Here is a 57,671-nt window from a genome sequence, read left to right on the forward strand (position 1 = left end):
AGAAGGCGTTTTTTGGCTTCGGGTGTATGGCTGAAGTGACCTCGAGAGGCAAGGAAGCGAAGCTAGACAAGTAGAAAAGCGGAGCCGACTGTTCTGCCTAGACAAGCACTCGGTTAGTCATCTCGGAAAAAGTGCACAAAAAACACCCATGTACACTTGATTCAAGTACATGAGTGTTTTTTGTTGAATATTACATTTTTTAATATATAAACTCAGATTGGTAATCAGCTTGGATTGTCCCCAACAATTATGCGCGTGAAACGTAAGTACCATCTGTAGTATTAATGACTAACTTATCCCCTTCGTTAACGAAGAATGGAACTTGAACAATTAGCCCAGTTTCAGTAGTTGCTGGCTTTGATCCTCCCGAAGCAGTATCTCCTTTAATACCAGGCTCTGTTTCTGTTACGACTAATTCTACAGAGTTCGGTAGTTCTACTCCTATTGTTTCACCTTGATACATCATGATAGCAACTGGCATGTTTTCTTTTAAGAATTTCAATTCATATTCGATTTGAGTCTCAGGTAACTCAATTTGTTCATAAGTATGATTATCCATAAATACATGTTGATCACCATTTGCATATAAATATTGCATTTTGCGATTATCGATTTGTGCTTTCCCTACTTTTTCACCTGCACGGAAAGTTTTTTCTTGAATAGCACCTGTACGAAGGTTACGAAGCTTAGATCTAACAAACGCTGCTCCTTTTCCTGGTTTTACGTGTTGGAAATCTATTACTCTCCAAATACCTCCGTCTACTTCTACCGTTAATCCTGTTCTAAAATCATTAACTGAAATCATCTCTGTTATATCCTCCCATTTTGTAAATATACTATGTTATGTGTATTTCAAACCATATTAAATGAAGGTTACAATATAATTAGCTCTTTTGTTGAATGAGAAAGTGATTCATTTCCACCCTCAGTAATAACTGTATCATCCTCTATTCGTACACCACCAAGACCAGCAACATATATACCTGGTTCTACTGTGACGACCATTCCAGTTACTAGAGCTGTATCAGATTTAAACGAAAGAGATGGACTTTCATGTACTTCCATACCTAATCCGTGACCTGTTGAATGTCCAAAATATTCACCATAACCTTTTTCCTGAATATAATCTCGTGTTAATGCATCAGCTTCTTTACCTGTCATACCAGGCTTGATCCCTTTCATCCCACGCATTTGTGCTTCTAAAACGATATGATAAATATTTTTAAGCTCTTCGCTTACCTCACCTACTGCTACTGTTCTTGTAATGTCCGAACAATACCCTTTGTAATAAGCTCCAAAATCTAACGTAACAAATTCCCCTTTTTCAATCACTTTATCGCTAGCAACACCATGTGGTAGTGCTGAACGATAACCAGAAGCCACAATAATATCAAATGAAGAGGAAACGGCTCCTTGCTTTCTCATGAAAAATTCTAGCTCATTTGACACATCCAACTCAGTAATTCCCGGTCTAATAAATTGCAAAATATGTTCATAAGCAGCATCAGCTATTTGCGTAGCTTCCTTTAATATCTTAATCTCAGACTCCGACTTTATCAACCGTAACTTTTCAATCGCACCTGAAACTGGAATTAACTCTGCACTACACTCCTTTTCATATGACTTATATGTAGAAAAGGTCATGTTATCTTGTTCGAAGCCTAATTTTTTAATTCCCATTAACTCTGCTTGTTTTGCAACCTCTTCCATAATGGGAGCAGTATGCTGAACAATATCAAAGCCTTGAATCTGTTTATTTGCCTGTTCAACATAGCGGAAATCAGTAATAAAAACCGCCTTATGTAAGCTAACTAGCGCTACACCTGCAGTTCCAGTAAAACCTGTAATATATCGACGGTTATAGCCATTTGTAATTAACAATCCATCAATGTCGTGTGAGGAAAATTGTTCGCGGAGTTTTGTTAATTTACTCATTATTTTCACTTCCCCTTATTTTTTCTATTAATGCTAATAAAGCAAGTTTATAACCATAGGTACCAAGGCCAACAATCTGTCCTATTGTAGCAGGAGCTGTTACTGACACATGACGAAATGGCTCACGGGCATGAACATTTGAAATATGAACCTCTATGACAGGTGTAGAGATACTCGAAATCGCTTCTAAAATTGCATAGCTATAATGAGTGAAAGCACCTGGATTAATGATCACCCCATCATAGTTATCAGCTGCAAGATGGATTTTATCTATGATTTCACCTTCATGATTTGATTGGAAGCAATGAAGTTCTACCTGCTGGTCCTTTGCAAATATATCTAATTTTTTTTCTAACGATTCTAATGTCTCAACTCCATATACTGTTGGTTCCCTTTTACCAAGCCGATTAAGGTTAGGTCCGTTAATCAGTAAGACTCGATTCATAGCTTTTTATCTCCTTGCACAAAAAATGTTCAATCATAGAACATTCTACCATAAACTGAAGCTTCTTTCAGTCGCTTTTTCCTTTACGCTGTTTTCCTTAAAGGCATTGTTAGTTAATTAAGAAATTAAGCTTATTTAATTTTAAAAATAGAATTACGAATGCTGTTTTCGATTGATTGTTTTTTTCGTTCGAAGAAACAAAAATGTTTACAAGCTAGGCATCTTTCCTTCTTTTGAAAGATGGAAGTCGTATATAGCTTCAACTTGCTGTTTTAATTTTATTTCAATAGGAATAAAATTATATGGAAAGAGATATTTTAACAACTATTCGTTCTCTGTTGAAGGTTGTTGCGGATGACTTTGATCATTAAGTTCATTCACCTCAAAAGAAATGGAGTATCCGATAAATACACCATATAATATGTAAACACAGATTGTAGTGATAACAGTGTTCCTTGAAAGTTCGTTCATGTCTTTTAACCCAGGAAATATTGGATTAAATAAATAAAAAACAAGTAACCATAAACCAACTCCATATAATATCCCGACCCAAAGATTGTCGTATTTCTTAAATAATCCATAATATAGCAATGCTGTTAAGATCGACAAAAGACCAATAACAATGATGCCAATCACATTTCCTAAAACTTGGTTTTTCCAATCTCCTATTGCCCAAGGTAATAACACAAGGTTAGGACTCAATTCAGTAAAATTTAGGATGTACGCCAAATACGATATTGAACTCCATAATAATCCACCACATAAACCTATTACTATAACCTTTGTAACTAGTGGTAGCGGGGTTTCCTTTTGATTTTGCTCTAATGCTTGTTGCTCTGATTCCATATTTAGTCACCTCTTATACTAGTATATCCCCTCATTTTCTTTCTATTTGTAAATTATAACTGTGGTACAAATAGGAAATTTTAGCAGAGATGTGTAAATATATATTGTAACGGGTATAATATATTTACACAGCTTGCTTTCGTAAGATTGTTATACTATTCAGATATGAAATAGGTATGTATGTAGCTACGAAATTCTTCTTAAATACATTAATAATTGTATAAAATCTCTCTAATTGCTCTACTATAATCAAAGATATCAACAAAGTTTACGAAAAGAGCGTTAACAATTAACACATCAACCTAGAGGTTTTTATTATTTTCTAGTAAAATATACATAGGATGAAGTTTCTCAATGAATTTTTTAGGTTGGTGAATTGAATGTCTCAAGAAAACAAACCGGTTTACGGTGGCCAAGCTGTTGTAGAAGGTGTCATGTTTGGTGGAAAACGTCACTATGTAACAGCTATACGAAGAAAAGATCAATCAATTGAATACTTTCGGCTACCTAGGAAATCAAAACAAGCTTTAACGACAATGAAAAAAATTCCTTTTCTTAGAGGAATTATTGCAATTCTTGAAGCAAGTGCAAATGGATCAAAACACCTTAATTTCTCAACTGAAAGATACGATGTCGATCCTAGTGAAGATGAAAAAATCGACCATTCACAATCTGAGTCAAAGTTAGCAATGATACTTGGTGTTGCCGCAGTAGGTATTCTATCATTTTTATTTGGTAAATTTATTTTTACTTTGATTCCAGTTTTTTTGGCTGAACTAACTCGTCCAATTTTTTCATCTGATTTATCACAAATTTTAATTGAAGGATTATTTAAATTATTATTGCTGTTAGCTTATATTTACTTTATTTCATTAACTCCTCTCATCAGGCGTGTATTTCAATATCACGGAGCAGAACATAAAGTAATTAATGCATTTGAAAGCGACTTACCATTAACAGTCCAAAATGTTCAAAATCAATCAAGACTACACTATCGTTGTGGCAGTAGCTTTATTATATTTACCGTGATAGTTGGCGTTTTTGTCTACATGCTTCCATTTGTTGCTACAGAACCGTTATGGCTTAGAGTTGTGAATAGACTCGCATTAATTCCAGTAGTATTAGGAATTTCGTTTGAAGTGTTGCAACTTACCAATAAATTACGAGATATCCCATTGCTTCGTTATTTAGGGTATCCTGGATTATGGCTGCAATTACTAACGACAAAAGAGCCAACTGATAGTCAAGTTGAAGTAGCCATTGCTTCATTTAATGAATTATTACGTTTAGAAAATGACCCTAATGCTATAAATAAAACTGAAGAAATTGTATAACATTTGTCAACTTGACCTATTTTGGTTAATACAATAGTTATATAGAATGTTTAGGGAGGTGGATTCGTTGCAACGTCGCTCGTCTTTACCAATAATCATAATAATTAGCTTAAGTGGCCTGGGATTGTTGTCCGTGCTTTTTAATAAACCTGAAACACTTATTTTAACTCTTATAACAGGACTGATTGTTTTTGGTATTTTTTATATGATTTTACAGTTACTATCTGGTAATAACAAAAGAAATACTGAACATTCTGCATACAAGAAAGCAGTAAAGCAATCAAAAAAGCGATATAATGAACGTAACCGTAACAACCAAGTAGCTAGACCAATGTCAAAATCTGTTCAATCAAACAAAGCTGCTAACCCTAACATTCAAAAGCGTAAAGATCATCCACATTTAACTGTTATAGAAGGAAAAAAAGGAAAAAAGAAGAACCGAGCATCATTTTAACAGCTTGGTTCTTCTTTTTATTAAATATTAGCTAAGCATTTGAGCTACCCTCTTTTCTATATACCACTACTAATAGCACCATTTTTTTAAAAAACTACTTGTTTGCTCATATCCAAGTTTCACTAATTCCTGCTTTTTTTCATCAGAAATTGAAAATTCAGTTGTAACTGTATGATTCATTGGAATAAAGATTATATTTCTTTCGTGCCTTCGCGAGATGTGCCGTTCATCATGTGCTACCTTCATTGTCTCAAATAATGCTGGAAATAACTCAATCGCATTATTTATTTTATTATTCTGTTGTTCACTCTCTTTCGCACTTAATTTAATACCTAGTACAGGTCGTTTTTTCAGTTTCTTTTCTTCATCAAACAAAAATATCGGAAAATTACTTAAAACCCCTCCATCAACAATCACAGGTTTTCCTTTTACTAATAATTTTACTGGTTCAAAAAAATATGGTAGGCTAGCACTCATTCTCACTGCTTTTGCAACAGAGAAACCATCTGGGTTCATTCCATATTTAGGAAGGTCATTTGGCAAGACAAGCATTTTTCCATTTGTTAAATCTGATGCAACAAAACGCAGCGAACCATTTGGTAAATCCCTAAAAGTACGAACACCTTTTTTCCTTAATTCTCTGCCAACCCACTTTTCTAACTCATCTCCTTTATACAAACCCATTCTCCAATAGAGTTGAATCCACTTGCCAATTGCAGCAGGCAAAATTGATTTACGAGCATCTAAAAATGTCTTTACATCTACTTCCTCCATAATTGAAAGTATTTCCTTACTGCTATATCCGGAAGCAATAAATGCAGCAATAATTGCTCCAGCGCTCGTTCCAGCAACTCTTGTGAAGTGTAAGCCTTTTTCTTCTATTGCTTGATAGGCGCCAATTAAAGAAAACCCTTTTATGCCACCACCCGAAAACACTCCATCAATATACATCTCTACTCCCCCTAAAAGAAATGCATCTTTTACATGTCTAATCAGAAGTAGAATCAATTAGAACAAAACAACACGGATACATCCTCTTAATAAGTAGAAAAATTGTTGATACCGCTTGTATCAAAAGTTGCTTGAAAAAGGGAAATTGTATGTAGAACACTCAAAAATAAGGATTAAAGCATTCCTGACAGTTTATGGGTTTAGTTTCGTATGTTTGAGAAAGTTTAAAGAGAAATTTAAAGACCTCTTCCCGATTAAATATCGAGAAAAGGCCTCTTTAACTTAATTCATTTTTTTGTTAAGTTGACATGGGGATGAAACGCATATTCTTACTCTTATTTTATGAAGGATTCTCATCTGTTTTCTGTTGAATACGCTTTAAGGATTCAACTCTATTTGCATCTTCTTCAAAATATTGTACAACGTCACCGATCCTGTCGATTGCATTCCAGCTTAAATGATGTTCAATGCCCTCGACATCATTGTAAATTTCACTTTCATTTACACCGATAATTCGTAAAAATTGTTCTAACAATTCATGGCGATCAACTAAGCGTTTACCGATTTTCTTTCCTTTTGTAGTCAACATTAATCCTCGATATTTTTCATATATGAGATATTCATCTTTGTCTAGTTTTTGTACCATTTTTGTAACTGAGGAGGGATGTACAGACAAAGCTTCGGCAATATCTGAAACTCTCGCGTAACCCTTATCTTTTATTAAAATATAGATCTGTTCTATATAATCTTCCATACTTGGTGTAGGCATGATATACCCTCCAATTACTCCATTTTTATAACAATAATCATTAAAAGTGTACAATATATGAAGAAGTGTTACAAGGGAATTTCACTTGTTTTTTTCATATGTTGTTTTCGCATTGATTGTTGTTTTGTGGATTAAGAAATAAACACCTAGTCAACCATTCTCTTCTGTACAACAATGATTAACATATAAAACCACTTTTTATGGTAATTCGAGAACAATAGAACAGCGTTTATGAAAAGAGCTTTGCTAAAAGAAAGAAAAAGGATGGAGTATGTAAACACCCATCCTTGCTAACTAGTTGAGTATAGTAGTGTTATCTCTTTATAATCCACATTTTAATTGTGCACCACAATTAGTACAAGTATTACAGCCCCCAAGGTCTTCGACTGTTCCTTTACGACAAACAGGACATGTATTACCAATTTCAGAGCCAATTGTTACATCAGTCGAGCGTAAATCATTAATTGTATCTACTAAGACTACGTGGCTTTTTACAGAATCACGTTCAGGAATTTCCGCATCTTTCTTATCAACAGTATTTTCTTCAGCTTTTAAAGTAAGTACTTGTGCATCTCTACTTCCGTCGACATAAACTGTCCCGCCTTTTGCGCCTCCTTTATATAAGCGTTCATATACCTTTTCAACCTGCTCAACAGTATATCCACGTGGTGCATTTACTGTTTTACTAATCGAGCTATCGATCCAGTGCTGAATAGTACATTGTACATCCGCATGTGCTTGAGGAGAAAGTTCCATCGCTGAAATAAACCAGTTTGGCAAATCATTTGCATCTACATGTGGATTTTCATCTAAATATTCTTGAACGATATCTGCTTTTACTTCAATGAACTTTCCTAATCTTCCACTTCTAAAGTAAGAGAATGAAAAATAAGGTTCAAGTCCTGTTGATACACCAACCATCGTCCCTGTACTTCCTGTTGGCGCTACAGTTAATAAGTGAGAGTTCCTAATACCATATTTTTTAATATTTTCTTTTATATCTTCAGGCATACGTTTCATATAACCAGTTTCTGTGAAGGCTGTTCGCAAACTAATCGTATCTTTTTCAGTTTCACCAACAAGAAATGGAAAGCTCCCTTTCTCCTTCGCTAGTTCCACTGAAGTGCGGTATGCGGTTGTTGCAATTACTTCAAATACCTGATCTATTAGCTTGTCACCAGCCTTTGACCCGTACTCTGTTTCACAATAAATAAGCAGGTCATGAAGTCCCATAACACCTAAACCGACACGACGTTCCCCTAATGCTTGTTTCTTATTTTCCTGCAAGAAATATGGTGTAGCATCAATAACATTGTCTTGCATTCTAACGCCTACTTCAACAGTTTGTTTCAGTTTTTCAAAATTCACAGTCTTCGTATTTTTATCGGCCATTTCTGCTAAGTTAACAGCTGCAAGGTTACAAACTGAATAAGGGGCAAGAGGTTGTTCTCCACAAGGGTTTGTTGCTACAACCTGTTGTCCATAAGCTTTTGCATTAGTCATGTCATTTGCATTATCTATGAAGAAAATACCTGGTTCGGCAGAGTAGGTAGCACAAATATTAATTAAATTCCAAAGTTCTTTTGCTTTAATTTTACGATACACACGAACTTTATACCCTAACTCTTCCCATCTCCTTACATCACCTATTTTATGCCAATTCTCATTATATTCTTGCATTTCTTTTTCATTATAACTTTCTACATCTGGGAACCTGAGATCATAATAACCGTCTGCTTCAACTGCTTCCATAAACTCTTTCGTTAAACAGACTGAAATGTTAGCTCCAGTTAAAAACTCTGAGTTATGCACACTGTAAGTCCCGTTTTCTTGTAATTTCTCTTCAGCGTCATGAATAATCTCTGTTGTAAACCCACCAAGACCAGGCATGTTTTTATAGTTAACAATCCCTTGGTACATTGCTTTGTCCTGCTCTGTCAAACGATTAAACTTAAGTTTATCTTGAGCACACTTTATAATTGTTTCATCACTTGTATTTTCTAATAGAAATCTCAAAATACGTGGATTTTGCATTTTCGAGATGATGAATTCAATAATATCTGGGTGCCAATCAGCTAACATAATCATCTGTGCTCCTCGACGTGATCCCCCTTGCTCAACAAGGTGAGTTAGCTTTGCAATATCATCTAACCAAGATACTGACCCTGATGATTTACCGTTTACGCCCTTTGCTAAAGTATTGCGGGGCCTTAATGTGGAACCGTTTGTACCAACACCACCACCACGACTCATAATCTCCATCACTTGCTTACGATGTTCAGATATACCTTCACGTGAATCTTGAACAAATGGCATAACGTAACAATTAAAGTATGTCACATCAGTGTTAGCACCTGCACCATACAACACTCTTCCTGCTGGGACAAAGTTCAGATTAACTAATTCATCATAATACTTTTCAAACCACTCTTTACGCTTTTCTTCAGTTGATTCAACGGATGCAAGTCCAGTTGCATTACGCTTTGCAATTTGCTCATAATAAATTTCCAACGGCTTTTCTATTACGTCTAGTGAGCGTTTTACAATGCCTGTTTCAATTTCTTCAGCACGTTCAAGTGCACCACGATATTCTTCCTCTATCCTTACTTGTGCAAATTTGTTCTTCCAATCAATCTCTTTAATAAAGCCAAGGCCACGGGCAGGAAATTTCGGGTCTTCCTTTATTGTTAACACAACAAAATCACCTGCTGATAAAGTAACTTTTTCAGTATCTTTAAACGAGTACCGATCAAGCATTACAAGCCTTGAAACCCCTTTGTGGGTTAACTTCATGTCTGGTGAAATTTGATGAACTTGGGGATAAAGTTGAATATCCTTATTTAATCTCTCTTCGTTCACTTTCATTTTCTCTTTTAGCACAACAGTCATTGCTACAACTCCCTTTATTAATATCACTATTTTGTATGTACATTCTCACGAAGTATTATTGTTCATATGTTATAAAAATGATGTCATTGATAATTTACCATATTTCAGTCAACCAATCAATATATAGTGTTACATTTAAATGATTTAATACTACATATTGATTTTAGGTCAAGTGTTCTATCATTTGTCAAACAAAAAAAAGAACACATTTCATAGAAAAATGAAGAAAACAGTCGCATATGTAGTTTAATATACGAATTTCTAACTAATTTAGAAGTTGCATTATTTTGTCCGTAGGAAGTATGTCCCAAATAGGCTGTTTTATCAATGATTTGTCAATTTATTATTGAGGAATCTATAAAAATAAAAGTAAAGTTCGTAGTTTTTTTAAAAAAAGATGGCTTGATTTATTAGATTTTAGGAATAAGAACAACAAAAAGCCAAAGAAAAGAGGATAACTCATAAACGAAAGACATATCTCACACCCTATATCTTGTATAATAGTAAGGTGTATACCTCCTTTATATACAGCATATAGGGTATGAGACAAGTCATCCTGAGTTACCCTCTTCAATTTAATAAACTCTTCTTGTAAACTTTTGTTGCTATTGTTACCAAATCATTACCCAAAAAATGGTTTTAAATGTTAATCTTCGTTGTACAGTAGAATGCCATTATCGTATTTAGCTCTAAAAACGAAAAGCAACATGCGAAAATAGCCATTTAAAGAGACTGTTTTCGAACTGCTTTTAGCACATATAGAACTAATGGTTATGTTATCTTTACACCTTTAACGAAAAGAGCCTTCAGTTATTTGCGAAAATTCCATTCATCATTCTCATATCGTTTTGTTGCTATATCGTTTACATACGCTAATTCATCTTGCGTTAATTCATACGGTTCTAAATCAATATTTAACCCTTTTGCAAACCCTGCTTTAAATGCAGATTTTGCCTCTTCAATTGTAACTTCCTCTTCCCTTAATTCATTGATTGCAACAGCTTTATTTTTAAATTGTCTTTGTAACCTTTCTTTAACACGTTCATTAGGATATTTAAAAAGACTAAAAAGCACATCTTCATCTAAATCAAGTAATATCGAACCATGTTGGAGGATGACTCCTTTTTGTCTCGTTTGTGCACTCCCAGCTACTTTTCTTCCTTCAACGACTAACTCATACCAAGAAGGTGCATCAAAACAAACCGAAGATCGTGGATTTTTCAAGCTGCTTCGCTCTTCCTCTGATTTTGGTATTGCAAAATATGCATCTAAGCCAAGCTTTTTAAAACCTTCTAATAACCCTTCAGATATGACTCTGTAAGCTTCTGTTACTGAATGAGGCATATTAGGATATTTCTCTGAAACAATTACACTATATGTTAATTCATTGTCATGAAGTACCCCTCTACCACCAGTAGGCCTTCTTACAAATCCTAACCCGTGTTTTTTTACAGCATTTAAGTCAATTTCTCTCTCTATTTTTTGGAAATAACCAATTGATAATGTTGGAGGAGACCAGCCATAAAAACGGATAGTAGGAGGAATCTTACCTTGGCTATGCCATTCTAATAATGCTTCATCTAATGCCATATTAAATGCTGGTGAACAATTTCCAGAATCGATAAACCGCCATTTTTCTTTCATATCTCTACCTCTTTTATTTAGCTTTCTTTTGCGTGTCTATAGTCTACCAAATGTAAGATATATTTGAAAAGCAATAAGGATTTCCTTTACTAATCAAAGCCTAGCCTTATATAATAATGTATGTCGATAGAAAGAGAAGAAAAGGGGTAGATTACTCGTGGAACTATTATTAATTATCGTTGGTGCTGTGCTCGTTTACTTTGTAATTATGACGGTATACCGCAGAAGAATATTAACTTCATTAACTGAGGAGCAATTTCGTGAGGGATATCGAAAAGCTCAATTAATAGATGTACGTGAGCAAAATGAATTTGAAGGTGGGCATATATTAGGTGCTAGAAATATTCCATTGTCACAATTGAAAATGCGAATTAATGAACTTAGACCTGATAAACCTGTATATTTATATTGCCAAAGCAGTATTAGAAGTGGTAGAGCTGCACAAACATTGAGAAGAAAAGGATTTAAAGACCTCTACCATTTAAAAGGCGGATTTAAGAAATGGTCTGGAAAAATTAAAGTAAAAAAATAACTAAAAGTATGACACACCTACAATTCTTCAATCATCCTGTTTTAAAACCTCTTATAATGTATTAGTTAAATAAGATAAGGCTGTTTTATCATTGATTTTTTTATTAAGTAGTTCATAACACCTTGTCTCTATGGAACAATAGCAACATTAATTTACAAAAAGTGCTTAAGAAAAAACAAAGGATTCTCCAAAAATTGGTGAATCCTTTGTTTTCGTTATTTTTTATATCTTAGTATCGGCTTACGGGCTGCAATTGTCTCATCTAATCGTTTTACGACTGTTGTATGTGGTGCTTCTTGAACAATTTCCGGATTCTCCTCTGCTTCTTTTGCTATTTGGATCATCGCTTCAATAAAAGCATCGAGTGTCTCCTTCGATTCCGTTTCTGTAGGCTCGATCATTATACATTCTTCTACATTTAATGGAAAATAAATTGTAGGTGGATGGTAGCCAAAATCCAACAACCGCTTAGCAATATCAAGTGTACGCACGCCTAATTTTTTTTGACGTTTTCCAGATAGTACAAACTCATGCTTACAATGCTTATCGAAAGGCAGATCAAAATGTGTTGCAAGACGTCGCATCATATAATTTGCATTTAACACAGCATATTCGGTAACTGCATTCAATCCGTCAGGACCCATAGATCTGATGTACGTATAAGCACGAACATTGATTCCGAAATTTCCGTAGAAAGGTTTAACTCTACCAATAGCTTGTGGGCGATCGTAATCGAATGTAAAGCCTGTTGCACCTTTTACTAATACTGGTTTTGGTAGAAAAGGAAGCAAGTCTTCTTTAACTCCAACTGGCCCTGAACCTGGTCCACCTCCACCATGTGGACCTGTAAATGTCTTATGAAGGTTTAAATGAACAACATCAAATCCCATATCACCAGGTCGTGCTTTACTTAACACCGCATTTAAATTAGCACCATCGTAATAAAGCTTCCCTCCAGCTCCATGGACAATCTCCGCCATTTCAATAATATTTTCTTCAAATAGTCCTAACGTATTTGGGTTTGTTAGCATTAACGCTGCAGTATCTTGTCCAACAACACGCTTTAAATCTTCAAGGTCAACTAACCCATTGTCATCAGATTTTACAGTTACAGTTTCCAAGCCTGCTACTGTTGCTGATGCAGGATTAGTACCGTGAGCTGAATCTGGTACGATGACCTTTGTTCGATTAAAATCATTGTTTGCTTCATGATAAGCACGGATCATCATTAACCCTGTCCATTCACCATGTGCACCAGCTGCGGGCTGTAACGTTACAACATCCATCCCAGTAATTTCTACTAAATGCTCTTGTAAATCATACATGAGCTCAAGTGCCCCTTGTACTGTACCCTCATCTTGTAAAGGATGGATGTTTGCAAATCCACTAAATCGCGCAACATTTTCATTAATTTTCGGATTATACTTCATAGTACAAGAACCTAGTGGATAAAACCCTGAATCAACTCCATGATTCCGATTTGATAAAGCTGTGTAATGGCGCATAATGTCTAATTCGGATACCTCTGGTAACTCTGGCTCATCTACCCTTATATAATCATTAGGTAAAACATCATTAACATTTATATTAGGGACATCTAAATCTGGTAAGCTGTAACCAATTCTCCCTTGCTTGGATAACTCAAAAATTAATGGTTGCTCTTGATTATTCATTGCCATCCCCCAATTCCTTCACAAAAGTATCAATCTCTGCCTTTGTACGTAGTTCGGTAACCGCTACTAACATATGATTCTCTAGCTCAGCAAAATCTTTACCTAAATCATATCCGCCGATAATCCCTTTATCCAAAAGCTTACGATTGATTTCTTTTACTGATTTTCGTAATTTAATAACAAATTCATTAAAGAAAGGACCTTCAAATGCTATTTCAAAACCATGCCCTATAAGTTGATTTTTTGCATATTGCGATTTTTGTATGTTTTGAGTTGCCATATGTTTAACACCTTTTTTCCCAAGGGCGGTCATTGCAACAGAGGCTGCTAACGCATTTAACGCTTGGTTTGAACAAATATTCGACGTTGCTTTATCTCTACGAATATGTTGCTCACGTGCTTGAAGTGTTAAAACAAAACCACGGCGTCCATCTTCATCCACTGTTTGACCAACAAGGCGTCCAGGAACTTTCCTCATAAGTTTCGAAGTGACCGCAAAATATCCACAATGCGGACCACCATATTGGGTAGGTATGCCAAATACTTGTGCATCACCAACAACAATATCTGCCCCGAAGGCACCTGGTGGTGTTAAAGCCCCTAATGATAATGGATTACTCGATACTACAAACATACTTTTTTCTGAATGTGCTATTTCTTCTATTTCTTTTAATGGCTCAATTTGTCCAAAGAAATTAGGGTATTGTACAATTACTGAAGCAACCGTATCATCCATTTCTTTTGCTAGTTCACGGACATCAGTTACACCGTTATTTGTTGGAATTTCAACAACTTCGATACGCTGTCCTTTAGCATAAGTTTTCAAAACTTCGATTGATTCAGGGTGCACCGTCTTTGAAACGAGTACTTTCTTCTTACGTGTATGTCCTGCACTTAACATAGCTGCTTCAGCAAGGGCTGTTCCGCCATCATACATTGAAGAATTGGCTACATCCATCCCTGTTAATTCACAAATCATTGTTTGGAATTCAAAGATGGCTTGCAGTTCTCCTTGAGAAATTTCTGGTTGGTATGGTGTATAAGCTGTGTAAAATTCTGATCGAGAAATAACATGGTCGACTATAATTGGCATATAATGGCTATAGACTCCTGCACCTAGAAAAGAAGCGTGCGTTTGTGTATTGGCATTTTTTTCAGCAAGCGTAGCCATCTCTCGTGTTAATTCAGGTTCTGAAGAGGCTTGTTTAATATTGTATTCCCCATTAAATCGAACACCTTCTGGAATATCATTAAAAAGTTCATCAATTGAGCTAACTCCAATAGCTTCAAGCATCTCTTTTTTATCATGTTCAGTCATTGGTAAATAGCGATGTTTCATAACTTTACCCCTCTCTTCTATAAAGTACTTATTTTTTTGGACGTTTATATAACGGCGTTGAAACTACTCTTGCTCTCAATTTACGTTTTCGAACTTGAACATCAACTTCTGTTCCTAGTTCAGTAAATTCAGTTTTTAGCAAGGCGAGACCAACATTTTTTTTAAGAGTTGGTGATTGAGTTCCAGTAGTTACCTCACCTATTCTTTCATCTCCTTTATACACATCATAACCATGTCTCGGAATGCCTTTATCAATCATTTCAATACCGACTAACTTGCGTACTGTACCTTCATTTTTTTGCTCAACTAACTGTTCCTTCCCGAAAAAATGATCAACATCTTTGTTCACTTTAACAGCAAAGCCTATGCCAGCTTCCAACGGTGAAATATCTTTTGAAAGTTCTTGACCATATAATGGTAGGTTAGCTTCAAAACGAAGTGTATCACGCGCTCCAAGTCCACATGGCTGAATCCCCTCAGGTTTACCTTCTTCAAGGATTTCTTTCCAAATATGGATAGAATCTTCAATTTCGCAATATATTTCAAACCCATCTTCCCCAGTATAACCTGTTCGAGACACAAGGGCTTTATATCCTTTCAAATCTACATTATCGAGAAATTTAAAAAACTTAATGTCTTGTAGATTCGTTGATGTTAGTTTTTGAAGAACATTCTCTGCTAATGGTCCCTGTATAGCAAGCTGTGCAACATTCGCTGAAATATTTTCTAGTACAACTTCCCCGAAAAGGTGTGATTGTAACCACTCATAATCTTTAGTTATATTCGCTGCATTTACAACGAGCAAAAAATTGTTATCAGACTTTTTATATATTAATAAATCGTCTACTGTTCCTCCATCTTCATAACACATTGCTGTGTATTGAGCACTTCCATTCTTTAACTTTGATACATCATTTGTCATCATTTTTTGCAAATATGCTAAACTATCTTCACCTTTAACAGTGATTTCCCCCATATGCGATACATCAAAAAGTCCCGCACGCGTTCGTACTGCTTCATGTTCCTCTAAAATACTAGAAAATTGTACTGGTAAATCCCAGCCACCAAAATCAATCGTTTTAGCACCCGATTGTTCGTATACTTCAAACAGAGGTGTACGCTTTAATTGAGACATATTATTTCCTCCCCTTTGTAATAATTAAATGCGTAAGCGTCTTGTTTACCCCCGACAAGCACTGGAAGCATATTACTTGAAGGTGGCATTTACCTTCAGGTGATATAGTGAAGTGACCTTGAGGGGATAGACGCTGAAGCTAGACAATAATTAAATGCGTAAGCGTCTTGTTTATCCTCAACAAGCACTGGAGGCATACTACTTGAAGGTGGCATTTACCTTCAGGTGATATGGTGAAGTGACCTCGAGTAGCTAAGCGCTTGGACATATAAACGTTACGAAATGCACATGCAAAAAAAAGACAGAGTAACTCCACAATATATTTGTGAAGTTCTCTGTCCTGGTACCTGAAAGTTTACCTTATTGATTCGATTTAGTTCGTTCAATAAAGCTTGCCCCTTTGGTAGTTCAGCATTTTCGCTATGTAATACTTCACTGCCGCAAAAAATGAAGAACATTCTCCAGAGTTGCGTCAAGTAGAAGTCTTTTTGCCTGAGAGATTCACAATTTAATGCTTGCTCCTTCGGCGCTACAAATACGTAGTCTCTCCCTCTACCATCATTCGCTTTTAATATTAATTTTAAAACTTGCACATACTACAATAAAATATACTATCATCCTACCATTAGTTGACCTTATTGAGCAATATAATATTTCTAACGTTATTGAACGGGAAAAGATTAAATGTTCGTGTTTTGCTAAAGTAAATCGCTTACAATACTGATTTTTAGTCAAATCGATATAAAACAATGATTTTCCCCGAAATAAGAAACTTTTTATAACAAGGGGGACATAGAATATGAAAGTTAATATTCAATTTGATGAAACATGGCAAGAAAACTTTTTAAAGCGTATTAACGATGATGGGCCGTGGGTAAACAACAACCTGTATAAGTTGGCAATTGAAGCAGCTGAACACTCTGTCATTCCAACATTCGATGGATTGCTAGCTCCTAAACATTTACCAAACCTCACCCCTCTACCTCATCAATTAGATGTTGCTAAACAGGTTGTGGAAAAAATGAACGGCAAGGCGATCTTAGCTGATGAAGTTGGTTTAGGAAAAACGATTGAAGCTGGTCTCATTTTAAAAGAGTACATGATCCGTGGATTGGTTAAGAAAGTATTAATTTTAGTACCTGCCTCCCTCGTTACTCAATGGTGTAAAGAATTAAATGAAAAATTTTTTATTCCAGCAATTCAACAAAAGAAAAGTTATGTTTGGGAGCAATGTGACGTTGTCGTTTCATCAATTGATACAGCAAAACGCAATCCACATAGAGAGATTATCTTCGAACAAAGCTATGATTTAATTATTATTGATGAGGCACATAAATTAAAAAACAATAAAACAAAAAACTATGAGTTTGTTCAGCATTTAAAGAAAAAGTTTTGTTTATTATTAACAGCTACACCTATACAAAATAAAATTGAAGAAATATTTAACCTCGTTTCGCTTCTAAAACCAGGACATTTAGGTAATCAAGATTATTTTGAACAAGCTTTTTCTGCAAAAAATCGCACAGTTGAAAATGATAAATATTTAAAAGAGCTTGTAAATAAAGTTATGCTCAGAAATCGTCGAGGCGATACTGGTATTGAATGGCCGAAAAGGCACGTTCAAACTGTGCCAATTGATTTCACAAAAGAAGAACAAGAACTATATAACTCTATAAATAATATACGAACGAATAGTCATCTATACATAAATAGTCAATTTTCAATCATCACTTTACAACGAGAAGCATGCAGTAGCCGCGAGGCAGTTTTTTATACATTAAAAAATATGCTTAATAAAAAAGATGAAGAAGGCAAGCCTATTCAGCCACCATTATTTATTGAAGAGTTACTGAAAAAGGTAGAAGGAGTTACTCAAAATTCAAAAGCTATAAAAGCTTTGGAATTAATCAAGTCGATAAATAATAAAGTAATTATTTTTACAGAATATCGTGCCACCCAACTTTATTTACAATGGTTTTTGCAGCAACACGGTATATCATCAGTTCCATTCAGAGGAGGTTTTAAAAGAGGTAAAAAAGATTGGATGCAACAATTATTCAAAAACCATGCCCAAGTATTAATTGCAACTGAAGCAGGTGGAGAAGGGATAAATTTACAATTTTGCAACCATATTATCAATTTTGATTTACCTTGGAATCCAATGCGCCTTGAACAGAGAATTGGACGAGTACATCGACTTGGTCAAGAAAACGATGTATTTATTTATAATTTTGCTATTAAACATACTGTAGAAGAACATATGCTAAAGCTATTATATGAAAAAATACATTTATTCGAAAGAGTGGTTGGAGAGCTAGATGAAATTCTGACAAGATTAGACATAAAAAATTTAGAGGCCCAGTTACAAGATATTTTATTCAACTCAAGGAGCGAAGGAGAAATGAAAATAAAAATGGATAACTTAACATCAGCCATACAATTTGCTGAACACATAAATAATGAAGTGAGGGAAAATCATGCATCAACAGGAAATTCATAATTTTTTATACCATTTTTTTTCATCGAACGATTGTCATGTTATTGAAAATGAACATGGCTATTTAACAGTACAATTATCAGTTGACCTAGATAAAGAATTAATGAATAGACCATTTTATTGGCATTATTTAGAGAAAACAGGAGGGATACCAAATCCAATGAAGCTTACACTCATTACGGATCAGAGTAAAGCTTCAACCACAAAAAAAGGTGAGGTTGTACATTTTGGTTCACCCCGGTTACATCAGATCTTTGCCTCATTACAAAAATTAGCTGGGTTCATTCGTCTATATGAAGATAACGTGACACCACCAAACCATTCAAGTATCCCTCTCTATCCTTGGATAGGTATCAATGTGCTAATATCGTACGAATGTGATCGAAAACGTGACTATATTCATTCTTTAGGTCTACATATGATTAATGGCATGATAGTAACAAATTTCCAAGAGCAATTAAATAAACTTCGGTTAACACCTAAAATACCTGATCTATGCTTTACTATGTCACCACTTATCATGCCACAGAGTGGGCTAGTACGTTTGAAGCAACATATAAATCACACGATTGAACAAGAAGATCACTCTTGGGCTGATAAAGCACACGAAAGATGGAATGAGGATCTATCACTATTAAATCACTTTTATGATGGAGTAGAAGAAAAGCCTGATTGTTACGAAACAGAAAAAAGAGCACTACAGGAACAATATCAACCTACAATAAATGTAAAAGTGATAAACGGAGGCTTATTTTACCTTAGACAAACGTCCAGCATTAAAAAAGATGCATAACGTCATGCATCAAAAACAAATGGCTATATGTGTTTGGAGTATACTTATAATAATGACTTTTTTGCATTGATTGTTGAATTTAGTACTAAGAAATACTTACGTATAAATCCAGCTTTCGTAGCAGCTTTTCAGATTTACAATGAAGTAAAGTTGCATAAATTTATTTGCTGCTATTATAAAAAAATCTCAGTAGCAACAAAGTTTATCCTACCTAGAACTACATAGTAACAATCTCACGTTAAAGGTTACTTATCAAAATATTCTTCAAGCGCTTGTTTTCTTGATTCTTTTTTTTGTTTCTTATTATCTTTATCTGTAATATATTTCTCCTTCTGAAGATCTTTTTTTTCCTCTTCCACACTCTGCTTTTTATCCTTATTGCAATACTTGCTTTCTCGTTTAAGTTTAGTGTTTTCTTCAGTTAAGTGTTTAATTTCCCTTTTTGCTTTTTCCAACTCATGTTTATAAAAACTTTTATCATCAAAAAAATCAGTAGCAGCATCAACAGAACAATCTAACTGCTCTTTTAGCCTTTCAAGTTCTTCTTGTTGTTCGCTTAATTTATTTAGCAGCTCTCGCTTTTCTGATTTAAGATATACCTTCTGTAGATACTCAATAGGGAAGCAGCCACTATAATTTTTTAGAAAAACAAGTCTTTCTCCATGTCGTTCATATTCATCAGTTCTACAAGTCCAAATTTTACCATTATGTTTAATTGCCTCTTCACAACTATGCATTACCACTTTGTCACCCTTTTGAATCAACCCATACGCCCTCCTTAAATAAAATACTGTCATATATAAGTAGTAAATGCAGGACGAATAAACAATGTAAGGGATAGATGACTAATTAGCTATACTTTTTTCATACAATTGACTATCAATTTTCAACTCTAAAAAGAACATCTTCACAAGTGAAGATGTTCTAAACCAAACATATTTAGTTTTTCACAATTATATGCGTATAAAACTTATGCTTTCTTTAAGGCTCTTTTAATAAACTTTGTTGCTATTATCGTCAAATTTATACAATAGAAGTGGCTGTATATATGTTAGTCAGCATGTTACAGAAAAAAGATGCTATGAACTCTAGTTATTTTTCCTAATAGGAAATACACCAATTTATGCAAAAACAGCCTTCTGTAACGAGGGGTTTACTTCGTCTTTATCTTCCTGTGTACAAACATTGAAAATGCTAGAGGCAAAACACCAAACCATCGATTTCCAAAAGAGGTACGTTCATTTTTTCGTTTTTGACGATATTTTTTTCTTTCTTCTTTCGGTTGGTCAATATAACTAACAATTTGTTGGGTAACATATTTCACATAATCATTCGTAGACAACAGCTACACCTCCTACTATCTACTACTTATTATCTCCTCCTATGCTTTTTTTAACCTCTAAATTAATTTCATCTACAATTTGCGCTATACTTTTGTTTGTTGTATCAATTGTCACACTACATTCTTTGTAATATGGAAGTCTTGTTGTCAATATGTGTTCAATCTGTTCCTTTTTGCTATTTTTTATTAAAGGTCTAGATGAATCCCCTTCTAGTCTAGAAATGATTTGCTCTAGATCACAATGTAAATAAATTACAAAACTATTATCATTCATCCAATTACGGTTTTCTTCTTGAATAACGATTCCACCACCGGTAGTAATCACAACATTTTCTATTGGTAATGTAGGTAGCAATTCTCTTTCATATTGACGAAATGTATCCTCTCCTTCTCCTTCAAAAATCTCACTAATTTTTTTCCCCACTTTTTTTTCAATGTAATCATCAGTATCAATTACAGGTAACTTCCACTCTTCTCCTAAACGTTTTCCTACAGTAGTTTTTCCAGCACCCATGAAGCCTGTTAAGATGACTGCTTTCATTTTCTCCCCCCATAGTAATAAAATATTTAAATTTAATGTAGTTAATGTAATGCTTCCCGCTTAAATTGGCGAATATATTTGAGTTTTTCTCGCACGAGTTCACTAACGGTTTTCTACCCATTTTATTATTCTACCCTCTTCTAATTCATAAATAAAGAAGGCATTGTAAAGACGTTTTTGTAATGTTTTGCATTCAATCGATATTTTAAGCAGCCCTTCCTCAATTTGTTCTGTTGAGTACATTGCTCGTCCATTTGGATATGTGTATATTTTATTTCGAATAGGGTGAGCATTGTCATGAACGTCCGTTAAAATATCTGCAGTAGCCATTTGCATAATGTTTTCTAGTATATAAAGTTGTTCTATTTCATGGTAAAAGTTTTTTTCTACTACATACATTTCTATTTGATGAAGTAGCACTAAAAAAAATAACAGGCTCATAACTAACGTAACTGGAAAAATAAAACCATGTTCATTATTCTTTTTCACGGTAAGGCACCTCCAAAGTTACCATTGAAGAAATTCGCTCTTCATATAATTCACCACTAAGATCGATAACTTGGATAATAATACCTTCTGTAACAGGACGAAAGATAACAGAAGAAATGTTTTGTATTAACACTTCATGCCCTGTCCCATCTACCCTACGCCTAAGTATAGTCTTGTATTGTTCATAGGAAATCGTTTTCTGATGACTAGTCGTTAAATATAATGTGTTGGAATTGACATTGATAGCAATTGCTTCTCTCAATTCTATACGCGCTTGTTGTAGAAATAATTCCCATTCTTGCTTATTGATTTGATCATTACTATCATCATTTGGAAAAACAATAGCTATCATGGTAGGTAAAAATGCAACAATTAATAAAAAAATAGATAGTGATAACAAAACCTCTATGAGCGTAAAACCTTTTGCAGTTCGAATTATTTGTTTGTATAACCACACCTTTTCTTTTCTTCCTTTCGAAAATCTATATACGATACACATACTTTAGTTAAGAATTCATCCGCGTCTTCCCAAGCAACTGTGAACTTATAATTGTTAACCTTCATTTGCTCATCCGCAAAATACGATTCTGAATGATAAATTTGAAGCTTATTCGACACAATGTGATTAGCTGTATTGATCAACTGAATATTTTTTCGTTCCTGAACAATATGAGTTAGCGGAGGTAATAATATGAGGAGCATAAGAAGCCATATACTTAAGGATATTAATAGTTCAATCATAGAAAAGCCATTACAATTCTTGAACATAAAACCTTCCCTTTCCTAGCAAAAAAACTACTTTATATTTCTTATCATGATGGTTTACAATTAATGTTCCTGCTTGACTTATTGCACCATTACTACGAAAAGATATACTTAACCCTAATGTTCCTTTTTCTATGTTAAAACCTTTGTCAAATGAGCGTTGCATAATAGGAGAGCTCATACCATTAGAAAGAACATAATATGTTGAATCCTGATTTGAGAAAAGAAGTGTTATGCTTTTTTGATTACTCAATGCATAAATTTGAGCGTAAAAAATATCATTTTCTAATTGGGCAAAAAAATGTGCCACCTTTCTTTTTTCAATAAGAGGGTTAATTTGTAGAACTGAAACAGAAGCCATTATAGAAACGATAGCTAAGACAATCATTACTTCAATTAATGTATAACCCCGTTCATTTTTATAATTGTCATTCTTCAGTCACATCACCTTCCTTCACGCTACCGTCGGTACCCACTTCTATAACATTTCCACCTGGGCACGTATTTGTCGTAATGTATCCTTCTTCTAAAAGTGCAGTTATTGTCGGAATCGTCTCATGTTCAATCTCATAAGCTTTCACCTGAGCTTGTACCATATTTATTAATGCATCACACCCTTTCTCGTTTATCACTTTACTATGTTTAGTAATATTAGGTATTGTTATAATTAACAGTACTGAAATTACCATAAGAACAATTAACATCTCGATTAACGTAAAACCATTTTCATCCATCATTTTCTCCTCTCTTTCACACATACTATAGAGCTTTAACTAACTGAAACATTGGAATCATGATTGCTAAATAAATGAACACAACGATCATACCTACACTTATAAAAAGAGCTGGTTGTAAAACATTTAAAAACGACATTACTTTTTCTTCGATTCTTAGTAATGTGTATTGACTATAATGATACAATTCATTTGCGAGGTTTCCATTGGATTGTCCGTGAGAAATAACTAGGGCTAATTCTTTCTCGAAATAAGGTCTGGATTCAATAATTGCCTCTAAGCATTCTCCTGAAGTTAGCTGCTGACGAATGCGAGCTGCTTCTAACTGATAAAATGCTAAATGATACTGCCGCTCAAAAATCAACAACGATTCATTAATGGATAGGCCACCACTAAGTAAAGTACTTAATTGAAAAGAAAAATATTGGGAGTTTATTTGAGCTACTGATGAATGAAGGAACGGTATCTTACAAATGATATTCATTTGTAAAATAGGAGATTGTTTCTTGAAGAAGGTAAAGTAAAACGCTAACGATAAGATAAGACAACACAAAACAGTTAAAAAGATATAAGGTGTAATCGCATACACATTTTGTAGAATTGTTGAGAAAGTAGTTTTCGTTAACTTCATTGATTGATTTAATTGGTCAAATTGATTCAATAATACTTGCTGCACAGCCACAAACAATAAAGACACTACAACGATTAAAAACACAGGGTAACGAACAACCTTAATAAACTTTTTATAATATACGTCTTTTTTGGCTATAATTGAACTGCCTTCTAGCAATGCTTTTGCTAATTCACCTTGTTGCTCAGAAAAGTATAAATAGCTCAGTAAGTCCCTATGAAAAGATAAATGTTCTAAAACTTCGTGAAGTAAGTAACCTTCTTTCATTTTTCCTATGCAATAATTTAGATCTTCTTGTTGTGATTTAGACAATTGTAAAGTGAGAAACTCAATACCTTGAGATAAAGTATACCCTTTTTCTAGCAACTCACCTAACCTACGACAAAATTGGGCTTGTTGTTTTAAATTCCATTTATTTTTCGATTTCATCTTTGTATACCCATTTATCGAATTCTTTAGTAGAAATAAATCCAAGAGCTATTGCTTTACTAATGATATCTTTCATTTTTTTATAACTATAGTCAACTGAATCACCCTTAGCTTCATCAATCATTTTTGTTAATACTTTACCGTATACAAACTCACTAATACTCGTTCTCCTATATGTGCGTAACGTTTTACAATATTTCGAGCACTCCCCAGCACAAAATGGACATTTAATGTTCACTAACCTTTGGGCGGTAATTGCAATTAGAGTTTGAGAGATGTCTTGTACTGGAACACCGAATTCTAACAGCCTATAAATAGCACCTTTCGCTTCTCTTGTATGCATGGTTGTTAACACTAGATGTCCGGTAAGTGATGCTCGAACAGCAATTTTGGCAGTTTCTGCATCTCGAATCTCTCCAACCATAATTACGTCAGGATCATGTCGTAGTATCGCCTTTAGCCCATTTGAGTATGTGATACCTGCCTTTTCATTTACCTGTACTTGAATAACTTTATCACTCCTTTTTTCAATTGGATCTTCAAGCGTAATAATGTTTCGATTTACCAGGTGTTGAGATGAATGAAGTAAAGAATATAATGTGGTAGTTTTACCTGAGCCAGTTGGACCTGTAAAAATGATTAACCCATGAGCATGTTTTAATAGAGAAATAAGTTTTTTTGTCGTATTAGGGAAAAGAGTTAAAAAGTTGAGTGGATAAAATGAATCTGAAGGTAATAATCGAATAACGAGGCTTTCATTATTAATCGTAGGTAAGGTTGATAGCCGAAGTTGAAGGTTTTTGCTATTAATAATCATTGATAATGCGCCATTTTGCGGCCTTCGCCTTTCACCAATGTCCATTCCGGCAAGAAATTTATAATGTGCAATTAATCGTTCACATGTTGATTTACTTATCATTTCCTTTGCAGTTAGTTCGTTGTCTAGCCGAAATTGAATAAGAGCATCTTTTTTTCGAGGCATAAAGTGAATATCAGATACGCCCAAGTGTTGGGCCTCAGTTAATAAGCGATCACCAATTCGTTCAATCGCTGGCAAATGTATCGACCTCCTTTTATATTGATTAATAAACACTCTTCTACGTAAATCTCCATTCTCCTTCTTTTTTTTCGTATTAATATATTTATTTAGAAGGGTATAAATTTAACTATGAGATGCTGCAGCTTAGCTTATGATTTAAGTTTCAACGAGCGAAGGGCTTTACTTAAGGAGTAGGACAACAAATGGCTATCTTTTTCTCTCCGCATTTAACGTAAATAAATAAAATTGATTTGTCAATAATAACAAAATAGTCAACAAATTGTGAACAATTTAGAACAACTAATGTTTACCACGTAAATAACATTTAAATGTAAATACGCCTGTATTATAATGGAATTAAGATTCCATTGTTAGGAGTGAATTGTATGGAACAAACTTTAAAAATTACAAATGTATTATCTGATCCTACTCGTTATTACATCTATCAATATATAACTAAAAGACATAGTGAGGTTACCGTTCAAGAAATTGCTGATGAGTTTAAAATTCATCCGAATGTCGCACGTCTCCACTTGTCTAAGTTAGAAGATGTTAACATGCTTGTTTCAGAGGCGAAGAAGACGGGAAAAGGTGGTAGACCAAGCCGTTTATATCGTTTATCTGACGATGTGGTACAACTGTTTTTCCCATTTCGCGATTATCAATTATTAGCAAAAGTAGCCATAAAATCAATGATGAAACTAGGTGAGGCTGGAAAAGAAGCATTATTTGATACAGGGAAAGCATTTGGTCAAGAAATAATTGATTCACAGCTTCACCCAAATGATACACAAACTACGGCACTGTCATTCGAACATAAGCTGAAAATACTAAAAGACTCTGCTACTATTTTAGGTTTTTACCCAGAATTTGAGCATAATGAAGATAAAACGATCATCTTTTTCCAAATCTTTAATTGTCCATTTAAAGAACTAGCTGATAAACATACTGACGCTATTTGTGGCATGCATTATGCTTTTTTACATGGAATGTTCGAAGTATTATTCAATAATGTAAAATTAATCGAAAAAGATAATATTATTCGCGGTTGTGACTCTTGTTCATATCAAGTCAAAGTCACAAACTAGTAACAAACTTATGTTTACAATCGCCTAAATTGTACATTATAATATGTAAGTGGAATATAAGGGGATAAAGGAGGGACTTATACATATGGATCGTATGTTTCGTGTATTAGGGTTTTGGACAGGTATATTTGCTGTTATGTTTTATCTTGGTCACATGAATGAAGTAGCATTGCTTTTCTTCGCTCAAACGGCCTTCTTTATTATTTTAGGTTATTTAAAACTAACTGAGCGCATGTATCTTTATATATTTGGTGCTTACTTAACAGTTTTTTTCGCGGGCTTCACATACTATACTACATTCTTAATGGTACCTGGCGCAGGACATTAAGAGATAATAATCAAAACAAAAAGCGATGGTTGTCCATCGCTTTTTGTTTTGATTATAAAGAGCTTGTTCATTTAAACATCAGTGTAAGCTAAAAAATATCCTCCATCTACAACCAGTGTAGCAGTTTAACTTAATCTTTTATTTCCCAAGCTATATCCATGTTTTTTTGCATCATGATGACGTGAAAGTATGAACTTATCCCACCATCTAAAATTAAACTTCTTATCGCACGATTTCTTTTACTAACTTCAGAAAAAGGATTCGTATCATTATTTTCTTGTAAATATTGTAATATACCAGCCTCCAGGAGGAATTGATCTTGCCTCAGCATAGCGACTTCGGTAAATCCAGCCTCACGGTAGTAATATTTAACGGCATCAAGATGAACATGTGAAGTGATGTCCATATTTCCTGGGTTTAATAGAGGATTGTTAATGAGCTGATGACGATGGTACCCTCTAAGACTACCTCTCATATGTGCAGGATGTTGCCATTCTTTATGTGTATAGCCATAATCCACAGTATATACAACCGCTTGTTCTAGAGTGCTACTAAGCTGGTTGATAAAACTTTTCATCTGTAACGGAATTTCAAAGCGTTGACCATTTGTTAATTCAATGTTCTGTTCCTCTAAATAGTTGGTAATTTCTTCATTTGAAAGCGGTACGTAGTATTCTTCGAGTTCGTTATCATCATTTAGTCTCACCATAACTTCATGTAATTCCTCATTACGTTTTTCAATTACTTCAACTGGAAAAGCATCGAATAATTCATTTGTAAAAACAATCCCCTGATAAAAAGGATGATTTTCAACCAACTCCTGAAGATATTCAAGCTGAATCACTTTATCTTGTTCATTTATGAGCAGCTGCCTTTGCAACTCACGATGATATGGACTAGTTTCAATCAATATATATGTAAGTTGCTCATATGACTGGGGAGATCTTTCTTTCCATTCTTCTAGTACCGATTTTGCAAATCGACCGTTGCCTCCTCCAATTTCAACAATCATTGGGGGCACTTTTTGCTGTTCGACTAAATCAATAAATATATTAGTAAACAAGACAGCAAAAACATTGGAAATATTACTACTCGTTATAAAATCACCTTTTTTACCGATCTTAGTTTGTTCTCGCATATAATAGCCGTAGTTAGGATGATACAGTGCTAATTCCATAAATTGCGCATAAGATATCATTTTGTTTTGACTTGAACTAATTGCATCTCTAATAATTGTGTTCATATTCACCATAGTATTAAAACCCGTTTAAAAAAGGATTGTTACTCATTTCAATTTCAATTGTCGTTTCAGGGCCATGACCAGGTAGCACAATCGTATCTTCAGGAAGAGATAATAATTTTGCATGAATGCTATCAAGCAATTGCTGATGGTCTCCACCAGGTAAATCAGTACGCCCTATACTACCCGCAAAGAGTGTATCACCAGAAAAAACAGTCTTAATACTTTCACAATAAAATGATAAACTTCCAGGCGAATGCCCTGGTGTTTCAAAAACAGTAAAATGAAATGATCCGATCGTTAGTTGTTGTTCCTTGTCAATGATTACGTCGGCAGGTTTATCACAAACAACAGCGCCTAATGAAAAATATGCTGAACCATTCAATGAAGCATTTGTAAGCCAATCTTGTTCATCTTTATGGATGTAAACAGGGACACCCCACTTTTTTCTAACAACTTCAACAGCACCTATATGATCAAAATGTGCATGAGTAAGAACAATTGCTAAAGGCTGCAGAGATTTTCTTGTTAATAAGTCATTAAAGGAATCTCCTTCACTTCCTGGATCAAAGATAATACACTCATTATGTTCATTTCTAAGGATGTATGCATTTGTTTGTAAGGGACCTAACGGAATTTGCTCCCAATTCATCATTTTGTATTCCTCCATTGCAGTCATTCTAATCTTATTTTACACTAATTAAAGATGCTCAGAAAGATTGAAATAAGGGTGACTTTTAAGGAGTGTAAAAATTGATTACATATTATGGAGTTGAAATACCAGAAGAAGTAGATGACTCTACTCATTTATTAGACATAACTGCATTAATAAGTAACATTACCACGTTTGATTTTGATCAACAGCTGTTACTTTTTTCTCATTCAGAAGATGCTATATTAGCAAAAGAATATTTATTAACATATGATTATGATATAGAAGAGTACGTTTTATTTCACGCCGAAAATATAATACCGACTACTATATTTACTGATTATGGATTTAAATCTGAAAAAGGTAAATACTATATGTACAAAGATATGGTTTCGCCATTTATTGTGAATAGTGGTAAGCCACAACAAATTGAAATGGCTTTAATGGAAATAAATGAGTTTGTGGTTGCAATCGACGGTGGCCAGAATACCATATATTTTGTTGATAAACAACACATCGAGTTAATTTATGGCATCGCTAAAGCTTATGACATAGAAGTGTCATTTTTTCATCTCGACAAATAAGATGAAAACGATTAAAATATAATAGGAATGTTTTGAGCCTTTACATATAAGCTAATAAGATCTAAAGGAGGCACAAAGATGGTACAGATGGGACTTGTCTTCATATTTGGGTTAGTTACTATTTTGGCAGCAATTGGAGTTGTTAGCTCATTTAAAAACAAAAATTTTCTAGGACTCTTTTTTGCTTTTGGAACAGTCGCTGTATTTGGTTTCTTTACTGTTATGACTGTTATTAATCATGGTTACCCTGCAGTTGCCCACTAAAAAGAGCTAACAAAATAATTAAACCATCGATCAAATAAATCGATGGTTTTTTATTTTTTCGCGTCAACTTTGTTTCTTTACTTATCAGAAGATAAAGATATCGTACTATAGCAGAAAATATGACTCGAAATCTAGTTGAATACGTGTGTATTTTATTAATACGAACAACACCCATCTTTGCGAAAACAGCCTAATACCTTAATTAGGATAGACCCACGTATCATGCTGTTTCTTATTACAAGAATTAGCATTAATTATATAAAAGAAATTTACTTGCAGAAACCTTATTATAGCTGAACCAGTTCATAGATTTTTTTATCATTAAGGTTAATAATTTTTTCATTATAGTATCCATACAAACAATATTCACCATTTGGCGACATATTAATCGGTAGGTTAGCGATGTTTGACAAGATTAGTTTTTTTTCACCAGTGAGTACGGAATAGGTAATTAACTCAAAATCATCGTGATAGCTATCATAATTACCACTACCGTATGGAGCAAACGTGATAAATTCATCCTTGCTTTCAATAAAGTCAAAATAAGGAAAAAACCATTGTGAATAAAGAGCTAACAGCGGAATTTCCATTTGGGTCATTTTTTTAATATGACTAGTTTGATAAAAGGAATAATAAGCAATACTGTCATCATCTGTTGTAATTGTCATTAAGAGATTATTTGTAGTGGCATACATCGAAACATCCTCTATCAAATGCCGCTCTTGTATGGTTTGTAGGTTTAGTTCATACAATGGTGCAGAGTAAGATGGTTCATCTTGGTTCCACTTTAAATAAGTAACTTCTTCAATTCCAGCCCACTGAATAAATGGTATATCGATTGTACTTTCTTCAACACTCTGTTTGGAAACATTTAATAAATAAGTTTCAAAGGACCAATCAGCAAAAAAAGTCGTTACATATAGTAGCTCAGGATTATAAGGGTTCCATTCATAGTTTAATTCGTAAGAACCTGTAGCCCACTTGAATACCTCTTTCCCTTCCTTATCAACAATAATAATCTCTGCCTCATACGTAGTCGGTAAAGTATGTAGCAAGAAATAACTTTGATTATGGTTCCCTTTTATTGTTGAAATTTCTGAGTTACTCTTATAAAGTTGTTCCTTTTTTCCTGAGTAGATATTGTGCTTATACACAATAGAACCTTCATTCTCGTTAGTAATATACAATATCGTCGTATCATCGTACCAATCCCCAACCGTTTGAATGCTGCGATCATTAAGATCAATTGGTTGAATTGTTGAATTGTCTGTATACAACTGGTCTATTTTCCCTTTAGTTAAATCATTTACAAATCTTAATAAAGGTTGTTTATCTATCGTTTTTGTACCATTATTTATAAAACAACCCGTGACCACTGTTACAACTACGATTAAAGAAAAAACAAACCATAACCAACGCATATTATCGTTCACCTCACCTACTTGTATATACGATTATGATGCGTGAATGGTTTCATTTCAAGAAGAAAACCTAAAAATCACATATACATAGAAGCTAGAAAAATTCCAACTGTTTTGCTATAAATTTCATCAAACTGAGATAATGGCAATGGATTTATTCCTCTTCCAAGTTCTATAGTAAAACCAGATCTTCTCCACTCTTGGATAAACCAATCTTTGTAGCCTGCGTGGCTATCAACGTACCGTACTGCTTTATATCCACTCACCCTAACGAATTCTTTTACAATTGCTTCTGAGTATGGAGGCTCATAGCCTTCATATCCCCAATAAATCTCTTCTCCTTGTGTATGGAATGCTAGCACTCTGTCAAAATTGCGGATTTCTGTTAGTTTTTCCATTGCTATCGCTTCAGGTTCTGTTAATGGGGCATCACCAGGATAATCTCGAGGAGCTGGTGCCTTAGGCTTTTTACGTTCTTTTTCAATTTCCCAATTTGCTGGATATTGATTATTAAGGTCAACACCTCTAATATTTGCTTTCCAATCAGAAAAATTCATACTTCCGTTATTTATTTGAACTACTTTAGTTTTATAAGGCATTTGGTTTGGTGGGCCGTTAATGACAAGATTGACACCATCAGGATTTACCATAGGAACAACTGACAGCATAACTGAATCATACAACTTCTGTGTTAAAATTCCACGAATGTACCCACTATTTGTTAGTGATAACAGATAATCATTTAAAAATTGCATAATTATCGCTGTCGTTATCCATTCATTCGCATGAAAAGCACCGTTCCAATGAACTTTTTTTGGACCTCTTCCAATGATAAGTTCGGGTATGTTTGAATTTAAAACTGATTTCCCAGCTTCATTTAATTTAATAAATGGGTATACTTGACGTAGTTTATCAATATCTCTAACTAATGCTTGATAATCGTATAAGGTATTAGTGTGGATGACACCACTTGACATGGAAATGGGAATATAAATTCGTTGGCCAATACTTAACTTATTTGGATTTACGTGTTGATTTACGAGCAATAAGGCATCAGTTGATACATTAAACCTTTGCGCAATATTCCAATACATATCCCCTGGTTTAATTGTATATGATCTTAAAGTAAAGCCTGGTATTTTCACCTCATCTCCAATAGACAAAATATTAGGCTTCTTATGTGGGTTGGAGTCAATGATAAGTTGCAGAGGAATCTGAAATAATTGGCTGAAATACCATAATGTATCACCTTTTCTTACTATAACTTTCAATAGTAATTCCTCCTTATATCTTGTTAATACAAGGCTCTTTTCGAACATTTGTCGTTATTTATACGAAATTACCACAGTGATGTGACTATCATCATTCTATAGAAGAAAAGAGTATTATAGATGTATCCGTATTAATTTATTAGTGCGAAAACAGCCTAATACAACAATATGAGTATCAATAATAAAACATGAATAAAAACGCTATGACCAACTTCATATGGCCATAGCGTTTAATATTTTCATTCGGTATTTAATGAGCTCTTCACTATTTCTCTTCTGTTAAATTCTCATTATAAGATGTTCCTTCATAAAACCTTAATAAATCCCCGTAGACAATGTTATCAGAATACTCTAGCTCCTGCTTCGCTTTTTCTTCATAAGGCTCACAATTAGAGCCATCGGTCTCTTCGCCTGTCTTTTTATCATAGCATGTAGATTTTGTATATACATAATCTTCAGTGATAAAGCTTCCATCTCTAAGCACAATAAAATCTAGTTTATCTTCTGAGAAAATATCAGATCCGAAGTGAACATCATCCTTCGTATCAACACCTAATAAATGTAGAAGTGTTGGCTTCACATCAAGTTGACCTGATACTTTAGAAATCATTTCTGGATTCTTGTCAGTCACACCTGGTATATGAATAATGAATGGAACCTTTTGTAATTGTACGACATCTAACGGTGTGATGTCCTTCTCTAAAAACTCACCCATCGCTTTATTATGATTTTCTGAAATACCATAATGATCACCATAAAACACGAGAATAGAATTTTCATATAAACCTTCTTGCTTTAATTGTTCTACAAAGCTTTTTAATGATTCATCCATATATCTTACCGTTGGGAAATAACGATTAAGTGTACGACTGTTTGACGTAAATTCATCTACCATTTTATCTTCTTCATCTAGCTCAAATGGGAAATGATTTGTTAACGTAATAAATTTTGTATAAAACGGTTGAGGTAATGTTTTAAGTTTCTCAACAGATTGATCAAAAAACTCAATATCTTTCAATCCCCAACCAATTGAGTTTTCTTCGTTCACATCGTAATCTACTAATGAAAAGTAACGGTCATATCCAAGGTTAGGATAAATAACATCACGATTCCAAAAGCTTTTATTATTTGCATGAAAAACTGCGGAATAATAATCTTCTTCTTCTTTTAAAATCTCTGGTGTTGCACGGAACTCGTTTTCAGCATTCGTGAAGAAAACAGCTCCTCTACCTAAAGGATATAACGAGTTTTCAACTAAAAATTCTCCATCAGATGTTTTCCCTTGACCTGTCTGATGGTAAAAATTATCAAAGTAATAGCTTTCTTCAATTAAATCATTTAAAAATGGTGTAATTTCTTCGCCATTAATTGTTTCGTTAATCACAAAGCTTTGCAAAGATTCCATTGAAACCATAATGACATTGCGATCCTTTGCTATACCAAAAAGGTCTTCATCTGGCTCTGTGTAATTTGCATTTAAATAGTTCTCAATTTCAACAAATTCACTACTGTCTGCAAATGCTCTTTGTGCTTTAGTTTTTGACGTTAAAACAAGATCATATATGTGATAATTGTATGACCCGATATTTTTCACGAGCATTTCACGATCAAATGTACGAGTTAACAACTGAGGACGTTCTGTTTCTGCAAGACCTAAGTTAAAAAATACAACTGCTGCGACCATTAAAAAATATGCTCTACGTTCTCTGTTTGTAAAAGTTGTTAGTGATGTAAGAATATTGTTTTTACGCATAATGAAATATAAAATGAGCACATCTGCAAACATAAATATGTCAGTCACATGTAGTAACTCGAATATACTATTACCTAAATCTGCTAGATTATTAGCTTGAAAGAGTAAAGGTATCGTAATAAAGTCTGTAAACTCTCGATAATACATTACATTAGCGAATAGAATAAAAGAAACAATAAAACTCGTTATAAGAATATATCGATTACGGCGTTTTTCTTTAATAAACAATGCTATACCAAACACAATGAGTAAAAAGCTTAATGGGTTTATAAAAAGAATAAATTCTTGCTTCCAAGATTCAATTTTAATATCAAAACTAGTTTTATAGACAATATATGTCTTAATCCATAATAAAACTGTTGCTATAAGAATTATAGACATTTTTGACAATGATGATTTTTTCATACTGAATTCCTCCCTAGATCATTGCATATCTAATGGAAAATTTTTTGTATTTTTTTACATTTATAGGCTATTAACAAAAACAACTAATGGTTATCTTAATACTTTTTTTACTAAAATGCAAATTAAAATTAACTATCTACTGTTAAAATAATCTTTTTATCTTATTCACCACTTACTATAATTAGACGAATGAACTAACAAAAAGTTTCATGTACTTTTATATTCAGAATTGTTCCAATAATAACACAACCTAAAGGAAACCATTTTCGATAGCTTTTATGCTGGACTATTTACTTTGTTGCTTCGCTGACTTTTGTGTTTCATACAATGACATGAAGGCGTCCTTTGTAAACGTGAAATCGCTGATAATAAGAAATGCCTTATCAGCTGATTGTGTATGAGATATAACTCTAATATTTTAAAACAAAACCAAATGTGTACTAATAGTTATAGTACAGTGTATACAATACTTTGTCTTACTCTACTTGTCAATGGGTATATCTGACACCTCGACATTTAGCTGTCTATAATGAGTGTAATATACTTGTATTACATCTTCTATCGTAATAGATGTCATTTTCCTTACAATGTTGTCACATAAATGAAAACAATGGACTCCTTTCTAGGTGAAAAAAAGTCGTTTTACGCAACAGTTTTGTAGAAAAGATGCTATGACCACTAAGGATACTAGGTTCAATTTTCAGTATGTAAAGCATCAATCAATGTAATAAATGCGAAACAAAAAAGGTTGACAATGTGTCAACCTTTGCGTTTTCCCTCTATTTGTTTATACATTCTTTTTTACTAACCATGCAGCTCCAATTACCCCGGCATCATTTCCTAAAGTAGCTAAAGAAATAGATACACCTTCTGCTACTCTTGGAAAAAGAAATTGATTAAATTGTTCCGTTACTTTATCGACTAAAATTGCCCCCGCGTGTGATACACCGCCGCCAATAATTATTTTTTTAGGGTTTAAACCATTTGCTAAACTAGCTAAAACAAATCCTAGATGAAAGGCCATATAATCAATTACTTCGAGTGCCAATTGATCTCCTTCTTTGGCCGTATCAAAAACTAGTTTTGCTGAAATTTGTCCTTGCTGTTCTGAAAGGTCTCTTAATTTGCTAGAAATGGTTGTTTGTTGAAGTTTTTCTTTAGCTACGCGAACGATTCCCGTTGCAGAAGCGATTGTTTCAATACATCCTTTTTTTCCACAGCTACATAAAGCACCATTTTCTAGTACAGAAGTAATATGACCAATTTCTCCACCCGCACCATTTATACCGTGGACGAGTTCACCATTAGCAATAATACCTCCTCCAACTCCAGTTCCTAACGTAACACAAATTAAGTCTTCAGCTCCTCCTCCTGCTCCCTTCCACATTTCACCAGCAGCAGCATTATTTGCATCATTATCGACAATAACAGGAAGGTCTGTTATCGCTTCCAAGTGACTTTTTAAAGAATAATTTTCCCAACCTAAATTTCCAGCTACGTATACAACACCCGTTGATGTATTTACTGGACCAGGAGCACCTACACCAATTCCAATTAAATCTTTCCGCGATTTTTGTAGCTGTGCTAGTTTATTATCTATAGCCTGCGCTATATGGTTTACTATATGTTCTCCATTGTCAGAAATATCTGTAGCAATTTCCCATTTTTCAATAATGTTCCCTTCATTATCAACAAAGGCTAACTTTACTGTTGTTCCTCCAATATCTACACCAACATACCATTTATTATCCATTCTATCTTTCATTCCTTTTATTAATTAAGTTTATCAATCGATACTACAAGAAAATTATTAAAATGTATAAAAAATAATAGCTTTATACGTTTTTATAACTCGTCTTTCAAACGTTGAACTTCTTGACGAAGTAAAAGTAGTGCCATCTGGTAGTCCTTTACATCTACAAGCTGTGATTGATATAGCTCTTTTAATTCAGATTCCATTAATTCAAGGTCGGCAATTCTATCACCAATGTATATTATTGTACCATATTTTTTTAATAATTGTTGAACGTCATACAATGTCCTCATAATAATTATCTCCTAACGTCAGACTATTTCAAATCACTTGTACACCACTTACTTTATAAAGAAATAGCTTAATTCGTCAAGCTGAATAACAAATAACAAAAAAATGAGTGCCAAAGATGACACTCACGACAAATTAATTGTTAAGTTCAGGTGGGGTTTTCAAACATGTGGAGTAACTTTCCCTAGATTTTCTTCAAACCCACGTTATGTTAATCATTTTACTAGCGATCGGGATCTTTTGGATGTAAAATTGTAGGTCTCCTGTTTTTCAATGGAATCGGCGCACGAACTAATACATCTCTGAATGCTCGATAAGAGAAAGGTAAAAACGGCCACAAGTAAGGTGTATGGAATGATTTCATACGCGCTAGCATCACTAGCCATATCGTAATACTAATAATAAAGCCTGCTAGACCAAAAATGGCAGTAAATAATAAGATTGCAATTCTTATTAACCTATTTGCCATACTCATTTCGTAGCTAGGTGTGGCGAAAGTTCCAACAGCTGCAACAGCAAAATAAAGAACAACTTCATTAATAAATATACCCACTTCAATTGCAACTTGACCAATTAAAATAGCTGCAACTAAGCCTAGCGCAGTTGCTAATGAGGATGGAGTATGTATAGATGCCATCCTTAACATATCCATACCTATTTCTATTAGCACAATCTGTAATAATAACGGAAGTTCTCCTACATCCTTTGGAGCTAAATATTCCAGCCCTTCTGGTAATAATTCAGGATGGCTTGCAAATAAATACCACAATGGTAAAAGAAAGAGTGATGCCCAAATTGCTACAAAACGCACAAGACGCAAATACGCTCCTACAATTGGTTTATTTCGATATTCCTCTGCGTGCTGTAAGTGATGCCAAAATGTTGTAGGCGTAATTATTACACTAGGAGAACCATCAACAATAATAATGACATGTCCTTCATAAATATGAGCTGCTGCGGTGTCAGGTCTTTCCGTGTATCTAACTAATGGATAAGGGTTCCAATGTCTCCCTGAAATAAATTCCTCAATTGTTTTTTCTGCCATAGGTATACCATCTGTATCTATTTTATTTAATGACTGCTTTATATCTTCTACTAGTCCCGTGTCAGCGATATCCTCTAAATAACAAATACATATATCTGTTTTTGACCGTCTACCAACTTGCATATACTCCATACGTAATGTTCGGTCACGTATTCGTCTCCTTGTCAATGCAGTATTAAAGACTATTGTTTCAACGTAACCATCCCTTGCACCTCGAACAACACGTTCAATATCTGGTTCCTCTGGACCCCTGACAGGATATGTTCTCGCATCAATGATAATGACATGTTCAATACCATCAACAACTAATGCTGTAGGCCCTGCCAACACAGCATCTACTACAGTCTCTAAATTATCTGTCTTTTCAACCTCCACATAGGGAATATAAGTTTTTAGAAGCTTTTGCAATACTTCTTTTTCAAGTTGTTCTTCTGTTAACTCGGATAAGATTTTCATCAAATAATGGAGTATATCATCTTTAGCAAATCCATCAATTAAAAATAAGGCCATATCTCTTTTAGCATATTCAACGTCTAAATGAATAACATCAAAGCTTTTCCCAACACCCAATTCCTTACGTAAAAATTGTATATTTTCAGCTATGTTTTCTGAAACAGGTGTTACTTTATTTCTCATATCCATCTCATCACCACCAAACAAACTTCTTCCACCATCATTGACTCTATTTCAAAAAAAAATACCTTTGAATGATCTATTAGTGGATATTTGTACAAGTTGGTTCATACATATTTATAGAATGCCTGTCAATGATCGTCCACAATAATTTGGAAAATATGTATTTTCATTGTACCTAAAGATACACCAGTAAAGTAGCTATATTCGTATTGTTTATTGTTTTTCTTTCTAAGTTCCAAACATGAATACAATTAAAGTTTGTAGTACCCTTGCATCTTACATCAATGGCAATCTAATAAAATCTACTTCTTGATGTTCTAAGTTGGTAACAATTTCAAGGATGTTTTCGAATAAAGTAAGTCCTAAAAAATGAGTTAGCTAGTCATAAGTATAAGTTAGTTTACATTTTTCCTAAGCTATGGAGGGTTAGTATGAATAGACGATCGTTTTTTATCATTTTAGCTCTTTTTTCAATTTTCACAGCAATATTGTTCGTTTTTGTACAACATGACTCTACACAAGAAAGCATTATTTACTTCCCTATAGACCCTGATGTAACGTTTACTCATACAGACAGCACACTTACGCTATTAGATAAACCAATAAATAATAAATATATCATTGAATGGGATGTCACCTCAATCTTAGATAGAGAAGCATATTTAAGACAAGATATTTCTTTGTTGTATGCGAATGGGAGGTTATTAGATACTCTCTCAGAGTGGGAGGATTACAGTGAGAAAATTGCCCAATACAAAAAAATCCAAGCGGATGAAAGCAGATACTTTGTGACAATCTCCTACCATCATGCTGAATTACATAATGATGATTTAAACATTAAAAGTAGCCAACAAATGAGTTTTGACGAGCTGTACGTAATTAATTCTTTATTTGCCCCCTTGCAATCATTTCGTATAGCGGAAAATAAGGAACAAAAGGAGTGGAAGTATGTTTTAGATCATGCTGTAAAACAGCAATTACAGTATAGCTGGAAGCGTTTAGTGGATTATTTTCAATTGCCATTAAAAAAGTATATTCAAATTCCGCTTTCTGACATAGTACTATATAATGACAAACCATTAATTAATAAAAATGCTGAAAAGTCACAACAAATCCTAGGTAATTTATGGGAGGGTTTATACAAAAATTATTTCCTGGGCATTAAAAAAAAGGATGGTACCATTATAGAGCCAGTTGGTAGTACCATACCTCTTATTTTACTTAGTAAAGATTATACTCATTTGATTATTTTAATTGAAACAAGAGATGGTGAAGCTGTAAAACTTATTCAGCAGATTCCTTCGAATTCATAAGTTGTGTATATAGTTCTTTATAATCTTTATTATTTGGTTTAATATCTAATGCATCTTCCGACAATTCTAAAGCTTGTTCATAGTTACCTTCATTCGTATAAATCAATGCTAAATTAAAATAAGCCTCATCATATAACGGTTCAATATCAATAACTGTTAGTAGGTTTTGTTTAGCCAAATCAAAGTTACCTTGTTTTATTTCTATATACGATAATAAAAATAGTTGGTCTGCCTCATATTGATGGTCTTGTGGTGTATTATGCAATAAATCATAAGCCGCATCATAACTCTCATTATCTATATACTCTTGTGCAACTGACAAGGATACAGCAGGATCAAATTTAGGGTAAGAAAAACCTAAATAGGCAACCAAAGAGACGAAAACCACAGTAGTTAATAAGTATATTGTCTGCTTCACTAAGTGCTTATGTTTAGGCAAATGCACAATGCTTGCCGCCAAGAAACCACCTATAAGCCCTCCTATATGTCCTGCATTATCAATTGATGGTACGCTAAACCCAAATAATAAATTGATGCCAATCACTATAAGTATATTCATACCCATTGTTCTAAAAAACAAGTTAGGATGTATAACTCCAAAAAATAACAATGCTCCAAAGCATCCGAAGATTGCCCCTGATGCTCCTGCTGATAGTGAAGAACTTAGGGCAAAGCTTAGCAAAGTTCCTGAAAAACCTGCAAACATATAAATGATAAAAAATCTCGTGCTACCAAATATTTTTTCAACCGCGGACCCTAAATAATATAATGCTAAGGTATTCATAAGCAAATGTAAGAAGCCAATATGTAAGAACATAGGAGTAAAAAATCTCCACCACTCACCTGCAAGAATTGATGGATTGTATTTTGCCCCAAACTTCATTAATACTTGGGAACTTTGACTCCCACCACTAAATTCCAATAAAAAGAACATACCTAATTGAATTATAATAAAAATATATGTCCATCTAGGTTTCCCATACTGAAACAATTGTTGTTCTGTTTTGACCTTTTGTTGTGCAACTGTAAATACTTCTTTTTTTAGATTTTCTAACAAGAATGGCTCTGTTAAAATCTTGTCAGTGTCAACACGTGGATGAAAATGCAGTAAGTTTGATATGTCACTTAAACCTTGTTGAATATTCTCTGAATGAATAACAAATGAATGTACTTTCGTTTCACTATTCTTGCCAGCAACTAGGGGCTCTTTAGTTCGAAATTCCCAGTCATCAACAGGGGGAAAAGTTGATATGTACAAATTTACAACTTCTAAACCTCTTCTAATTGATTTTCTACGCAAGCTATCGACTTTTTGTAGAACTACTTGCATGTCACGCTCGAGCCAATTACTCCAATCAATATCATGTCGCAATATTCTGATTACTCGACTTTTCTTTCTTGATGTCGACTCAAGCCAAATTTCATGGTGATCATTTGAGACAGTTAGGACCCTATAATTTTCTTGAACTACTAATTGATTGATAATCCCCCAGTACAAAACGTCTTGCTTAGAACTCAATTGGTAATCTCCCCTCTGAATTGTTTGAATATTACTCACTTATAAACTCTTTCTAATAGGCTGCTATCGTATAGATTGTTGTTAATTCCATTTAACAATAAAACACGTGTACAACTTGTTTTGGTGCTATCTTTGCTTCTATAAAAACGATAGCAGTTGCGTAAGACGACAACATTAACTTCTAGTTTATTGGAACGATAGCAAGAAAGTTTACGTACAGGTGTTTCTATATATGAAGCAATTCGGATAGTTCATCAATCTGGTTACAAATTCCGTATATGCAATCTCTAGTAGAAGGCTGTTGATTTCTTGTATTAAAATAAATTGCATCCCATCCTGCTTGTTTAGCACCTAACACATCAAGTTCCCATGAATCACCTATGTACAGTGATTTTTCCCCTTCCATATTCACAGCGTTTTTCGCATAGTCAAAAATTTGCTTATGTGGTTTTTCAACACCTACATCTTCTGAAACAATCACAAATTCTTTTGGAAATATTGTTTCCATGCCCATTTGTATAATTTTTCTATATTGTATATCCATTTTTCCGTTTGAGATAACAATGAGTCGAAGTTGCTTTTGCACTAAACTTGATAAAATTCTCGTAATCCCATCTATTGGTACCGTATATTTACTAACTACTTGGTCAAATTCTTCTTGAAATTCGTCTGCCATGTTATTTGATACATGTATTCCAAGCTCATTAGCTGAATGAACGAAGCGCTTACGTCTGTATTCCTTTCTAGACATGCAATTGTTTTCGTATAAAGGCCAATACATGTCACAATATTTTTTGAAAACAGGAAACCATATATCTGCTTCAATCTTGTCGTGAAGATGGTTTGCGTACATGTATACTTCATAACAATGTATCATTGCTCTTTGAAACGTTCGTTCATAATGAACAATTGTATTATCCAAATCAAATCCAATTAAATCCCAATACATATGTACCCTCTTTTTTGTCTTAGGATATTCACTCTTTGAGTGTTGCTTTTCCTATACAACAAGAAATTCAAACTAAAAAGGACGGATGTCATTTTTTTAAACCTGTTTTCGCATAGTTTAGTGTTTTCCATATAAAAAATAAACATGTGTACAGCTATATTTGCTGCTGTGTTAACGACATCTTTATCTTCTATTTTAAGAACGGTATTCGAACTAAAAAACGTATTTATAACTCGTGATACTTTTACGGTACCAATAGCCTAAAACCCCTTTTTGCTATTAACAAAATCTAATAAAGAGCTATGTCTTTTTACCATTATATCTAGTAGTACATATATTAACAAATATAAGCCTTTCGAGTCTAACTAGACTCGAAAGGCTGTGTTAATAAATTGTTCTCTTATAAAAGGAATCTTCATTGTCATTCTGACAAACGTTTTACTAACAAAAGGAATCTGTAACAAAGCATCTGCTACTCTATAACGGTAGCGATACATACAAAACCCTAGCACGATGAGTAAAATAAATCGAAAAAACCTTAGTTCCATATGTGAACCCTCCTTAGATATACCTTTTATCTTTTTAAGGCATTTTATCCATAGGATATCCAAAAGGTTATATGCCTAATTTAATCATACACATATAAGAACTGAACAAACTTTAATAAAGGCCTGTATTCGCATTGCTTATTTTTTCTTTACTAATAAGGTTTACATACTTTAAAACACTAGATTTCTTGGCGTCTTTCTACTATTAAATAATTACAGGTATAAATGGACATCTTAATCCACTAGGGCACGAACACGAGCAACAAAGTTTACGTAAAGAGTCTTATTAATATTAATGAACCAACTATCTGGTCAATAATAGCTAAATTAAAAAAGGGGTCTCCCCCTTTTTATTGTACACATTTAACTTCCGAGCACAGGTTCCATAGTGTCCTTCAAGACTTTGACTGAATGTGAAAACTGTTCTTGTTCAGTTTTATCGAGTTTTAATTCTACGATTTCACGTATACCTTGTCGATTAACGATAGCTGGAACCCCAATATAAACATCCTTCTCACCGTATTCCCCATTTAAGTAAGTGGATACAGTTAATACAGAATTTTCATTTTGTAAAATCGCCTTAGTAAGTCGAACTAAGCCCATTGCTATACCGTAATACGTCGCACCTTTGCGTTCAATAATTTGGTATGCTGCATCTCGTACATTAACGAATATTTCATCCAAGTCTTCCTTACTATATTCATTTTCATCATTTACTATATCTACAATTGATCTTCCACCGATATCTGCATGGCTCCAAACTGGTAACTCTGTATCTCCATGCTCACCGATTATATAACCATGAACATTTCTTGCATCTACATTAAAATAATCACCAATTAAATATCTAAAACGTGCTGTATCTAAAATAGTCCCTGAACCAATAATACGTTCTTTTGGTAAACCAGAAAGTTTCCATGTAGCATACGTTAATATATCAACTGGATTTGCAGCGACGATGAAAATCCCATCAAAACCACTAGCCATTACTTGATCAATAATGGTTTTATAAATTTTAACGTTCTTTCCTACAAGGTCCAATCGAGTTTCACCTGGTCTTTGATTTGCACCAGCACATAAAACAACGATGTCAGCTTTTTGACAATCACCATAGTCTCCAAACCATATTTTCGTAGGAGATGGCGCAAAAGCAACCCCATGGTTTAAATCCATTGCATCCCCTTCTGATTTTTCTTTATTTAAATCAATTAACACTAATTCTTCTGTTACCCCTTGATTAAGAAGAGCAAACGCATAACTAGAACCTACTGCCCCAGTTCCGACAAGTACAACACGATTAACATTATTAGCCATAATATATACCACCTTTCTTATATATCAATAAATTTCTCTTAAAGCATTCTTCAAAAACTTCAACAGTTCTCAATCAAATTCCCCAAAGGAAGTTGATGTTTCCTGCACGACCGAAATATAAATGTATCCGCCGATTTTAACTATAATGATATTGATTATATTGTTTTCTTTGTTCCTACAGTTATAAATATACACTAATTTCTAACGTTTGAAATACTATGTAAGCGTTATATATATTGCGATATTGTTACAATTTTATTCACTGATCAGAGAGTGAAAATAATCATTATAACCTATAGTAAAATAAACACACCCATTAGAGCCGAAATTGTGATAGCTAATAAATTAATCAAGTCATTATTTAAAAAGGGGTAGCCTTTTAAATGATTGCAAGTCATACCACAATGTTCTGTTTTTTCAGTAACTAACGAGCACTTTGAGCATTGATATACAACTTGAACAGTCGCCCCGAGTAGTGTATCAATTAAACTCCCAATAAATCCGAATAAGCCAATAAATAGTATCAATAATAACGTTAATTCATTCCAAATCAATGATGCAAGTATTGCAATAAAATAAGCACCACCTAACGAACTAACAGTTCCTAATATTGTCATCGCTCCAGACGTTCCTGGGTCCACTCTCCTCATCGTGGTAATTAAGAAAGGCTTTTGCTTACTCAAAGTACCTAATTCTGAGGCCCACGTATCTGCGTTAGCCGCTGCAATAGATATTAGAAAAACGTATAACCAAATATTTACTGGGTCAAAATAATATAACAAACTAGCAAAGGCGGGGACACCTCCATTCGCCAAAACTTGTACCCAATCACGCTCATCACCTTTTGCCACTTTTTCTACTACGAATGCTTTTTTATCCAGCTTGAACTTACTCCACAGACTTGAACTTATAAAAAAACTACCTAGTATAAATAGTCCTTTCCATCCAAATCCTAAAATAACAATTACACCAATGATGATTGTAGCAATTGCACCAGATAAAGATAGTGATTTAAGTCTTTTCCCACTAAGAGCCGCTACAAATATGATTGCAAAATAAAATAAATAATTATCATTCATTACAAATAATTTCCTCTTCATTCGTTAAAATTCTTTGTACACGCTTGTCAAATGGTTCAGTTGGTAAAGCCTGCACTATTTGAATAGTGAAGGCTAAAGAAACTGTATTACCTATATAATTGACTAAATATCGATCATAATACCCCCCACCAAATCCTAGACGGTCTCCAGTCTTTGTAAAACATAACCCTGGTACAATTAATAAATCTATATCATGAGATGCTATCTCTTTTGTTTTTTCCTCTATAGGTTCCTGTAAGCCATAATAAACAATTTCTAGTTGATCAAAAGAGCTAATTTCCCTAAATGTCATCTCCTTCTTTGTCGGATGACATTTTGGTACTACGACTTTTTTATTATGCTTCCATGCTTTTTCTATAATTGGAATTGTATCAACTTCCGGCCTTTTAGATATAGTAATTCCAATTGTATTTGTATCTTTCCACAGAAGATGTGAATACAGGCGTTCAGCGATTAACTGGGACCAATCATGGTAGGTGTAATCATCTATTTTATGTAAAGATTTTTGCACTTTATTACGCAGATTATGCTTTTCTTCCATTATAATCACCTTCAGTATAAATTTCTTAGAACTCGCATTTCCATCATGAACGACAGATGATTGTAATTACATTCAACCACTGTCTGATAAAGATTTAAACGGATGATGTCTGTTCTTTAAGTGTAGCAAAAAATCAAACACTTCTAAATGATTTTGCAAAAGGTTGTTTTCGCATAGATTGTTGTTTTCGAATTAAGAAATAAACAGGTCCGCAACTAGACCATAATGCATGGCACCTTTTCTAAGACGATGACATAAGTATAAAACTTTTTCTTGCACCTTTAATTTGATAACAATATCAACAAAGTTTACAAAATGAGCAAAAAAAGGATAGAATTGCGATTATGAATTTTAGCGCTATACATCATATGTAATTTCCATAATGTAGATAAAAGTGTTCTTAGGAAAATCATAAAAAGACACTAGAATTTCATATAGAATAATGGTATTATTGTATAGTCTGATTTAAAGCTTAATGTTTGGAGGGATATGAACATGCGTGTAAATATTACTTTAGCTTGCACAGAATGTGGAGAGCGTAACTATATTTCTAAAAAAAATAAACGAAACAATCCAGATCGCCTTGAGCTTAAAAAATATTGCTCAAGAGATAAAAAATCAACTCTTCATCGTGAGACTAAGTAAGTAGTAGGAATACATTCCTACTGCTTTTTTTATTCTTACCTACATAATTTGATTCACCTCATCCGTAAATATAGTAAGTTTCTATTTGACTACTTTCACAAAGGTACTTTTCATACTATCATTCAAACACTTATGTATTTATGCTTAGTAGCACCTTTTCTACATGTATAAGTTAAGTGTTCAGATAAAAACTCATCTTACTATCATTAATGTGAATTACAACAAAGTTATTAAAAAGAGTCTTATCTTTTTTTATATTTTACAGCTAACTATTACGAAATTATGATATAACAGTATATAGAAATAGAATATTTTGGGGTGATCTGATGGAATATGCAATTGTTATTTTATTCGCTATTGCAATTATTTTACTTATTGTTTCATTTGTTAGTAAAGATAAAGTAAGTGACTTAGAAAAACAAATAGAGCAATTATCCTTATCAGTTATGCAAGACAATTATCAAGTAAAAAAGAAAATAAAAATCTTGGAAGAAGAGCTTCTTGTCAACGACAGTCTGTTACCGAATAACATTTTTCAACAAGACGAAAATCTGCGACCAAAAGCAACACATGACGCTAAACATGAACAAATTCAATCATTATTGAACCTAGGACAAACTGTTGAAGAAATAGCTAAAGAAACTTCTTTAACAATAGAAGAGGTTGGAATCATTGTTAATCATATTAGCAGAATGAGAGGAGATCATGTTGAATAAACAAAGTTTAAGGGCATTTTCATCAGGTTTGATTACAGCTACTACCGTCCTAGGCTCCATTTACTTTATAACACCAAGCTCAGAACAAAGCATCCTTGAAACGAGAAGAACAGCTGATCATGTTGTCCCAGAATCTGAAGAGCTTAAAGCTGAAATAAAGTTATTAAAGGATCAAGTAAAAGAACAAAGCTTGATCATTCAAGAATATGAATCTAGCGAAAATGTTATTAGTGAAGATAATAATTCAACAAATCAACATGAACCTCAATCAGAACCTATCCGTATATATCATTTACAAGTTGACACTGGTATGACAAGCTCAGAAATTTCGTCAATACTAGAGGAAGCTAAAATTATATCAAACGGTAAGGAGCTACAACAATACTTTATGGATCAAAAGCTTACCCGCCAAATTCAGGTTGGAAAGTTTGAGGTTAGCAGTAATATGACAATTAAAAATATTGTAAGTTTACTAACAGAAAAGACGATTACTGAATAATATGAACTTAACGTTAATAAACCAACCTGAATCATATATCAGGTTGGTTTATTTTTTTCGTCGTTTTTCATACTAAAAATTATATAAAATCACAAGAAAGAACTTGCTCTATTTAATCATTTAACTCGTAACGTTTTCCTTTAACAATATAAAAGATATTTTCCGCAATATTCGTAGCATGATCTGCTATGCGTTCTATATAACGACAAACAAACGACAGCTGAGTTATTTGTGACATTTCTTCACTGTTAGTCTTCGTTAACTCGAGAAGCTCTCTAATATTCTCACCATATAACTGATCAACAAAGTCATCCATCTCTACAACTTTTTTCGCTAATAGTACATCTTCTGTTTCGTAAGCTTGTATTGCAAGATTTAACATTTGTATAGCATGCTCCTGCATCTTTACGATCTTATCCAATGATTTTATATGCCTCTTTTCACCAATTCTAATCGTAGCTTTTGCGATATTAACTGCAAAATCAGCAATTCGTTCTACATCTGTAGATACTTTTATTGCTACTATAATTCTTCGTAAATCAATAGCTACAGGTTGTTGCTTTGTAATTAATAAAATAGCAAAATCATTTATTTCTTCGTCTAATAGATCTATTGGTGTATCGTCATCAATGACCGTTAATGCCTGATCAATATTTTGAGTAGTGAGTGCTTCTATTGACTCGTTTAATGCTTGATCTGTAAGTTGACCTAGCTCTACTAATTTATCCTTTAGTACTTGTAAATCAAGTTCAAATGCTCCTCTTACAACCATGCTTTTCTCTCCAATCATATATGGATTACCTTATACTACGGTTAAAAGTCCTGGGAAAATCTTTATTTATACAAAACTGACTAATTCAAAGTTGCAATCGGCTTCCTTCATCATGAAATACGATTTCAGCGTATACTAATAGCTTCAAAAAAGTAAATTCTCCACCAGTGGTTCTTCTCTGTCATTTTTTGACCTAATTTTTCAACGCTCTTTACCCGAAGCGACCAGTTATATAATCTTCAGTTCGTTTATCATTAGGCGTTGAAAATAGTTTATCAGTATTTGAAAACTCAATTACCTCACCGCTTAAGAAAAATGCGGTTTTCTCTGAAATACGAGCTGCCTGCTGCATATTATGTGTAACAATGATAATACTGTACTGTTGCTTTAACTCCTGTATAAGCTCTTCTACTTTTAAAGTAGAGATTGGATCTAATGCTGAAGTCGGTTCGTCCATTAAAATTACATCTGGTTCAATTGCTAAGCACCTTGCAATACAAAGACGTTGCTGCTGCCCGCCTGATAAACCATATGCATTTTCATGAAGGCGGTCTTTTACCTCATCCCAAATTGCCGCTCCTCTTAGACTTTTCTCTACAATTTCATCCAGCACCTTTTTATTTTTAATCCCATGTATCTTTGGACCATATACGATATTTTCGTAAATTGATTTTGGAAACGGATTTGGTTTTTGGAAAACCATCCCTACTTGTGTACGAAGCTCCTCGACCCGATAAGACTTGTCAAAAATATTCTTACCTCTGTATGAAATTTGTCCTGATGTCTTCACAATAGGAATAAGCTCAACCATTCTGTTCAGTGTTTTAATAAATGTCGACTTTCCACACCCAGATGGCCCAATGATTGCTGTTACTTCATTTTCTGCTATATCTAGGTCAATATTTTTTAATGCATGATCTTCTCCATACCATAAATTAAGATTCGACGTTTGGTAGACAATTTCCTTGTTAGCAGATTCCTTCGAACCCGCATCTATTACACTTTTACTATCTTGTTGTTTTACCGTTGTAATGTTCATTGAAAACCCTCCATCATCATTTTATTGTTCTCTATTTTTTAGGCTGCTTTCACTTTTCATAGCTAGAACTAATTACGTTTAAAATTATCCTTACGTGGATAAATCTTCGTTTTTACTGTTGTAATTTAGTTAAGAGGACACCATAGTTTTTCAAAAAATTGCCCTTTTTAATAACGTTTTTCAAATCTATTTCTAATAAATACAGCTATTGAATTCATAACAATTAAGACAACCAACAACACAATAATTCCGGCTGCAGCTACATGTTGAAAATCTTCTTGTGGCCTTCCAGTCCAGTTGTATATTTGTAATGGCATGGCAGTAAATGAGTCTAATAAATTATCTGGTAAGAACATAACAAAGGTTGGAATTCCAACAACTACTAATGGTGCAGTTTCTCCAATTGCACGAGAAAGCGCTAAAATACTACCAGTTAACATACCTGGGATGGCAGCAGGTAAAACTACTCTACGAATTGTTTGCCATTTCGTTGCCCCCATACCATAAGATGCTTCTCTTAATTCATTCGGCACAGCTTTTATCGCTTCTTGTGATGCAACAACGATAACTGGTAATATTAATAAGCTCATCGTCAACCCCGCAGCCAATACACTTGTGCCTAAATGTAAAGCTCTAACAAATACTGTTAATCCTAATAAACCAAAAACGATTGATGGTACTCCCGCTAAATTTGAAATATTTGTTTGAATAAAATCATTAAAACGATTTTTCTTCGCGTATTCCTCTAGATAAATAGCGGTTCCTATACCAATAATCATTGAAACAGGAGCAACGACAGCCATTAGCCAAATCGAGCCAATTAATGCTGCTTTAATTCCTGCCCGTTCTGCTCTTGGAGCAGCATTATTTTGTAAAAAGTCTAAATCTAACCAACTTAATCCTTGAGTCAATACCCGATACAATAACATTGCTAACACAACTAATCCAAACATTGTTGCAGCATAAAAAAGAATTTTATACAAATTATTTTTCAATAGTCTTCTTGACATTAAGCGCTGAACACGATCTTTATCAATTAACTTCATGTTAATATTCCTCCCTGAAGCGGCGTGAAATATAACGAGCGATCAAATTCATTATTAAAGTAAATAAGAATAGGGTCATCCCTACTGCATAAACACTGTAATAAATCGTTGTTCCATAGCCCGCATCACCTAAACTCACTTGTACGATGTAAGCAGTCATCGTTTGTATCGATTGCGTAACGTCTAATGAAAATGTAGGTGTTGCACCACCTGCAACAGTTACAATCATCGTTTCACCAATCGCCCTAGAAATAGCTAAGACAAATGAGGCAATGATACCAGATAAAGCTGCAGGAAGAACAACTTTGATTGCCACTTCAAACTTCGTTGCACCTAAAGCTAATGCTCCCTCACGAATTTTATTAGGAACCGAGCTCATCGCATCTTCAGATAATGAGGCAACCATTGGAATAATCATTATTCCGACAACGATACCTGGACTCAAGGCGTTAAAAATTGATAAACCAGGAATAATCTTTTGAAGTATAGGTGTTACAAACGTTAATGCAAAAAAACCATAAACAATTGTCGGGATCCCAGCTAGCACTTCAAGAATCGGTTTTATAATCTTTCTAGTCTTTTCTGAAGCATATTCACTCAAAAATATAGCTGAAGCAACACCGATCGGTATTGCCACAATCATTGCAATGACTGTAATTAGCAATGTACCTGAAATCAATGCACCTATACCATATGATGGATTACTAGATGAAAAAGGTTTCCAAGCTGTTGACGTAAAAAAATCTACAATTGATACTCTATTAAAGAAAGTTATCGTCTCAAATATAAGGGTAAAGATAATCCCTACCGTAGTTAATACAGAGATAAGTGCAGTAATAAATAATATTTTTGGTACTAACTTTTCAGCCATGTTTGAAATGCCCTTTTTCTGTTTGTTTTCTTGGATCATCTCTTTGACTGAATATCTATCTATATTTGGTTTTTCGATAGCCACTAATGAAAACCCCTTTCCACCCATAACAGAGTGAGAAGCATCACCCACCGCTTCTCACTACATGTTCTTTCTTTATTTTTTGTGTTCTTCAATTTTTGCCAATTGTTCATCATATTGTTCTTGAGGTAAACGTACGTAACCAACTTCTTCAGCTGCTGTAGCTGCATTTTCTAATGTGTAATGAACAAAATCATATACTTGTGCTTCACCTAAAGATTCAACATTTACATATGTGAATAATGGACGTGATAAAGGTGTATATTCACCTGTTTCAATTGTGTCCCCATTAGGTTCAACCCCGTTAATTTTTACAGCAGTTAATTTATCTTGATTTTCTAGATAATAAGCATATCCGAAGAAACCAATAGCATAATCATCACCAGAAACACCTGTGACAAGCGTGTTATCATCTTCTGATAACGTAATGTTATCTTCTTCAATTTGTTTCTCCTCTAAAATGACTTCATCAAAATAATCATATGTTCCTGAATCTGTGCCTGGAGCATAAAATTCTATTTCTTCTGCTGGCCAATCAGGATTTATGTCAGACCACTTTTTTGTTTCAAGAGAATCGTTTTCTAACCAAATCTTTCGTAAATCTTCAACAGTTAAATCTTTTGCAAAGTCATTATTTTTGTTTACTACAATTGTTAAGCCATCAAATGCAAGCTCTAATTCAATATATTCAATATTATTTTCTTTAGCTATATCCGCTTCTTCTTGCTTAATCGGACGTGAAGCATTGCTTAAATCCGTTTCCCCTACGACGAATTTTTTAAAGCCTCCTCCTGAACCAGATAATCCAACTGGAACCTCTACTTCTGGTTGCACACTATAATATTCGTATGCTACTGCTTCCATAATAGGAAATACAGTAGAAGAGCCGTCTATGATGACCGATCCTTGAAGTTTATCCCCAGCTTCAGATTGAGTGTTATCATCTGATGCTTCATCGGAGCCACAAGCTGCTGAAAAAGCCATCGTTGCTCCTAACATTGTTGATAATGCTAAAACTTTAAAGTTCTTCATCTTCATTATTCCCCCTAGGAAAAATTCGTTCGTTTTGTCTTACCGTTATTAGAATAACGCTTGACTATTAATGTGGTTTTAACCATTTGTTAAACTATTGTAAAGATCGAATATTATGCTGAGCTTTGTTGAATAATAAGCTTCTTTTCGTAAAAATTATTGCTAATGATAGTAAGTTAGACAAGCTAGATGTATTTTTCTGGGATTGTCGTAGTTTTATAGAAGAATAGCTGTATGAATATAGGTGTTTATCCTTCGGAGAGCAGCAAGTCGAGTGACTAGGCAGGATTTTAAGGACCAGTTTAATTTTCTTTAATATAACAACTGACCTTATTTGTAAATGTTGTAGTATTTATTTAACTATCTATATAGAAGAAAAGCAGTCATAAATGATTGCGAAAACGGCAAAAAAAAAGCACTCAAAGTTGAAGTGCTTTTTTTATTGTAAACCTTTATTCATTTTCATCTTCAGTTGTTGTATCAATTACTTCCGACTCTGTATTAGTAGCTTCTTCCGTAGATTGTTGTGTTGTTCCACTTGCCCTTTGTTGTTTAAGCTCAAAATATGTGTCCAAGATCCTTTTACCAATATCTTTGTTTATTTGGCTTTTACCTGTTGTATCAGCGTTTGGAACAACAACGGCAAATGAGACCTCTGGATTATCATATGGAGCATATCCAATTAATGTTAAGTTATAAGCAAGTGTTTCTCCGTCTGGATATACCTCTGCTGTCCCTGTTTTTCCAGCAGGTTTGTAAGAACTCGTTCCGAAATGACCGACGGCTGTTCCTCCAGTATCCTGCATAACTTGACGAAAGCCTTCTTGTACTTGTTCAATATATTCTGTCTTCATGTCAATCTTATTTAACACCAAAGGTTCAAATTCTTTTAATACAGGTCCCAACCGTTCTTGGTCGGGAGATGGCTCATGAATATCCTTCACAACTTGAGGCTTTATTCTATAACCACCATTGGCAATCGTTGACACATATTGTGTTAACTGAAGAGGCGTATATGTATCATATTGTCCAATGGCCATGTCTAACAGCAAACCTGAGGTTGTGTCTTGTCCCTCATAGCCAGTTCCTTCTCCTGGCAAATCAATTCCTGTTTTTATTCCTAAGCCGAATTGGTTAAAATAGTATCGAAATAAATCAAACGCTTCTGGATTTGAAGGTATAGGTTGGTTTCTTTGATATTCTCCACCTAATAATGAAATTGCAATTTTAAACATATATACGTTTGATGACCTTTTAAGAGCATAAAGATCATTAATCCGGCCCATTACCTCCCATGATTTTTTTGGGGGAGAACCTTTAATATATAATACCTCGTCTAATTCCCTCTCACCAGGACTAACAACTCCTGTTTCATACCCGGTTAACAAAGTTGCGCCTTTCACTGTTGATCCCATTTCAAAAGCTTCTTGAAAGGTACCGATAGCATAATCCCAAAGCTCTACTTCACCTTGTTCATTTGTCGTGTATTGCTTTCCTGCTAATGATAGTACTTCTCCAGTTGTTGGATTCATCATAACAACAAAAGCACGGTCTAAAAATGCAGATCCTGGTTTGCTTTTTGCATTTAATAATTCTTCTTCAATAATTTTTTCAACAGCAATTTGCAAATCCATATCGATAGAAAGAACAAGATCTTTACCGTTTTCACCTTCAGTAATTACTTCCTGATCAAGTGGATTGCCTGCCTTGTCTGTAATATTTTTTACCTTCTCTTTTTGTCCATGTAACACTTCTTCGTATTGCTTCTCTATATAGCTTTTACCTACACGGTCATTACGACTATATTCTTTGGCGACATAATAGTCTTCTACTTCAGAAGGTAATCCTTCCTTTGAAGATGTAATATTTCCTAATACTGTTCGAAAGGTATCACCGTATGGGTATTCACGTAACCAATCTGTGGTCGTATCTACACCAGGCAATTGAGCTAAATGTTCACTTACAACTGCATACTCTTCTTCAGTAACTTCATCATTCTCATTTTCACTTCTACTTTTGACGATTTGTGGTGTGAGAGCATATCCACTAAATTCTCTATATATTGCTAAGACTTCTAACTCTTGTCCAGTTATTGTGGCAAGTTCCTCTTCAGTGATTCTATCAAGCTGAAGTTTATATATATCTTTTGCTTCAAGTTCACCGTCATCTTCCTTCTTTAATTCTTCTTTTGTTATTTTTTCTAAAGCTTCATCAGGGTGTGTTAACAGCCAAAAGTCTTTTTTATCACGTTCAGTTACACTTTCAGTATCCTTATCAATAAATATTGCAAGATCTCTCGCAACCTCGAGACGCTCTTCCGCTGTTGTACCTTGAAAACCTGTATATGTAATCGCGTTTAACGGTATATTATCCACAATGACATTACCGTTCCTATCATATATTTTCCCTCTTGGAACGGATGCACTAACAGTTACTTCTTCCTTTTTTTCAATTTCACGTTTATAATCTTCCCCGTAAACGATCTGAGTAAGACCAAGCTTTAAAATCAGGGTAGAAAATAGTAAAAAAACGATAAAAAATAGCACATTCAACCGAAATGGGAGATGATTCCTTTTCTTTTTATTTTTATTTTTTTTCTGTTTCTTTTTCATTTATTCACCTACTACATTAATTATTTCATTAATATTTATTTTATATAATAGCAGCTGAATTTTCCATTGTTAAAATATGAAAAAGGCAATTCAACTATACAGATGAACCACCTTCTCGATTTCCAACTTGTTGAGTACATTCGTCAGCTTGTTTATTTGATTCTACATTTTTTTCATCTACAAACTCGATATTTCTTATAAAAAGATAAATGAACGCATGACCGGTACCTATGATGGCTAACAAGATAGGAATACTTACTTGTTCATCAAAAAAAGATACTGCGATTAAAAATAATAAAATGGAGACAATCCTTCCACCATTTAAAAACAACTCACGTACAACTATATATTCAATTCTCATTTGTGCTGCATTCCACCCCTTGCCAATAACATCATAAGTTAATGAAATGTATGGAACTAAAAGCATCGGATAAGCAATTGCGATGGCGATAGCATACATGATGAGCTTTGTATAAGTGACATGGAATAATATTAAAAAAATGGATATATATAGCAACAAGCCACCTATTAAGATTGCCTTTTTTCGATATTTTTGTTTTATTAATCGCGTTGCTAAATAATATGCAACAAATGAAATTGCTGAATTTACTAATCCAAATGTCCCTAGAGCTAATTCACTATTCGTTGTAATAAATACTAAGACAGAAACAACAAAGACAAAGGTTCCTTCTCGTACACCTTGAAAAAAGTGCGCATTTGTAATATTTGCCCAATTCTTGTTATGCCTTCGTTCTTGGATGATCCTCTTTAATACAAAGTCACCTTCTGCTGCTCTTGGTTGTAAAAACAAGCTAAATATTACAGCTCCGATAAATAATGCAAGAGATATTGAAAAAATAACAGTGTATCCTGTGAATTTTTCCATCCTAGATATAATAAAACCTGCAGCTATTGGACCGATCATCCCTCCAAATGAAGTAACAATTCCTAAAAAGCCATTAAAGAAATCACGTGTTTCTGGTTCAGTTATTTCGAAGGTAAGAACATTGTAAGCCAACCAATAAAACCCGTAACCAATTCCAAGCAGTCCCCCAAGAACGATTAAATACCGAGACGCTTGATCACCAAAAAAAAGAACGGCTATAAAAAATATTGCAAGAAATGTTACACCAAGCCTTAGCACGAGAACCCGATCGATCTTCTTTGCCCATCTTCCCGCTACTATAAATGTTAATGGTTGCATAATAACAATTGATAAGTTGTAAATCCCTAAATCTTTAAATTGACCTGACTGCTTCCATAAATACACATTTACGAATGTATTTGATAAAGCAATACTTAATGCATACAGCCCTCCAATTATTAATAATAATAGTAAATCCTTGTTAACATCCACATCACCAATTAACTTGCGTAAAGCCGACATTGAAAAACTCCCCTTCTTTATCTACAAAGTAGTTTTCCAATTAGGCGATTTAGTTATGTATATAGAAATAGGCTTTTTAAAATGACATATATGAAGCAGGAAAAGACTGTTGCTATATTAATTATGGTTTAACATGAACACCACTATTAATAGGTTGGGAAATAAACGTAACATAAATTGGTTTTATTAAACACATTAAAATGGCTTTTTTCGTAAACTCTGTTGCTTTTATTACGAAAGACAATAACTTATGCCGAAAACAGCATAAGTAAAACTGTATAACAAAAAACAACAGAGAATGTATCCTCTGTTGTTTGAGTGTTTACTATTTACTTCGCAGCTGAATAAAGCTTAGCTACTTCATCCCAATTTACAACATTCCAAAAAGCTGAAATGTAATCAGGGCGACGGTTTTGATAGTTTAAGTAATATGCATGCTCCCATACATCTAATCCAAGAATTGGCGTTTTTCCATCCATAAGTGGAGTATCTTGGTTTGGTGTGCTCGTCACTTCTAGCTCACCGTTGTTAACAACTAACCATGCCCAGCCTGAACCAAATCGAGTAGCGCCAGCTTTTGCAAACGCTTCTTTGAAGCTATCAAAGCTTCCGAACTTATTGTTTATCTCATCTGCAAGCTCACCAGTAGGTGCGCCCCCACCATTTGGAGATAAAATCGTCCAGAATAAGCTATGGTTCGCATGACCACCACCATTGTTACGTACTGCAGTACGAGCAGCTTCAGGAACAGCGTCCAAGTTACTCATTACATCTTCAATGCTTTTGCTTAGAAGTTCTTCATTTCCTTCTAATGCAGCATTAAGATTTGTTACATATGCATTGTGATGTTTTGTGTGATGAATTGTCATCGTTTCTTTGTCAATGTGAGGTGCTAATGCATCATATTCATAAGGTAATTTTGGTAATTCAAATGCCATAATAATTCCTCCTCAAATTATGTAATGAACTGTGTTCAATCATAGACTTTTGAACACAAAATGTGAACTGTGCAACATTCATTTTCATAATTAATAAACATGAATGTTTCTTAAGTCCGTTGCTTATAGATTAGCAAATTTTCCACAATATTTCAATTAATTTGCTTGTAACAAACCCTAATTTACTATATGTATTTTTAACTCTTCTCATTCAATCAAACTAAAAAAAGCCTTCAATATATTCCTGAAAGGCTTGCTTAGATGGACCCTGCAGGACTCGAACCTGCGACCGGACGGTTATGAGCCGTCAGCTCTAACCAACTGAGCTAAGGGTCCATGTCAAAAGCTCCATATAACCATACTAACATTGTAAAACTTTTTACAAAGCAGTAAATAAAAAATATATAATCATAATAAATTGGATGAACCCTTTTGCCACTACACCACTTAAAAATCCAAATAATGACCCTAAGCCAATTTTTGTCGCCTCTTTAACATTTTTCTTGTGCACAACTAACTCTGCTACAACAGCACCTAGAAATGGCCCGAGAATGATCCCAGCTACTGGTATTACAAAAGGTCCTACTAACAAGCCAACTGTACTACCCCATACAGCGGCTTGGCTCCCACCTAGCTTTTTGACACCGATTAGATTTGCTGCATAATCAGCACCAAATAATAACAAAACAAAAGTTCCTTGGATCATCCAAAATAACGTTGAAAATTGCTCAAAGCTAATTAGAAACCCATAAATTAAGAACCCTGCTATGATAAAAAGTACACTTGGAATAATCGGATATATTAAACCAACA

The 57,671-nt window shown here is 34.0% G+C and carries 57 protein-coding genes, 1 tRNA gene and 1 riboswitch (1 of these 59 running past the window's edge); of the genes, 13 read left to right on the forward strand and 45 right to left on the reverse strand.

Going from position 1 to position 57,671, the window contains the following annotated elements; all coding sequences use genetic code 11:
- Positions 1 to 247 precede the first annotated feature (247 nt).
- From efp to ACSVDA_RS05160, 4 genes are all read right to left on the reverse strand, one after another.
- Positions 248 to 805: an elongation factor P gene (gene efp / locus ACSVDA_RS05145; protein ID WP_320207949.1), complete on the reverse strand. Its 558-nt coding sequence runs from the start codon at positions 803 to 805 to the stop codon at positions 248 to 250.
- A 68-nt stretch (positions 806 to 873) separates the two neighbouring features.
- Positions 874 to 1,935 carry a M24 family metallopeptidase gene (locus ACSVDA_RS05150; protein ID WP_485881418.1) on the reverse strand — a complete coding sequence of 354 codons (1,062 nt, stop codon included), beginning with the start codon at positions 1,933 to 1,935 and terminating at the stop codon, positions 874 to 876.
- Positions 1,928 to 2,380: a type II 3-dehydroquinate dehydratase gene (gene aroQ, locus ACSVDA_RS05155; protein WP_485881419.1), complete on the reverse strand. Its 453-nt coding sequence runs from the start codon at positions 2,378 to 2,380 to the stop codon at positions 1,928 to 1,930. The genes ACSVDA_RS05150 and aroQ overlap by 8 nt, the downstream gene beginning before the upstream one ends.
- Positions 2,381 to 2,704: 324 nt before the next feature.
- Positions 2,705 to 3,226, reverse strand: a complete 522-nt coding sequence (locus tag ACSVDA_RS05160) for a YqhR family membrane protein (RefSeq protein WP_485881421.1) — start codon at positions 3,224 to 3,226, stop codon at positions 2,705 to 2,707.
- Positions 3,227 to 3,606: 380 nt separating this feature from the next.
- Between ACSVDA_RS05160 and ACSVDA_RS05165 the strand changes: the two genes are divergently transcribed.
- Positions 3,607 to 4,560: a DUF1385 domain-containing protein gene (locus ACSVDA_RS05165; protein WP_485881423.1), complete on the forward strand. Its 954-nt coding sequence runs from the start codon at positions 3,607 to 3,609 to the stop codon at positions 4,558 to 4,560.
- 67 nt (positions 4,561 to 4,627) lie between these two features.
- Positions 4,628 to 5,014, forward strand: coding sequence for an SA1362 family protein (locus ACSVDA_RS05170; RefSeq protein WP_320207944.1), 387 nt, complete (start codon positions 4,628 to 4,630; stop codon positions 5,012 to 5,014).
- A 69-nt stretch (positions 5,015 to 5,083) separates the two neighbouring features.
- Here ACSVDA_RS05170 and ACSVDA_RS05175 read toward each other — a convergent pair whose 3' ends face one another.
- The 4 genes from ACSVDA_RS05175 to ACSVDA_RS05190 form a co-directional block, all read right to left on the reverse strand.
- Positions 5,084 to 5,965 carry a patatin-like phospholipase family protein gene (locus ACSVDA_RS05175; protein ID WP_485881425.1) on the reverse strand — a complete coding sequence of 294 codons (882 nt, stop codon included), beginning with the start codon at positions 5,963 to 5,965 and terminating at the stop codon, positions 5,084 to 5,086.
- 340 nt (positions 5,966 to 6,305) lie between these two features.
- Complete coding sequence (mntR, locus tag ACSVDA_RS05180) at positions 6,306 to 6,734, reverse strand: transcriptional regulator MntR (RefSeq protein ID WP_320207942.1); 429 nt, start codon at positions 6,732 to 6,734, stop codon at positions 6,306 to 6,308.
- 321 nt (positions 6,735 to 7,055) lie between these two features.
- Positions 7,056 to 9,623 carry a vitamin B12-dependent ribonucleotide reductase gene (locus ACSVDA_RS05185; RefSeq protein ID WP_485881427.1) on the reverse strand — a complete coding sequence of 856 codons (2,568 nt, stop codon included), beginning with the start codon at positions 9,621 to 9,623 and terminating at the stop codon, positions 7,056 to 7,058.
- 810 nt (positions 9,624 to 10,433) lie between these two features.
- Entirely contained in the window at positions 10,434 to 11,267 is an 834-nt protein-coding gene (locus tag ACSVDA_RS05190) for a lipoate--protein ligase family protein (RefSeq protein ID WP_485881429.1), read from the reverse strand.
- Positions 11,268 to 11,475: 208 nt separating this feature from the next.
- Here ACSVDA_RS05190 and ACSVDA_RS05195 point away from each other — a divergent pair, with 208 nt between their 5' ends.
- The gene (locus ACSVDA_RS05195; RefSeq protein WP_413785485.1) at positions 11,476 to 11,799 is read left to right on the forward strand and encodes a rhodanese-like domain-containing protein; all 324 of its coding nucleotides are present in this window, start codon (positions 11,476 to 11,478) and stop codon (positions 11,797 to 11,799) included.
- Positions 11,800 to 12,014: 215 nt separating this feature from the next.
- Here ACSVDA_RS05195 and gcvPB read toward each other — a convergent pair whose 3' ends face one another.
- From gcvPB to gcvT, 3 genes are read right to left on the reverse strand one after another with little or no spacing between them, the layout of a single operon-like run.
- Positions 12,015 to 13,472 carry an aminomethyl-transferring glycine dehydrogenase subunit GcvPB gene (gene gcvPB, locus ACSVDA_RS05200; RefSeq protein WP_485881430.1) on the reverse strand — a complete coding sequence of 486 codons (1,458 nt, stop codon included), beginning with the start codon at positions 13,470 to 13,472 and terminating at the stop codon, positions 12,015 to 12,017.
- Positions 13,465 to 14,811, reverse strand: coding sequence for an aminomethyl-transferring glycine dehydrogenase subunit GcvPA (gene gcvPA / locus ACSVDA_RS05205; RefSeq protein ID WP_485881431.1), 1,347 nt, complete (start codon positions 14,809 to 14,811; stop codon positions 13,465 to 13,467). Before gcvPA ends, gcvPB begins: the two co-directional genes overlap by 8 nt.
- A 28-nt stretch (positions 14,812 to 14,839) precedes the next feature.
- Entirely contained in the window at positions 14,840 to 15,946 is a 1,107-nt protein-coding gene (gene gcvT / locus ACSVDA_RS05210; protein ID WP_485881433.1) for a glycine cleavage system aminomethyltransferase GcvT, read from the reverse strand.
- A gap of 470 nt (positions 15,947 to 16,416) precedes the next feature.
- Positions 16,417 to 16,508, reverse strand: a riboswitch (glycine riboswitch).
- Between the two features lie 237 nt (positions 16,509 to 16,745).
- Here gcvT and ACSVDA_RS05215 point away from each other — a divergent pair.
- Together ACSVDA_RS05215 and ACSVDA_RS05220 are read left to right on the forward strand one after the other, a co-directional pair.
- A complete protein-coding gene (locus tag ACSVDA_RS05215) occupies positions 16,746 to 18,446 on the forward strand; it encodes a DEAD/DEAH box helicase (RefSeq protein WP_485881434.1) in 1,701 nt (566 codons plus the stop codon).
- Positions 18,424 to 19,236: a YqhG family protein gene (locus ACSVDA_RS05220; RefSeq protein ID WP_485881435.1), complete on the forward strand. Its 813-nt coding sequence runs from the start codon at positions 18,424 to 18,426 to the stop codon at positions 19,234 to 19,236. Before ACSVDA_RS05215 ends, ACSVDA_RS05220 begins: the two co-directional genes overlap by 23 nt.
- A gap of 245 nt (positions 19,237 to 19,481) precedes the next feature.
- Here ACSVDA_RS05220 and ACSVDA_RS05225 read toward each other — a convergent pair whose 3' ends face one another.
- The 10 genes from ACSVDA_RS05225 to comGA form a co-directional block, all read right to left on the reverse strand.
- A complete protein-coding gene (locus tag ACSVDA_RS05225) occupies positions 19,482 to 20,000 on the reverse strand; it encodes a hypothetical protein (protein WP_485881437.1) in 519 nt (172 codons plus the stop codon).
- Positions 20,001 to 20,389: 389 nt separating this feature from the next.
- On the reverse strand, positions 20,390 to 20,578 hold the full coding sequence (locus tag ACSVDA_RS05230) for a YqzE family protein (RefSeq protein WP_320207932.1): 189 nt from the start codon (positions 20,576 to 20,578) through the stop codon (positions 20,390 to 20,392).
- Between the two features lie 22 nt (positions 20,579 to 20,600).
- A complete protein-coding gene (locus ACSVDA_RS05235; protein WP_485881439.1) occupies positions 20,601 to 21,119 on the reverse strand; it encodes a shikimate kinase in 519 nt (172 codons plus the stop codon).
- A 102-nt stretch (positions 21,120 to 21,221) separates the two neighbouring features.
- On the reverse strand, positions 21,222 to 21,608 hold the full coding sequence (gene comGG, locus ACSVDA_RS05240) for a competence type IV pilus minor pilin ComGG (RefSeq protein ID WP_485881441.1): 387 nt from the start codon (positions 21,606 to 21,608) through the stop codon (positions 21,222 to 21,224).
- A complete protein-coding gene (gene comGF, locus ACSVDA_RS05245) occupies positions 21,595 to 22,065 on the reverse strand; it encodes a competence type IV pilus minor pilin ComGF (RefSeq protein ID WP_485881443.1) in 471 nt (156 codons plus the stop codon). Before comGF ends, comGG begins: the two co-directional genes overlap by 14 nt.
- The gene (gene comGE, locus ACSVDA_RS05250; RefSeq protein ID WP_485881444.1) at positions 22,044 to 22,376 is read right to left on the reverse strand and encodes a competence type IV pilus minor pilin ComGE; all 333 of its coding nucleotides are present in this window, start codon (positions 22,374 to 22,376) and stop codon (positions 22,044 to 22,046) included. Before comGE ends, comGF begins: the two co-directional genes overlap by 22 nt.
- The gene (gene comGD, locus ACSVDA_RS05255; RefSeq protein WP_485881487.1) at positions 22,360 to 22,812 is read right to left on the reverse strand and encodes a competence type IV pilus minor pilin ComGD; all 453 of its coding nucleotides are present in this window, start codon (positions 22,810 to 22,812) and stop codon (positions 22,360 to 22,362) included. The genes comGE and comGD overlap by 17 nt, the downstream gene beginning before the upstream one ends.
- Positions 22,802 to 23,107: a competence type IV pilus major pilin ComGC gene (gene comGC, locus ACSVDA_RS05260; RefSeq protein ID WP_485881445.1), complete on the reverse strand. Its 306-nt coding sequence runs from the start codon at positions 23,105 to 23,107 to the stop codon at positions 22,802 to 22,804. Before comGC ends, comGD begins: the two co-directional genes overlap by 11 nt.
- Positions 23,108 to 23,132: 25 nt before the next feature.
- Positions 23,133 to 24,167 carry a competence type IV pilus assembly protein ComGB gene (gene comGB, locus ACSVDA_RS05265; RefSeq protein ID WP_485881446.1) on the reverse strand — a complete coding sequence of 345 codons (1,035 nt, stop codon included), beginning with the start codon at positions 24,165 to 24,167 and terminating at the stop codon, positions 23,133 to 23,135.
- Positions 24,151 to 25,224, reverse strand: a complete 1,074-nt coding sequence (gene comGA / locus ACSVDA_RS05270; RefSeq protein WP_485881448.1) for a competence type IV pilus ATPase ComGA — start codon at positions 25,222 to 25,224, stop codon at positions 24,151 to 24,153. Before comGA ends, comGB begins: the two co-directional genes overlap by 17 nt.
- Before the next feature lie 368 nt (positions 25,225 to 25,592).
- Here comGA and ACSVDA_RS05275 point away from each other — a divergent pair, with 368 nt between their 5' ends.
- Complete coding sequence (locus ACSVDA_RS05275) at positions 25,593 to 26,294, forward strand: helix-turn-helix transcriptional regulator (RefSeq protein ID WP_485881450.1); 702 nt, start codon at positions 25,593 to 25,595, stop codon at positions 26,292 to 26,294.
- An 85-nt stretch (positions 26,295 to 26,379) separates the two neighbouring features.
- The gene (locus tag ACSVDA_RS05280; protein WP_485881451.1) at positions 26,380 to 26,622 is read left to right on the forward strand and encodes a DUF2626 domain-containing protein; all 243 of its coding nucleotides are present in this window, start codon (positions 26,380 to 26,382) and stop codon (positions 26,620 to 26,622) included.
- A gap of 130 nt (positions 26,623 to 26,752) precedes the next feature.
- On the opposite strand, the gene ACSVDA_RS05285 is transcribed toward ACSVDA_RS05280, so the two are convergent.
- Together ACSVDA_RS05285 and ACSVDA_RS05290 are read right to left on the reverse strand one after the other, a co-directional pair.
- Positions 26,753 to 27,865 (reverse strand): class I SAM-dependent methyltransferase, encoded by a 1,113-nt coding sequence (locus tag ACSVDA_RS05285; protein WP_485881452.1) that lies wholly within the window; start codon positions 27,863 to 27,865, stop codon positions 26,753 to 26,755.
- Between the two features lie 13 nt (positions 27,866 to 27,878).
- Positions 27,879 to 28,514, reverse strand: coding sequence for an MBL fold metallo-hydrolase (locus tag ACSVDA_RS05290; RefSeq protein WP_485881489.1), 636 nt, complete (start codon positions 28,512 to 28,514; stop codon positions 27,879 to 27,881).
- A 101-nt stretch (positions 28,515 to 28,615) separates the two neighbouring features.
- Here ACSVDA_RS05290 and ACSVDA_RS05295 point away from each other — a divergent pair, with 101 nt between their 5' ends.
- Together ACSVDA_RS05295 and ACSVDA_RS05300 are read left to right on the forward strand one after the other, a co-directional pair.
- Positions 28,616 to 29,098, forward strand: coding sequence for a hypothetical protein (locus tag ACSVDA_RS05295; protein WP_485881453.1), 483 nt, complete (start codon positions 28,616 to 28,618; stop codon positions 29,096 to 29,098).
- A gap of 87 nt (positions 29,099 to 29,185) precedes the next feature.
- The gene (locus ACSVDA_RS05300) at positions 29,186 to 29,362 is read left to right on the forward strand and encodes a DUF2759 domain-containing protein (protein WP_485881491.1); all 177 of its coding nucleotides are present in this window, start codon (positions 29,186 to 29,188) and stop codon (positions 29,360 to 29,362) included.
- A gap of 287 nt (positions 29,363 to 29,649) precedes the next feature.
- Here ACSVDA_RS05300 and ACSVDA_RS05305 read toward each other — a convergent pair whose 3' ends face one another.
- From ACSVDA_RS05305 to ACSVDA_RS05330, 6 genes are all read right to left on the reverse strand, one after another.
- Positions 29,650 to 30,783 (reverse strand): YqgU-like beta propeller domain-containing protein, encoded by a 1,134-nt coding sequence (locus ACSVDA_RS05305; protein ID WP_485881455.1) that lies wholly within the window; start codon positions 30,781 to 30,783, stop codon positions 29,650 to 29,652.
- A gap of 77 nt (positions 30,784 to 30,860) precedes the next feature.
- Positions 30,861 to 32,054, reverse strand: a complete 1,194-nt coding sequence (locus ACSVDA_RS05310) for a M14 family zinc carboxypeptidase (protein ID WP_485881456.1) — start codon at positions 32,052 to 32,054, stop codon at positions 30,861 to 30,863.
- 265 nt (positions 32,055 to 32,319) lie between these two features.
- Positions 32,320 to 34,212: an LTA synthase family protein gene (locus tag ACSVDA_RS05315; protein WP_485881458.1), complete on the reverse strand. Its 1,893-nt coding sequence runs from the start codon at positions 34,210 to 34,212 to the stop codon at positions 32,320 to 32,322.
- Positions 34,213 to 34,999: 787 nt separating this feature from the next.
- Positions 35,000 to 35,965, reverse strand: a complete 966-nt coding sequence (locus tag ACSVDA_RS05320; protein WP_485881493.1) for an ROK family glucokinase — start codon at positions 35,963 to 35,965, stop codon at positions 35,000 to 35,002.
- A gap of 92 nt (positions 35,966 to 36,057) precedes the next feature.
- The gene (locus ACSVDA_RS05325) at positions 36,058 to 36,258 is read right to left on the reverse strand and encodes a YqgQ family protein (protein WP_320207917.1); all 201 of its coding nucleotides are present in this window, start codon (positions 36,256 to 36,258) and stop codon (positions 36,058 to 36,060) included.
- A gap of 221 nt (positions 36,259 to 36,479) precedes the next feature.
- On the reverse strand, positions 36,480 to 37,937 hold the full coding sequence (locus tag ACSVDA_RS05330) for a spore germination protein (protein WP_485881495.1): 1,458 nt from the start codon (positions 37,935 to 37,937) through the stop codon (positions 36,480 to 36,482).
- Between the two features lie 431 nt (positions 37,938 to 38,368).
- Here ACSVDA_RS05330 and ACSVDA_RS05335 point away from each other — a divergent pair, with 431 nt between their 5' ends.
- Positions 38,369 to 39,250, forward strand: a complete 882-nt coding sequence (locus ACSVDA_RS05335; RefSeq protein WP_485881459.1) for a hypothetical protein — start codon at positions 38,369 to 38,371, stop codon at positions 39,248 to 39,250.
- On the opposite strand, the gene ACSVDA_RS05340 is transcribed toward ACSVDA_RS05335, so the two are convergent.
- The 6 genes from ACSVDA_RS05340 to ACSVDA_RS05365 form a co-directional block, all read right to left on the reverse strand.
- The gene (locus ACSVDA_RS05340; protein WP_485881461.1) at positions 39,222 to 40,769 is read right to left on the reverse strand and encodes a rhomboid family intramembrane serine protease; all 1,548 of its coding nucleotides are present in this window, start codon (positions 40,767 to 40,769) and stop codon (positions 39,222 to 39,224) included. The two genes, ACSVDA_RS05335 and ACSVDA_RS05340, sit on opposite strands and share 29 nt — an antisense overlap.
- Before the next feature lie 226 nt (positions 40,770 to 40,995).
- Positions 40,996 to 41,718 carry an HAD family hydrolase gene (locus ACSVDA_RS05345; RefSeq protein WP_485881463.1) on the reverse strand — a complete coding sequence of 241 codons (723 nt, stop codon included), beginning with the start codon at positions 41,716 to 41,718 and terminating at the stop codon, positions 40,996 to 40,998.
- 365 nt (positions 41,719 to 42,083) lie between these two features.
- Positions 42,084 to 42,266 (reverse strand): hypothetical protein, encoded by a 183-nt coding sequence (locus tag ACSVDA_RS05350; protein ID WP_320207912.1) that lies wholly within the window; start codon positions 42,264 to 42,266, stop codon positions 42,084 to 42,086.
- A gap of 363 nt (positions 42,267 to 42,629) precedes the next feature.
- Complete coding sequence (locus ACSVDA_RS05355) at positions 42,630 to 43,580, reverse strand: L-lactate dehydrogenase (protein WP_485881464.1); 951 nt, start codon at positions 43,578 to 43,580, stop codon at positions 42,630 to 42,632.
- Positions 43,581 to 43,873: 293 nt separating this feature from the next.
- A complete protein-coding gene (locus tag ACSVDA_RS05360; protein WP_485881465.1) occupies positions 43,874 to 44,659 on the reverse strand; it encodes a DUF92 domain-containing protein in 786 nt (261 codons plus the stop codon).
- Positions 44,652 to 45,224, reverse strand: a complete 573-nt coding sequence (locus ACSVDA_RS05365) for a 5-formyltetrahydrofolate cyclo-ligase (protein WP_485881497.1) — start codon at positions 45,222 to 45,224, stop codon at positions 44,652 to 44,654. Before ACSVDA_RS05365 ends, ACSVDA_RS05360 begins: the two co-directional genes overlap by 8 nt.
- Before the next feature lie 492 nt (positions 45,225 to 45,716).
- Here ACSVDA_RS05365 and rpmG point away from each other — a divergent pair, with 492 nt between their 5' ends.
- The 3 genes from rpmG (at position 45,717) to ACSVDA_RS05380 (ending at position 47,081) form a co-directional block, all read left to right on the forward strand.
- Positions 45,717 to 45,866: a 50S ribosomal protein L33 gene (rpmG, locus tag ACSVDA_RS05370; protein ID WP_214480264.1), complete on the forward strand. Its 150-nt coding sequence runs from the start codon at positions 45,717 to 45,719 to the stop codon at positions 45,864 to 45,866.
- 326 nt (positions 45,867 to 46,192) lie between these two features.
- Positions 46,193 to 46,582 (forward strand): hypothetical protein, encoded by a 390-nt coding sequence (locus tag ACSVDA_RS05375; protein WP_485881467.1) that lies wholly within the window; start codon positions 46,193 to 46,195, stop codon positions 46,580 to 46,582.
- The gene (locus ACSVDA_RS05380; RefSeq protein ID WP_485881468.1) at positions 46,575 to 47,081 is read left to right on the forward strand and encodes a hypothetical protein; all 507 of its coding nucleotides are present in this window, start codon (positions 46,575 to 46,577) and stop codon (positions 47,079 to 47,081) included. Before ACSVDA_RS05375 ends, ACSVDA_RS05380 begins: the two co-directional genes overlap by 8 nt.
- A gap of 112 nt (positions 47,082 to 47,193) precedes the next feature.
- On the opposite strand, the gene phoU is transcribed toward ACSVDA_RS05380, so the two are convergent.
- From phoU to ACSVDA_RS05430, 10 genes are all read right to left on the reverse strand, one after another.
- Positions 47,194 to 47,853: a phosphate signaling complex protein PhoU gene (gene phoU, locus ACSVDA_RS05385; RefSeq protein ID WP_485881470.1), complete on the reverse strand. Its 660-nt coding sequence runs from the start codon at positions 47,851 to 47,853 to the stop codon at positions 47,194 to 47,196.
- Between the two features lie 211 nt (positions 47,854 to 48,064).
- Entirely contained in the window at positions 48,065 to 48,892 is an 828-nt protein-coding gene (pstB, locus tag ACSVDA_RS05390; protein WP_485881472.1) for a phosphate ABC transporter ATP-binding protein PstB, read from the reverse strand.
- A 167-nt stretch (positions 48,893 to 49,059) separates the two neighbouring features.
- Complete coding sequence (gene pstA, locus ACSVDA_RS05395) at positions 49,060 to 49,902, reverse strand: phosphate ABC transporter permease PstA (RefSeq protein ID WP_410629452.1); 843 nt, start codon at positions 49,900 to 49,902, stop codon at positions 49,060 to 49,062.
- Between the two features lie 37 nt (positions 49,903 to 49,939).
- The gene (pstC, locus tag ACSVDA_RS05400; protein WP_485881499.1) at positions 49,940 to 50,848 is read right to left on the reverse strand and encodes a phosphate ABC transporter permease subunit PstC; all 909 of its coding nucleotides are present in this window, start codon (positions 50,846 to 50,848) and stop codon (positions 49,940 to 49,942) included.
- 117 nt (positions 50,849 to 50,965) lie between these two features.
- On the reverse strand, positions 50,966 to 51,922 hold the full coding sequence (locus ACSVDA_RS05405) for a PstS family phosphate ABC transporter substrate-binding protein (protein WP_485881474.1): 957 nt from the start codon (positions 51,920 to 51,922) through the stop codon (positions 50,966 to 50,968).
- Between the two features lie 452 nt (positions 51,923 to 52,374).
- A complete protein-coding gene (locus ACSVDA_RS05410; protein WP_485881476.1) occupies positions 52,375 to 54,534 on the reverse strand; it encodes a peptidoglycan D,D-transpeptidase FtsI family protein in 2,160 nt (719 codons plus the stop codon).
- A gap of 94 nt (positions 54,535 to 54,628) precedes the next feature.
- Positions 54,629 to 55,921, reverse strand: a complete 1,293-nt coding sequence (locus ACSVDA_RS05415) for an MFS transporter (RefSeq protein ID WP_485881478.1) — start codon at positions 55,919 to 55,921, stop codon at positions 54,629 to 54,631.
- 329 nt (positions 55,922 to 56,250) lie between these two features.
- Entirely contained in the window at positions 56,251 to 56,859 is a 609-nt protein-coding gene (sodA, locus tag ACSVDA_RS05420; RefSeq protein ID WP_214480273.1) for a superoxide dismutase SodA, read from the reverse strand.
- 262 nt (positions 56,860 to 57,121) lie between these two features.
- A tRNA-Ile gene (locus ACSVDA_RS05425) sits at positions 57,122 to 57,195 on the reverse strand.
- Positions 57,196 to 57,238: 43 nt separating this feature from the next.
- On the reverse strand, positions 57,239 to 57,671 hold the 3' portion of the coding sequence (locus ACSVDA_RS05430) for a DUF456 domain-containing protein (protein ID WP_485881480.1). It continues 50 nt past the right edge of the window; the window shows 433 of its 483 coding nt (coding positions 51–483); its start codon lies off the right edge, out of view — the gene reads right to left on this strand; the stop codon is at positions 57,239 to 57,241.

The organism is Cytobacillus sp. Hm23, from assembly GCF_051842895.1.
Classification (GTDB): Bacteria; Bacillota; Bacilli; order Bacillales; family SM2101; genus Nanhaiella.

Excerpts from the sequence above, each read along its gene's own strand:
- efp (WP_320207949.1), bottom strand. The coding sequence starts at position 805 with ATGATTTCAGTTAATGATTTTAGAACAGGATTAACGGTAGAAGTAGAC.
- ACSVDA_RS05150 (WP_485881418.1), bottom strand. The coding sequence starts at position 1,935 with ATGAGTAAATTAACAAAACTCCGCGAACAATTTTCCTCACACGACATT.
- aroQ (WP_485881419.1), bottom strand. The coding sequence starts at position 2,380 with ATGAATCGAGTCTTACTGATTAACGGACCTAACCTTAATCGGCTTGGT.
- ACSVDA_RS05160 (WP_485881421.1), bottom strand. The coding sequence starts at position 3,226 with ATGGAATCAGAGCAACAAGCATTAGAGCAAAATCAAAAGGAAACCCCG.
- ACSVDA_RS05165 (WP_485881423.1), top strand. The coding sequence starts at position 3,607 with ATGTCTCAAGAAAACAAACCGGTTTACGGTGGCCAAGCTGTTGTAGAA.
- ACSVDA_RS05175 (WP_485881425.1), bottom strand. The coding sequence starts at position 5,965 with ATGTATATTGATGGAGTGTTTTCGGGTGGTGGCATAAAAGGGTTTTCT.
- mntR (WP_320207942.1), bottom strand. The coding sequence starts at position 6,734 with ATGCCTACACCAAGTATGGAAGATTATATAGAACAGATCTATATTTTA.
- ACSVDA_RS05185 (WP_485881427.1), bottom strand. The coding sequence starts at position 9,623 with ATGACTGTTGTGCTAAAAGAGAAAATGAAAGTGAACGAAGAGAGATTA.
- ACSVDA_RS05190 (WP_485881429.1), bottom strand. The coding sequence starts at position 11,267 with ATGAAAGAAAAATGGCGGTTTATCGATTCTGGAAATTGTTCACCAGCA.
- ACSVDA_RS05195 (WP_413785485.1), top strand. The coding sequence starts at position 11,476 with ATGACGGTATACCGCAGAAGAATATTAACTTCATTAACTGAGGAGCAA.
- gcvPB (WP_485881430.1), bottom strand. The coding sequence starts at position 13,472 with ATGAATAATCAAGAGCAACCATTAATTTTTGAGTTATCCAAGCAAGGG.
- gcvPA (WP_485881431.1), bottom strand. The coding sequence starts at position 14,811 with ATGAAACATCGCTATTTACCAATGACTGAACATGATAAAAAAGAGATG.
- gcvT (WP_485881433.1), bottom strand. The coding sequence starts at position 15,946 with ATGTCTCAATTAAAGCGTACACCTCTGTTTGAAGTATACGAACAATCG.
- ACSVDA_RS05215 (WP_485881434.1), top strand. The coding sequence starts at position 16,746 with ATGAAAGTTAATATTCAATTTGATGAAACATGGCAAGAAAACTTTTTA.
- ACSVDA_RS05220 (WP_485881435.1), top strand. The coding sequence starts at position 18,424 with ATGCATCAACAGGAAATTCATAATTTTTTATACCATTTTTTTTCATCG.
- ACSVDA_RS05235 (WP_485881439.1), bottom strand. The coding sequence starts at position 21,119 with ATGAAAGCAGTCATCTTAACAGGCTTCATGGGTGCTGGAAAAACTACT.
- comGE (WP_485881444.1), bottom strand. The coding sequence starts at position 22,376 with ATGTTCAAGAATTGTAATGGCTTTTCTATGATTGAACTATTAATATCC.
- comGC (WP_485881445.1), bottom strand. The coding sequence starts at position 23,107 with ATGGATGAAAATGGTTTTACGTTAATCGAGATGTTAATTGTTCTTATG.
- comGB (WP_485881446.1), bottom strand. The coding sequence starts at position 24,167 with ATGAAATCGAAAAATAAATGGAATTTAAAACAACAAGCCCAATTTTGT.
- ACSVDA_RS05275 (WP_485881450.1), top strand. The coding sequence starts at position 25,593 with ATGGAACAAACTTTAAAAATTACAAATGTATTATCTGATCCTACTCGT.
- ACSVDA_RS05280 (WP_485881451.1), top strand. The coding sequence starts at position 26,380 with ATGGATCGTATGTTTCGTGTATTAGGGTTTTGGACAGGTATATTTGCT.
- ACSVDA_RS05285 (WP_485881452.1), bottom strand. The coding sequence starts at position 27,865 with ATGAACACAATTATTAGAGATGCAATTAGTTCAAGTCAAAACAAAATG.
- ACSVDA_RS05290 (WP_485881489.1), bottom strand. The coding sequence starts at position 28,514 with ATGAATTGGGAGCAAATTCCGTTAGGTCCCTTACAAACAAATGCATAC.
- ACSVDA_RS05300 (WP_485881491.1), top strand. The coding sequence starts at position 29,186 with ATGGGACTTGTCTTCATATTTGGGTTAGTTACTATTTTGGCAGCAATT.
- ACSVDA_RS05305 (WP_485881455.1), bottom strand. The coding sequence starts at position 30,783 with ATGCGTTGGTTATGGTTTGTTTTTTCTTTAATCGTAGTTGTAACAGTG.
- ACSVDA_RS05315 (WP_485881458.1), bottom strand. The coding sequence starts at position 34,212 with ATGAAAAAATCATCATTGTCAAAAATGTCTATAATTCTTATAGCAACA.
- ACSVDA_RS05320 (WP_485881493.1), bottom strand. The coding sequence starts at position 35,965 with ATGGATAATAAATGGTATGTTGGTGTAGATATTGGAGGAACAACAGTA.
- ACSVDA_RS05325 (WP_320207917.1), bottom strand. The coding sequence starts at position 36,258 with ATGAGGACATTGTATGACGTTCAACAATTATTAAAAAAATATGGTACA.
- ACSVDA_RS05330 (WP_485881495.1), bottom strand. The coding sequence starts at position 37,937 with ATGAGAAATAAAGTAACACCTGTTTCAGAAAACATAGCTGAAAATATA.
- ACSVDA_RS05335 (WP_485881459.1), top strand. The coding sequence starts at position 38,369 with ATGAATAGACGATCGTTTTTTATCATTTTAGCTCTTTTTTCAATTTTC.
- ACSVDA_RS05345 (WP_485881463.1), bottom strand. The coding sequence starts at position 41,718 with ATGTATTGGGATTTAATTGGATTTGATTTGGATAATACAATTGTTCAT.
- ACSVDA_RS05350 (WP_320207912.1), bottom strand. The coding sequence starts at position 42,266 with ATGGAACTAAGGTTTTTTCGATTTATTTTACTCATCGTGCTAGGGTTT.
- ACSVDA_RS05355 (WP_485881464.1), bottom strand. The coding sequence starts at position 43,580 with ATGGCTAATAATGTTAATCGTGTTGTACTTGTCGGAACTGGGGCAGTA.
- ACSVDA_RS05360 (WP_485881465.1), bottom strand. The coding sequence starts at position 44,659 with ATGAATGATAATTATTTATTTTATTTTGCAATCATATTTGTAGCGGCT.
- rpmG (WP_214480264.1), top strand. The coding sequence starts at position 45,717 with ATGCGTGTAAATATTACTTTAGCTTGCACAGAATGTGGAGAGCGTAAC.
- ACSVDA_RS05375 (WP_485881467.1), top strand. The coding sequence starts at position 46,193 with ATGGAATATGCAATTGTTATTTTATTCGCTATTGCAATTATTTTACTT.
- phoU (WP_485881470.1), bottom strand. The coding sequence starts at position 47,853 with ATGGTTGTAAGAGGAGCATTTGAACTTGATTTACAAGTACTAAAGGAT.
- pstB (WP_485881472.1), bottom strand. The coding sequence starts at position 48,892 with ATGAACATTACAACGGTAAAACAACAAGATAGTAAAAGTGTAATAGAT.
- pstA (WP_410629452.1), bottom strand. The coding sequence starts at position 49,902 with ATGTCAAGAAGACTATTGAAAAATAATTTGTATAAAATTCTTTTTTAT.
- pstC (WP_485881499.1), bottom strand. The coding sequence starts at position 50,848 with ATGATCCAAGAAAACAAACAGAAAAAGGGCATTTCAAACATGGCTGAA.
- ACSVDA_RS05405 (WP_485881474.1), bottom strand. The coding sequence starts at position 51,922 with ATGAAGAACTTTAAAGTTTTAGCATTATCAACAATGTTAGGAGCAACG.
- ACSVDA_RS05410 (WP_485881476.1), bottom strand. The coding sequence starts at position 54,534 with ATGAAAAAGAAACAGAAAAAAAATAAAAATAAAAAGAAAAGGAATCAT.
- ACSVDA_RS05415 (WP_485881478.1), bottom strand. The coding sequence starts at position 55,921 with ATGTCGGCTTTACGCAAGTTAATTGGTGATGTGGATGTTAACAAGGAT.
- sodA (WP_214480273.1), bottom strand. The coding sequence starts at position 56,859 with ATGGCATTTGAATTACCAAAATTACCTTATGAATATGATGCATTAGCA.